The sequence below is a fragment of the Streptomyces sp. LARHCF249 genome (genome assembly GCF_052871255.1).
Genome location: NZ_JBIXJQ010000009.1, coordinates 243559 through 301229, shown reverse-complemented (window position 1 = coordinate 301229; position 57671 = coordinate 243559). Strand labels below are relative to the sequence as shown.

Genomic DNA, 57671 nt, shown 5'->3' with positions numbered 1-57671 from the left:
GGCTACCTGCTGTGGCTCGGCGCGCAGGGCCAGTCCACCTTCGCCTCGCAGAGCACTGGACATTCGCTCCTGCTGGCCTCGACCGGGCTCGTCACCGCGATCCCGCTGGTGTTCTTCGGGGCGGCGGCGATCCGGGTGCCGCTGTCCACGCTCGGACTGCTCCAGTACCTGGCCCCGGTGTTCCAGTTCGGGCTCGGCGTCCTCTACTTCCACGAGGCGATGCCGCCCGAGCGCTGGGCCGGATTCTCCCTGGTGTGGGCCGCGCTCGCGCTCCTGACCTGGGACGCACTGGGCAGGGCGCGCCGCTCCCGGGCGGCGCTCGCCATGGCGGCGCCCGTCGTCGCGACGCCGGCCCGCGAGCCCGCGTAGAGAGTCGCCCAGGGCCCGCGCAGGGCCCCCGCGCGGAGCCCGCACCAGCGGGCACCCGACCCCCACGATCCCCGTTACGGAACACCCGTAGCGGGGATCGTCCGTTTTCCGAACTGCCTTGACCGGATTGTGGTCTTGACGGACAGTCACACTCTCACTGACCATCGGGCTCGCACAGACGCACTATCGCTCACCTGCTCTATCCCCATAGTTCCGTCACATCCCCGCGGAATCCCGGAGCCCCCACATGAGCCTGTCCGTCTCCCGGCGCCTCGCCGCCGTGACCGCGTTCGCGGTCGCCGGCCTGTTCGCCGCCACCGCCCCCGCCGCACTGGCCGCCCCGACGGCGGTCGCCGCGGCGCCGACGCCGCCCGACATCCCGCTGGCCAACGTCAAGGCCCACCTCTCGCAGCTGTCGACCATCGCCGCCAACAACGGCGGCAACCGCGCCCACGGCCGCACCGGCTACAAGGCGTCGATCGACTACGTGAAGGCCAAGCTCGACGCGGCCGGCTTCACGACCACGCTGCAGACCTTCACCTCCAGCGGTGCCACCGGCTACAACCTGATCGCCGACTGGCCGGGCGGCGACCCGAACTCGGTCCTGATGGCGGGCGCGCACCTGGACTCGGTGTCCTCGGGAGCGGGCATCAACGACAACGGCTCCGGCAGCGCGGCCGTGCTCGAGACGGCCCTGGCCGTCTCCCGGGCCGGCCTCCAGCCCACCAAGCACCTGCGCTTCGGCTGGTGGGGCGCGGAGGAACTGGGCCTGATCGGTTCGAAGTACTACGTCAACAACCTGCCCGCCACCGAGCGCGCGAAGTTCTCCGGGTACCTGAACTTCGACATGATCGGCTCGCCGAACCCGGGCTACTTCGTGTACGACGACGACCCGACCATCGAGCAGACCTTCAAGAACTACTTCACCGGCCTCGGCGTCCCGACCGAGATCGAGACCGAGGGCGACGGACGCTCGGACCACGCCTCGTTCAAGAACGCGGGCATCCCGGTCGGCGGCCTGTTCACCGGCGCCAGCAACACCAAGACGACGGCGCAGGCTCAGAAGTGGGGCGGCACCGCCGGTCAGGCCTTCGACCGCTGCTACCACTCCTCCTGCGACAACACGGCGAACATCAACGACACCGCCCTGGACCGCAACTCCGACGCCATCGCCTACGCGATCTGGAACCTCGGTGCGGCCACCCCGGTCCCGCCGGGGCCGTCCTTCGAGAACACGGCGGACGTGAACATCCCGGACTCCCCCGGTGCCGCGGTGACCTCTCCGATCACGGTGTCCGGTGTCACGGGGAACGCCCCGGCCACCACCAAGGTGGACGTGAACATCGTCCACACCTACCGCGGTGACCTGGTGGTCGACCTGATCGCCCCCGACGGCAGCGTCTACAACCTGCACAACCGCAGCGGCGGCAGCGCCGACAACCTCGTCCAGAGCTACACCGTCAACGCCTCCAGCGAGGTCGCCAACGGCGTCTGGAAGCTGCAGGCCAAGGACCTGGCCGGACAGGACGTCGGCTACATCAACAGCTGGAAGATCACCTTCTAGCGCCGGTCCGAAGCACGCGAGGCGGGCTGCGGGTCCTGTATGCGGGCCCGCAGCTCCTCGGCGACCGCCCCGATGTCCGCGAGGCCCGTCTTCGCCGCCTCGACCAGATCGCCCAGCACCTCGGGCGAGGGCAGCTGCTTGGCCCCGGCCACGCGCAGGTACGAGCGGGTCGCGGCGGCGGCGTAGAACTCGTTCATCGGGGACTCCAGCGCCGGGCACACGGCGAGGGTGTGCAGAAACGCGGCGGCCCGCCACGCGGTGTCCGGGGCGGGCTGTTCGGGCACCAGGACGAGGTCGTTCTGGTGCCGGGCGACCGCGGCGGCCACCCCGGAGGGGTCCCATACGGCGGGATCGGACGGGAGGTGGTGGGCCAGAGCGGTCCAGGCCCACTCCATGGTGATCTTCAATTGCCGAACCGCTCCTGGAAGTAGCCCCAGTGGTCGGCGAACTCCTCTATGCCGGACAGGAAGTTCTTCCGGTCCTCGTCGAGTTCGCGTTCCGTGACCTCGGTGATCAGCGCGGTGACCGTCGTCCCCAGCGCCGCCGCGCGCGCCTTCAGGCGTTCGTGGAACTCTTCGTCCAGGCGGATGGTGACGTGTCTCGACATGCTCAACACCGTACAGCGGCCCTGCTGTACGAAGGGCCGTAACGCCGGAAGGGTGGGCAGGGACACAGTCCCCGCCCACCCTTCGGGCACTTCGGCCGCCGAGCGGACTACTTGGCGGAGTCCGCCGTCTTCACCAGCTGGTCCTTGGTGACCGCGCCGACGTAGACCTTGCCGTCGTCCGTGATCAGGGCGTTGACCAGGCGGGTGGAGAAGAAGCGGCCCTCGCCGAACTTCCCGGAGACCTTGTCCCCGAGGGAGTCCAGGAACTGCTTCGCCTCCTTGGGGGCGTTCTTGTCGCTCTCCAGGTCCTTCAGGCTCTTGCCGGCCCCGGTGTTGATCTGCGCGACCGTGGCCCAGCCCTCGCCGAGGACCTTCACCTCGCCCTTGCCGTTCGCACCGCCGGTGAGGGCGTCCAGACCCGGGAAGGACTCCAGGGCCTTCTCGTGGCCGCCCTTGCCCGCCCCGTCCGAGCCCTCGGTCACCTTGGCGCCCTTGGGCGGGGTGAACGTGAAGGTGTCGGCCGACGGCTTGGCGAAGTCCACCTTGGTGAAGCCCGCGTCCACGATCGGCTTGCCGCCCTGGGAGGACAGCAGCTGCACGCGCAGCGGCACGCCGTTCTTGGCGTCGACCGCGATCTGGACCGAGCCCACCGTGGAACCGGCCTGCTTGGGCTTGAGCACCAGCTGGTAGGCGTCGCGGCCGGCCACTTGCGCCGTGTCCCCCACGCCGACCTCCGTGGTCGTGCCTGCCGCCTTCAGGACCTCCTCGGCCAGCTGTTGGGGCGAGGCCGCGAGCCGGTCGGCCGTCTTCTTGTCCCCGGACGCCTTGCCGCCGTCCTCGCCGGGCTGAGGCGCCTTCTCGTGGAAGACCTCGTTCGACTTGGAGGCGTAGCCCCACACGTCGTTGCCGTTGTGGATGAGGCTGTACTCGTCTTTGCCGTCCAGGAAGGTCAGCTTCTGGCGGTCCGGCCCGTCGGCGGCGACCCGGAAGGTGTGCGTACCGTTCGCCAGCTGCGCGACCTTGTCCTCCGGAGCGGCGGAACCGCTCGCGACACCGCTGCCGCCCAGCAGGCCGCCGGCGATCTTCGGCAGGCCCAGGTCGGTGCTGATCTTGGCGGTGCCGGACAGCTCCTGCACGTCCGAGGCGGCGATCTTCTCGATGAGCTGCTGCGCCGTCACCTTCGGCAGGTCGGGTCCGCCGGCGTTGGCGAAGGCCGGGACCATCGCGACGGTCGCCGCGGCCACACCTGCCACCGCGACCGGTACGGCGTACCGGGCGACCTTGCGAGAAGTCTTCGTGTTCGCTGACATGTCAGTGCCCTGCCCTCTGTGTCGACGGCGGCGACCCCCGTGTCGCCGCGCTCACCCGATCTGGTGGGGTTTGATGACTCCATCTGACCAAAACGGGAGCCGCTGGGCGTCAGTCCCCGGACGCAACTGCGCGTACGACCGTGGGATGACATGCAACAGGCCCTTCTCCCCCGACCCGTAGGGGTCGATGGGGCGGAAGGGCCCGTTCCGAAGGACAGGTGCTAGCCCGCCCGGTGCACCACCGCGTCGCAGAGCTCTTCCAGCGCCGACTTCGCGAAGCACTCCGGCAGCGGTGCGAGCGTGGCCCGCGCGTCCTGCGCGTACCGGATCGTGTCGCGGCGGGCCTGTTCCAGCGCGGGGTGCGCCCGGAGCCGGGTGAGCACCTCGGCGTGGCGGGCGTCGTCCGTCAGGTCCCCGTCCAGGAGCCGTACGAGTTCCAGGTCCTCCGGGGCGCCGTCGCGGGCGGCCGTCTCGCGCAGCCGCAGCACGGGCAGGGTCGGGATTCCCTCGCGCAGGTCGGTGCCCGGGGTCTTGCCGGACTCGTGCGCGTCGGAGGCGATGTCCAGGACGTCGTCGGCGAGCTGGAAGGCGGTGCCGAGCCGCTCGCCGTACTGGGTCAGGATGTCGACGACCGACTCGTCGGCGCCGGACATCAGCGCGCCGAAGCGGCCGGAGACGGCGATCAGCGAGCCGGTCTTGCCGGCGATGACGTCGAGGTAGTGCTCGACCGGGTCGCGGCCGTCGCGCGGGCCGGCCGTCTCCAGGATCTGGCCGGTCACCAGCCGCTCGAAGGCCTCGGCCTGGATGCGTACGGCCTCCGGCCCGAGGTCGGCCAGGATGTGCGAGGCACGGGCGAACAGGAAGTCACCCGTCAGGACGGCCACCGAGTTGCCCCAGCGGGTGTTCGCGCTCTCCACCCCACGGCGTACGTCCGCCTCGTCCATGACGTCGTCGTGGTAGAGCGTCGCCAGGTGCGTGAGCTCCACGACCACCGCGGACGGCACGATGCCGGGCGCGTAGGGATCGCCGAACCGGGACGCGAGCATCACCAGCAACGGGCGGAAACGCTTGCCACCGGCCCGCACCAGATGCTGTGCGGCCTCGGTGATGAAGGGGACTTCGCTCTTGGTGGCTTCCAGCAGACCCGCCTCGACGGCGGCCAGTCCGGCCTGGACATCGGTCTCAAGAGCCTGGTCCCGCACGCTCAGTCCGAACGGCCCGACGACGGTCACGAGGGGTACTCCTGTCTGCTGACGATCACGTTGACGATCACCTGGATTGTCGATGTGTCGCTGCCATCACTCAACCCAGCGTATCGGGTCTGTTTTCGATCACCGAGAGCGCCTGTCCGGTCGCCACCCGCGCACCGCCCGAAGCGCACCGGTATGTTCTTGAGGAGCCGAATCAACCGGAGAATGCGTTTTGTCCAGAACTGCGACCGCTATAGAGGAACCCGCGGAACCGGAGGCGGACCAGCCGCCACTCCGCGACGACCACGCCTTCCTCGGCCACCCCCGGGGACTCGCGACCCTGTCCGGGCTCGAGGTCTGGGAGCGCTTCTCGTTCCTGGGCATGCAGGCCATCCTGGTCCTCTACTTCGCGGACGCGGTGGCGAACGGCGGCCTGGGGATGAGCCCGGGCACCGCGGCCTCCGTATCGGCGGCCTACGGGACCATGGTCTACCTCGTCTCCGTCGCCGGCGGATGGCTCGCCGACCGCATCCTCGGTTCGTACCGCGCCGTGCTCTGGGGCGGCATCCTCATCGCCTGCGGCCACTACGCCATGGCCGTGCCGACCGCCGCCATGGCCTGGGTGGGCCTCGGCCTGATCAGCGCGGGCACCGGCCTGTTCAAGCCGAACGTGGCCGGCATGGTCGGCGAGCTCTACCGGACCGACGACGACCGGCGCGACGCGGGCTTCGCCCTCTACTACATCGGCATCAACACCGGCGCCTTCGCCGGACCGCTGATCACCGGCTGGCTCGGCGAGCACAAGGGCTGGCACTGGGGCTTCTCCGCCGCCGCCATCGGCATGACCGCCGGCCTGGTCCAGTACGTCCTGGGCCGCCGCCACCTGGCCGGACGCAAGCACGCGGCCACGTCCGGACACGATTGCGCCGCCCTCGCCCCCGCCGCGATGCGCGCCGCCGTGACGAAGATCATCGGCGGCTGCCTCGGCTTCGCCGTGCCCGCCACCCTGCTGGCCGCCGCCGGCTGGCTGACGATGGGCCGGTTCGTCGACCTGCTCACCCTCGTCTCGGTGATCGCGCCGGCCGTCTACTTCGCCGTCATGTTCCGCAGCCCGCGGGTGACGTCCGCGGCGGGATCGCGGTGGCCGCGGGCCTGGCCGTGATCGCGCTCGCGCCCTGGCTGCGGCGCACGATGCACCCCGTCCACTGAGGCTTGTGGGGAGTGAGACCTGATGATCATCCGCACCGATTTCCCGTACGGGACCACCCGCGAGGATGTCCGGATCCCGATGCACGACGGGGTGGAGCTCTATGCCCGGGTCTGGCGCCCGGTGACCGAGGAGCCCGTACCGGCGCTGCTGGAGTACCTCCCGTACCGGCTCACCGACTGGACCGCGCCCCGCGACTGGCAGCGCCACCCCTGGTACGCCGGGCACGGCTACGCCTCGGTCCGCGTGGACGTACGCGGCCACGGGTGCAGCGGGGGCCGTCCGGGCGACGAGTACGACGCCCGCGAACTTGCCGACGGGGTCGCGGTGATCGAGTGGCTGGCGGCGCAGCCGTGGTGCACGGGGTCGGTGGGGATGTTCGGCATCTCCTGGGGCGGCTTCAACTCGCTCCAGATCGCCGCCCTGGCCCCCGAACCGCTGAAGGCGATCGTCACCGTGTGCTCGACGGACGACCGGTACGACAACGACGTGCACTACATGGGCGGCTCGGTGCTGGCCGTGGACATGCACGCGTGGGCGGCCACCATGCTCGCCTTCGCCTCCCGCCCGCCGGACCCCGAGTTCGTCGGCGACGGCTGGCGGCAGCAGTGGCTGGACCGGCTGGAGTCGGTCGAACCGCTCATCCACACCTGGCTCTCGCACCAGACCCGCGACGCCTACTGGCGCCACGGCAGCGTCTGCGAGGACTACTCCGCGATCGGCGCGGCGGTCCTCGCGGTGGGCGGCTGGCACGATCCGTACCGGGACACCGTGCTGCGCCTGGTCTCCGCGCTGCCGTCCTCCCGGGTGCGCGGCCTGATCGGCCCGTGGTCCCACCAGTACCCGGACCGCGGGCTGCCGCCCGGCCCCTCCATCGGCTTCCTCCAGGAGACCCTGCGCTGGTGGGACCACTGGCTGCGCGGCGAGGACAACGGCGTACTGGACGAGCCGCTGCTGCGCTCCTGGATCAGCGGCTCCCACCCGCCGGCGACCTCGTACGAGGAACTCCCGGGCCGCTGGGTCGGCGAGAGGGCCTGGCCCTCGCCGTCGGTGGTCCCGGTCTCGTACGGGTTCCAGGGCGCGCCGGTGGCCGTCGCCTCCCCGCAGCACACCGGGCTGGACGCGGGCCGCTTCTTCCCCTTCGGCAACGACGCCGACCTGCCGCCGGACCAGCGGGAGGAGGACGCGAAGTCGGCGTGCTTCGAGTTCCCGGTGGCCGGCGCCGAGCCGGTGGAGATCCTGGGGCGGCCGTCGGTGACGCTGCGGCTGCGGCTGGACGTCCCCTACGGCCAGGCGGTGGCCCGGCTGTGCGACGTAGCCCCCGACGGCTCCTCGACGCTGGTCACCCGGGGCGTGCTGAACCTCTCCGCCCGTCAGGGCCGGGACCGGGCCGTGCCGTGGCCGGTGGGCTCGTACCAGGACGTCGCCTTCGAGCTGAACGGCATCGGCCACGCCTTCGCGCCGGGGCACCGGATCCGGCTCGCCGTCTCGTCCGCGTACTGGCCGTGGATCTGGCCGCGGGCCGGCTCCGAGGCGGGCTGGACCCTGGACCCGGCGGGCAGTGCGCTGACGCTCCCGGTGCGGGCCGGGTCGCCTCCCGGCGCGGACGAGGGGATCGTCTTCGAGGCGCCGGAGCAGGCGGAGCCGCTGGGGGTGGCGTTTCCGGCCACGCTGGACGAACCGCGGCCGGAGCGGGTGGTCGTACGGGACGTGGCGCGCGGGAGCTGGCGGCTGGAGGTGGACCCCCGGTACGGGGGCACGCGGGTGTACCCGGACGGTCTGGAGTTCAGCGAGGACGCGCTGGAGGTGTACGAGATCCAGGACGCGGACCCGCTGTCGGCCCGCACCCGCTCGGACTGGCGGATCCGGCTCCACCGGCCGGAACGGGGCTGGGACGCGCGGGTCGAGACCCGGTCGGAGATCTCGTGCGACGAGGGCGGCTTCATGACGTCGAACGAGGTGGTGTGCCGGGAGGGTGACGAGGTCGTCTTCCACCGCACGTGGGAACGCCGCCTCCCCCGGGCTGCGGGTTGACCGCCCCGCCGGGTGCCGCCGGTCAGCCGAACAGGCGCTCCAGGACCACCGCGATGCCGTCGGACTCGTTCGACAGGGTGACCTCGTCCGCGACGGCGACCAGTTCGCGGTGCGCGTCGGCCATGGCCACCCCGTACGCGGCCCAGCCGAACATCGGGACATCGTTCGGCATGTCGCCGAAGGCGATCGTCGCCGAAGGCGGCACGCCCAGGACCGCCGCCGCCCGCGCGAGCCCGCTGGCCTTGTCGATGCCCGGCGGCTGGAGCTCCACCGTGTGCTCCCCCGCCATGGTGACGTTCACCAGGTCACCGACCACCGACCGCGCCACCCGCGTCAGCTCGTCGTCGTCCAGCCGGGGATGCTGGAGCAGCACTTTGTTGATCGGGGCCGACCACAGGTCCGACCGCCGCGGCACCCGGACCGTCGGCAGGTGCGGATGCCACATCCGGTAGCCCGGCCCTATCAGCATCTCCGCGTCGACGCCCTCCTGGTTGACCGCCGCGTAGACCTCGCCGATCTCCGCCTCGATCTTGCCGAGCGCCACCTCGGCCAGCCCCCGGTCCATGGACACGGAGTGCAACAGGCGCCCGCGTGCCGCGTCGTACACCTGCGCGCCCTGCCCGCACACCGCGAGCCCCCCGTAGCCGAGCCCGTCCAGGACGTGCCGGACCTGCGGGACGGGGCGGCCGGTGACGATGATGTGTTGCGCGCCCGCGGCGCGCGCCGTCGCGAGCGCCGCGTACGAGCGGGCGGAGACGGTGTCCCCGGCGCACAGCAGAGTCCCGTCCAGGTCAGTGGCGATCAAGGCATAGGGGAGGGCGGAAGTCACGGCGCCAAGGATACGGACCCCCTTGGACAAGTCCTACAAATAGCGCCCGAATCCGGCCTCCCGCAGGCCCCACCAGCCACGTAACGTGTCAACCAGCCGCCGGGACACCCCCGGACCGCGTCGAAAGCGAGGCAGCACCCCATGCCCCAGCAGAGCCCCCTCGATGTTCCCGAGGGCGACCCGTTCGGGCCGCACAACCTCCCCTACGGCGTCTTCTCGACAGCCGGGGAAGACCGCCGCCGGATCGGCGTGCGGATCGGCGGACACGTGCTCGACGCGGGGGCGGCCGCGGCCGCGCTCGGTTCCCCGTACGCCGGGCTGCTCGGGCAGTCCTCGCTCAACCCGCTGCTGGCCGCCGGGCGCACCGCCTGGCGCGACGTGCGCCGCGCGCTGACCGCCTGGGTCACCGACCCCGGCCACCGCCCCACCGTGGAGCCGCACCTGCTGGCGCTCGACGAGGTCGTGCTGCACCTCCCGTACGAGGTCGCCGACTACGTCGACTTCTACGCGAGCGAGCACCACGCCACCAACGTCGGGCGGATCTTCCGGCCGGACGGGGACGCACTGACCCCCAACTGGAAGCACCTGCCCATCGGTTACCACGGCCGGTCGGGGACCATCGTCGTGTCCGGGACGGACGTCGTACGGCCCTCCGGGCAGCGCAAGGCGCCCACCGACCCGGCGCCCGTCTTCGGCCCGTCCGTCAAGCTCGACATCGAGGCCGAGGTCGGCTTCGTCGTCGGCGCCCCCTCCGAGCTGGGCCGCCCGGTGGCGCTGGGCGAGTTCGAGGACCACGTCTTCGGGCTGTTCCTCCTCAACGACTGGTCGGCGCGCGACATCCAGGCCTGGGAGTACGTGCCGCTCGGCCCGTTCCTCGGCAAGTCCTTCGCCACCTCCGTCTCCGCCTGGGTGACCCCGCTGGAGGCCCTGGACGCGGCCCGAGTCGCCCCGCCCGCGCGGGACTTCCCCCTCCTGCCCTACCTGGACGACGCCTCGGCCGACCGGCCCGGCGGCTTCGACCTGCGCATCACCGTCTCCATCAACGGGCAGGAGGTCGCGCAGCCGCCGTTCGCGTCGATGTACTGGACCGCCGCGCAGCAGCTCGCCCACATGACCGTCAACGGCGCCTCCCTGCGCACCGGTGACGTGTACGGATCCGGCACCGTCAGCGGCCCCGAGACGGGCCAGCGCGGCTCGCTGCTGGAGCTGACCTGGAACGGGCGCGACGCGATCGAACTCGCCGACGGCAAGCGCACCTTCCTGGAGGACGGGGACACCGTCACCCTCACCGCCTGGGCACCCGGCGCCGCGGGCACCCGCGTGGGCCTGGGCGAGGTCACCGGCCGCATCGTGGGATCCCGCTAGACGGCGGTACCGCCCGGCCCCCCGCCCCCCGTTCGGAGGCGCGCCACGTGCGCGGGGCGGGACGGGCCGGGATGGTGGACGGACGAACGGAAACGGCGAACCCGTACCCCGTACCCCCACCGCGAGGAGCCGCCACCATGCCCGTACGCAGCCGGAAGACCCTGCTCGCCTGTGCGGCCGCCTTCTCCCTGGGCCTGGCCGCCGTGGCACCCGCCCACGGGGTGGAGGGGCCCGCGCCCGACCCGCGCGACCACAAGGCCGTGCGGGACATGGCGGCGGCGATCCGGGCGACGGCCAAGTACGTGGACGAGCGGGAAGCGGTCAAGGACGGGTACGTCCCGCACGGCCAGTGCATGAACAACCCGTTCGGGGCCGGCGCCATGGGCTACCACTACGTCAAGGACGCCCACTGGGGTTCGACCGACCCCAGTAAGCCGACCGCGCTCCTCTACAGCGCAGAGACGGACAAGAGCGGCCGCCGCAAGCTGCAGGCCGTGGAGTGGATGTCGACCGACCGGGACCAGGACCTGAAGACCGCCGACGACCGCCCGAGCATGTTCGGGCTGCCCTTCGACGGGCCCATGCCCGGCCACTGGGCGGGCATGCCCAAGCACTACGACCTCCACATGTGGGCGTACGAGGACAACCCCGCCGGCCGCTTCCACAACTGGAACCCCGCGCTGACCTGCCCCGGGAAGGACGCCGCCCCCGCGAAACCGGCTCACGCGCACGGCGGCGGCTAGGACGGGCCCGTACGGCGAAGGGCCCGGCTCCCCGTGAGGGGGCCGGGCCCTTCGCCGTACCGCAGGCGGTCAGCGGACGAACGTGCTCGCCTGGCCCGCCAGGTCCAGGAAGTACTGCGGGGCCACGCCCAGGACCAGGGTCACCGCGACACCCACCGCGATCGTCGTCATCGTCAGCGGCGAGGGAACGGCCACCGTCGGGCCGTCGGCCTTCGGCTCGCTGAAGAACATCAGGACGATCACCCGGATGTAGAAGAAAGCCGCGATCGCCGACGAGATGACACCGACCACGACCAGCGCCCCGGCGCCGCCCTCCGCCGCCGCCTTGAACACGGCGAACTTGCCCGCGAAGCCGGACGTCAGCGGAATGCCGGCGAAGGCCAGCAGGAACACCGCGAAGACCGCCGCGGTCAGCGGCGAACGGCGGCCCAGACCGGCCCACTTCGACAGGTGCGTCGCCTCCCCGCCCGCGTCGCGCACCAGCGTGACCACCGCGAAGGCGCCGATCGTCACGAACGAGTACGCGCCCAGGTAGAAGAGCACGGACTTCACGCCCTCCGCCGAGGTCGCGATCACACCGGCCAGGATGAAGCCCGCGTGCGCGATCGAGGAGTAGGCGAGCAGCCGCTTGACGTCGGTCTGGGTCACGGCGATCACCGCGCCCGCCAGCATCGTGACGATCGCGACGCCCCACATCACCGGCCGCCAGTCCCACCGCAGGCCGGGCAGGACGACGTAGAGCAGGCGCAGGAGGGCGCCGAACGCGGCCACCTTCGTCGCCGCCGCCATGAAGCCGGTGACCGGGGTCGGAGCGCCCTGGTAGACGTCCGGGGTCCACATGTGGAAGGGGACGGCGCCGACCTTGAAGAGCAGGCCCATCAGGATCAGCGCACCGCCGATCAGCAGCAGCGCGTCGTTGCCCATGGTGTCGGCCAGCGCCGGGTCGAGCTTGGTGACCGTGCCGTCCACCACGTCGGCGATCGCCGCGTACGAGACCGAGCCCGCGTACCCGTAGAGCAGCGCGATGCCGAAGAGGAGGAAGGCGGAGGAGAAGGCGCCCAGCAGGAAGTACTTGACCGCGGCCTCCTGCGACATCAGCCGCTGGCGGCGGGCGACGGCGCAGAGCAGGTACAGCGGGAGGGAGAAGACCTCCAGCGCGATGAACAGCGTCAGCAGGTCGTTGGCCGCCGGGAAGATCAGCATCCCGGCGATCGCGAACAGGGCCAGCGGGAAGACCTCGGTGGTGGTGAACCCGGCCTTGACGGCGGCCTGCTCGCTCTCGCTGCCCGGTACGGACGCCGCCTGGGCGGCGAAGGAGTCCACCCGGTTGCCGTGCGCGGCCGGGTCGAGGCGCCGCTCGGCGAAGGTGAAGACCGCGACGACCGAGGCCAGCAGGATGGTGCCCTGCAGGAACAGCGCCGGACCGTCGACGGCGATGGCGCCCATCGCCGCGATGTGCGCCTTGGTGCTCCCGTACCCGGCGGCCGCGAGGCCGACGACCGCCGCGAAGGCCGAGGCCAGCGCGGCGACGGTGAGGAACACCTGGACGTAGTAGCGGGACTTGCGGGGTACGAAGGCCTCGACGAGGATCCCGAGGACCGCCGCGCCCACGACGATCAGCGTCGGCGCGAGCTGCGCGTACTCGATGACCGGTGTCGGGATCCGGTCGACGGGTGCCTCGGCCGCCAGCGGCCACAGGCTGTGGGCGGAAGTCAGTGTGCTCACTTCGCCGCCTCCACTTCAGGTGCGGGGTCGGTCTGCTTCACGTCCGACATGGTGTGCTTCACCGCCGGGTTGACGATGTCGGTCAGCACCTTCGGGTACACGCCCAGCCCGATCAGCAGCGCGATCAGCGGGGCGACCACCAGCACCTCCCGCAGGCGCAGGTCCGGCATGGTGCGGACCTCCTCCTTCACGGGGCCGGTCATCGTGCGCTGGTAGAGCACCAGCGTGTAGAGCGCGGCCAGCACGATGCCGATGGTGGCGATGATGCCGGCGACCGGGTACCGGGCGAAGGTGCCGACCAGGACCAGGAACTCGCTGACGAAGGGCGCGAGCCCGGGCAGCGAGAGGGTGGCGAGGCCGCCGACCAGGAAGGTGCCGGCGAGGACCGGGGCCACCTTCTGCACACCGCCGTAGTCGGCGATGAGCCGCGAGCCGCGCCGCGAGATCAGGAAGCCGGCCACCAGCATCAGCGCCGCCGTCGAGATGCCGTGGTTGACCATGTAGAGCGTCGCACCGGACTGGCCCTGGGAGGTCATCGCGAAGATGCCCAGGACGATGAACCCGAAGTGCGAGATGGAGGCGTAGGCGATCAGCCGCTTGATGTCGCGCTGCCCGACCGCGACCAGCGCGCCGTAGACGATACTGATCAGGGCCAGGACCACGATCACCGGCGTGGCCCACTTGCTGGCCTCGGGGAAGAGGCCGAGGCAGAAGCGGAGCATCGCGAAGGTGCCGACCTTGTCGACGACCGCGGTGATCAGTACGGCGACCGGGGCGGTGGACTCGCCCATCGCGTTCGGCAGCCAGGTGTGCAGCGGCCACAGCGGGGCCTTCACCGCGAAGGCGAAGAAGAAGCCGAGGAACAGCAGCCGCTCGGTGTTGGTCGCCATGTCGAGGGTGCCCGCGGCGCGGGCGGCTGCGATCTCCTGGAGCGAGAAGTTCCCGGCGACCACGTACAGCCCGATGACGGCGGCCAGCATGATCAGGCCGCCGGCCAGGTTGTAGAGGAGGAACTTGACCGCCGCGTACGAGCGCTGCGCGGCCGCGTTCTCGTCGGACCCGGAGTGCGCCCGGTCCCCGAAGCCGCCGATGAGGAAGTACATCGGGATGAGCATGGCTTCGAAGAAGATGTAGAAGAGGAAGACGTCGGTGGCCTCGAAGGAGATGATCACCATCGCCTCGACCAGCAGGATCAGGGCGAAGAAGCCCTGCGTCGGCCGCCACCGGGACGACTGCGTCTCCAGCGGATCGGCGTCGTGCCAGCCGGCCCCGATCACGAAGGGAATCAGCAGTGCGGTGAGCGCGATGAGCGCCACCGCGATGCCGTCCACGCCGAGCTCGTAGCGGACCCCGAAGTCGGCGATCCAGGCCCGGGATTCGGTGAGCTGGTAGCGGTCGCCGCCGGGCTCGAAGCGGACCGCGACGAGCACGGCGAGGGCCAGGGTCGCCAGCGAGAAGAGCAGGGCGAGCCACTTGGCCACGGTCCGGCGGGCGGCCGGGACGGCCGCCGTCAGGATCGCGCCGACCGCGGGGACCGCGGCCGTCAGCGTCAGAAGCGGGAAACTCATCTCACACCGCCCTCATCAGCAGGGTCGCGGCGATGAGGATCGCCGTGCCCCCGAACATCGAGACCGCGTAGCTGCGGGCGTAGCCGTTCTGCAGCTTGCGCAGCCGGCCGGACAGTCCGCCGACCGAGGCGGCCGTGCCGTTGACGACCCCGTCGACCAGGCTGTGGTCGACGTAGACGAGGGAGCGGGTCAGGTGCTCCCCGCCGCGCACCAGCACGACGTGGTTGAAGTCGTCCTGGAGGAGGTCCCGCCGGGCCGCCCGGGTGACGAACGAGCCGCGCGGGGCGACGACCGGGACGTGCCTGCGGCCGTACATCGCCCAGGCGATGCCGACGCCGACGACGAGGACCGCCATCGTGGCCAGGGTGACCGTCATGGCGCTGACCGGCGGGTGGCCGTGCGCGTACCCGGTGACGGGCTCCAGCCACTTCAGGAACCGGTCGCCGATCCCGAAGAGCCCGCCCGCGAAGACCGACCCGAAGGCCAGCACGATCATCGGGATGGTCATCGACTTCGGGGACTCGTGCGGGTGCGGCAGCTCGCCGGGGTGCGCCTCGGCACCGGGCTCGACCCCGGGGGTCTTGTCCGGGTCCGGGGCCGGCTGCCAGCGCTTCTCGCCGAAGAAGGTGAGGAGCATGACGCGGGTCATGTAGAAGGCGGTGATGCCGGCGCCCAGCAGGGCGACGCCGCCGAGGATCCAGCCCGTGGTGCCGCCCTTGGCGAAGGCCGCCTCGATGATCATGTCCTTGGAGAAGAACCCGGACAGGCCCGGGAAGCCGATGATCGCGAGGTAGCCGAGGCCGAAGGTGACGAAGGTGACCGGCATGTACTTCCGCAGGCCGCCGTACTTGCGCATGTCGACCTCGTCGTTCATCCCGTGCATCACGGAACCCGCGCCGAGGAAGAGGCCGGCCTTGAAGAAGCCGTGCGTGACCAGGTGCATGATCGCGAAGACGTAGCCGATCGGGCCGAGGCCCGCGGCCAGGATCATGTAGCCGATCTGGGACATCGTCGACCCGGCGAGGGCCTTCTTGATGTCGTCCTTCGCGCAACCGACGATCGCACCGAAGAGGAGCGTGACCGCGCCCACGACGGTGACCGCCAGCTGGGCGTCCGGGGCTCCGTTGAAGATGGCGCCCGATCGGACGATCAGGTACACGCCCGCCGTCACCATGGTCGCCGCGTGGATCAGGGCCGAGACCGGGGTCGGGCCCTCCATCGCGTCACCGAGCCAGGACTGCAGCGGTACCTGGGCCGACTTGCCGCAGGCGGCCAGCAGCAGCATCAGGCCGATCGCCGTCAGCGTGCCCTCGGACGTCTCGCCCACCGCGCCGAGCACCGGCCCGAAGGCGAAGGTCCCGAAGGTGGTGAACATCAGCATGATCGCGATCGACAGGCCCATGTCGCCGACGCGGTTGACCAGGAAGGCCTTCTTCGCGGCCGTGGCCGCGCTGGGCTTGTGCTGCCAGAAGCCGATCAGGAGGTACGAGGCGAGGCCCACGCCCTCCCAGCCGAAGTACAGCAGCAGGTAGTTGTCGGCGACGACCAGCAGCAGCATGGCCGCGACGAACAGGTTGAGGTAGCCGAAGAAGCGGCGGCGGCGCTCGTCGTGCTCCATGTACCCGATCGAGTACACATGGATGAGCGTGCCCACCCCGGAGATCAGCAGGACGAAGGTCATCGACAGCTGGTCCAGCTGGAACGCGATGTCCGCCTGGAAGCCCTCCACCGGCACCCAGCTGAACAGCCGCTGGTGCAGGGTCCGGTCCTCGGCGCCGCGCCCCAGCATGTCGGCGAACAGCACGGCGCCGATGACGAAGGAGACGGCCGCGAGCAGGGTGCCGATCCAGTGGCCGGCCTTGTCGAGGCGCCGGCCGCCGCACAGCAGCACCGCCGCTCCGAGCAGGGGCGCTGCCACCAGCAGCGCAATCAGATTCTCCACTGTGAACGCCCCTTACAGCTTCATCAGGCTGGCGTCGTCGACCGAGGCCGAGTGGCGGGTACGGAACAGCGACACGATGATCGCCAGGCCGACCACGACCTCCGCGGCGGCGACGACCATCGTGAAGAACGCGATGATCTGGCCGTCGAGGTTGCCGTGCATCCGCGAGAAGGCGACGAAGGCGAGGTTGCAGGCGTTGAGCATCAGCTCGACGCACATGAACAGCACGATCGCGTTCCTGCGGATGAGCACTCCGGCCGCGCCGATGGTGAACAGCAGGGCAGCCAGGTACAGGTAGTTGACCGGATTCACTGCGAGGCCTCCTCACGGCCGAGGCGCTCCGAGGAGGCCTGCTCCAGTGCCTTGAGGTCGGACAGCGCCTCCGCGGAGACGTCCCGGATCTGGCCGCGGGCGCGCAGGGTCTTGCTGACCGTCAGCTCGGACGGGGTGCCGTCCGGCAGCAGACCGGCGATGTCCACCGCGTTGTGCCGGGCGTAGACGCCGGGCGCGGGCAGCGGCGGGAGCTGCACGCCCTCGCGGACGCGCTTCTCGGACAGCTCGCGCTGGGTGGCGGCCCGCTCGGTGCGCTCGCGGTGCGTGAGCACCATCGCGCCGACGGCCGCGGTGATGAGCAGCGCGCCGGTGAGCTCGAAGGCGAAGACGTACTTGGTGAAGATCAGCTGGGCCAGGCCCTCGACGTGCCCGGCGGAGTTGACCCGCCCCAGTCCGTTGAAGTGGGTGAGCCGGGCGTTGCCGATGCCGGCGATCAGCAGGATGCCGAAGCCGAGCCCGCACAGCACGGCCAGCCAGCGCTGTCCCTTGATGGTCTCCTTCAGGGAGTCGGCGGCGGTGACGCCGACGAGCATGACCACGAAGAGGAAGAGCATCATGATCGCGCCGGTGTAGACGATGACCTGGACGACGCCCAGGAAGTACGCCCCGTTGGCGAGGTAGAAGACCGCCAGGACGATCATCGTCCCGGCCAGGCTGAGGGCGCTGTGCACGGCCTTCTTCATCAGGATCGTGGCCAGCGCGCCGATGACGGCGACCGTGCCGAGGATCCAGAACTGCACGGCCTCACCGGTGGAGGTGAGCGAGGTGGCGGCCGCGGCGAGCGAAGCGCTCATCGTCCGATCACCTCCTGCGCGGCGGGTTCGTTCGGCCCGGAGTTGGAGGCCGCCTCCTGCGGGGCCGCCCCGTCGGTGGGGACCTGCCGGACCGTGCCCGGGGCGGCCCCCGTCACCAAGCCGCGGTAGTAGTCCTGCTCGTCGGTGCCGGGGAAGACCGAGTGCGGTGCCTCGACCATGCCCTCGGTCAGGCCGGCGAGCAGCTGCTCCTTGGTGTAGATGAGCGATTCGCGGCTGGAGTCGGCCAGTTCGAACTCGTTCGTCATGGTGAGCGCCCTCGTCGGGCACGCCTCGACGCACAGCCCGCACAGGATGCAGCGGGCGTAGTTGATCTGGTAGACCCGGCCGTACCGCTCGCCCGGGGAGTAGCGCTCCTCCTCGGTGTTGTCCGCGCCCTCCACGTAGATGGCGTCGGCGGGACAGGCCCAGGCGCACAGCTCGCACCCGATGCACTTCTCCAGACCGTCGGGGTGCCGGTTGAGCTGATGCCGTCCGTGGAAGCGCGGGGCCGTGGTCTTCTGCTGCTCCGGGTACTGCTCGGTGAGGCGCTTCTTGAACATGGCCTTGAAGGTCACGCCGAAGCCGGCCACCGGGTTCTGCCACTTCTCGCTCTGGTCAGCGTCAGACATTCTCTGCACCCTCCTCTCGGTCACTCTCAGTATTCGTCCCGCCACTGACAATCAGCTCCCGCTCCGCGCGGGGCCGCCTGCGCGGTACGGGTGCCAGGTGCTGGCCGGGCTTGGGCGGTACGGGGAATCCCCCCGCGAGCGGGTCGAAGGGCTCTTCCGCGGCGGCCTTGCCGGCCTCCGCGGCAGCCGCCTTCTCGCGCTTGTCGCGGAAGAGGTCCGCGACGAAGGAGAGGAGCAGGATCGCCACGACGGCGCCGCCGACGTAGAGGACGATCTCGCTGAAGTCGTACTGCTCGTTGCGCAGCGCCCGGACGGTCGCGACCAGCATCAGCCAGACCACGGAGACCGGGATCAGGACCTTCCAGCCGAGCTTCATCAGCTGGTCGTAGCGCACGCGGGGCAGCGTGCCGCGCAGCCAGATGAAGAAGAAGAGCAGCAGCTGCACCTTGAGGACGAACCAGAGCATCGGCCACCAGCCGTGGTTCGCGCCCTCCCAGAAGGTGCTGATCGGGTACGGGGCCCGCCAGCCGCCCAGGAAGAGGGTGACCGAGACCGCCGAGACGGTGACCATGTTGACGTACTCGGCGAGCATGAACAGCGCGAACTTGATGGACGAGTACTCGGTGTTGAAGCCGCCGACCAGGTCGCCCTCGGACTCCGGCATGTCGAAGGGGGCGCGGTTCGTCTCGCCGACCATCGTGATGACGTAGATGATGAAGGAGACCGGCAGCAGGACGATGTACCAGCGGTCCGCCTGGGCCTCGACGATCGCCGAGGTCGACATCGACCCGGAGTAGAGGAAGACCGAGGCGAAGGCGGCGCCCATCGCGATCTCGTAGGAGATCATCTGCGCGCAGGAGCGCAGGCCGCCGAGGAGCGGGTAGGTCGAGCCGGAGGACCAGCCCGCCAGCACGATGCCGTAGATGCCGACCGAGGCCACCGCGAGGATGTAGAGCATCGCGATGGGCAGGTCGGTCAGCTGCATCGTGGTGCGCTGGCCGAAGATGGAGACCTCGTTGCCGGCCGGGCCGAAGGGGATCACCGCGATGGCCATGAAGGCCGGGATCGCCGCGATGATCGGGGCCAGGACGTAGACCACCTTGTCGGCCCGCTTGACGATGACGTCTTCCTTCAGCATCAGCTTGACGCCGTCGGCGAGCGACTGGAGCAGGCCCCACGGGCCGTGCCGGTTGGGGCCGATGCGCAGCTGCATCCAGGCGACGACCTTGCGCTCCCACACGATGGAGAAGAGCACGGTCACCATCAGGAAGGCGAAGCAGAACACCGCCTTGATGACGACGAGCCACCAGACGTCCCTGCCGAACAGGGTCAGGTCCTCGGCGGCAAGCTGTACCGCGTTCACGCGCCCACCTCCGCAGTGGTGTCGCCGGTGCCGGCCGGGGTCGCGGGGCCGATCCGGACGAGGGTGCCCGGGCGGGCTCCGGTGTCGGAGAGGACCCCGGACCCGGTGGAGTTCAGCGGGAGCCAGACCACGCGGTCGGGCATCTCGGTGATCCGCAGGGGCAGTTCCACGGAGCCGGCCGGACCGGTGACCGCGAGGACGTCCCCGTCCTTGACGCCCGTCTCGGCCGCCGTGGCCGCCGAGAGCCGGGCGCTCGCCTCGTGCCGGGTGCCGGCCAGGGCCTCGTCGCCCTCCTGGAGCCTGCCCAGGTCGAGGAGGAGCCGGTGGCCCGCCAGGACCGCCTCGCCGGTGCCCGGTCGGGGCAGCGGCACCGGGTCGGTGGACTGCTCGGTGGCGAGCGGTCCTTCCCACGGGCCGAGCCGCTCCAGCTCCCGGCGTACGGCGTGTACGTCGCCCAGCGCGATCGGCCGGTCGGCGGCGTCGGCCAGCATGTGCAGCACGCGGCCGTCGGCCGGGGCGGGCCGGCGGGTCATCTGGTCGGGCTTGAGGGCGGCCTCGAACGGCCGGACCCTGCCCTCCCAGTTGATGAAGGCGCCCGCCTTCTCGACCACCGCGGCCACCGGGAAGACCACGTCCGCGTGCTCGGTGACCTCGCTGGGCCGCAGCTCCAGGGAGACCACGAAGGCCTCCTCGAGCGCGGTCCGCGCGCGGGCCGGGTCCGGCAGGTCCGCGACCTCGACGCCCGCCACCAGCAGCGCGGACAGTTCGCGGGTGGCCGCGGCCTCGACGATCTGGCCGGTGTCGCGGCCGTAGCGGTGCGGGAGTTCGTCCAGTCCCCAGGCGGTGGCGACCTCGTCACGGGCCCGCGGGTCGGTGGCCGGACGGCCGCCGGGCAGCAGGGACGGCAGCGCGCCCGCCTCGACGGCGGCCCGCTCACCGGCCCGGCGCGGGATCCACACCAGCGTCGCGCCGGTCGCGGTGGCGGCCCGAACGGCGGCGGTCAGCGCACCGGGCACCCCGGCGAGGCGCTCGCCGACGACGATGACCGCGCCGCTCTGGCGCAGCGCGTCGGCGGCGGCCGCGCCGCCCGCCTCCAGGCCGGTCCGGGTGGCGAGGGCGTCGAACCACTCGGGCTCGGTGCCGGGGGCGGCGGCCAGCAGGGTGCCGCCCGCCTTCGCCAGGCCGCGGGTGGCGAAGGGGGCGAGGGCGAAGGTCCGCTGCTTGTGCTTGCGGTGGGCCTTGCGCAGCCGCAGGAAGACCCCGGGGGCCTCCTCCTCGGACTCGATGCCGGCGAGCAGGACGGCGGGTGCCGCCTCCAGCGAGGCGTACGTGGCCCCGCTGCCGTCGAGGTCCTTGCCGGTGCCGGCCACGGTGGCGGCCAGGAAGTCGGCCTCCTCCGCGCTGTGGATCCGGGCCCGGAAGTCGATGTCGTTGGTGTCCAGGACCACCCGCGCGAACTTGGCGTACGCGTAGGCGTCCTCGACGGTGAGCCGTCCGCCGGTCAGCACCCCGGCCCGGCCGCGCGCGGCGGCGAGCCCGTTCGCCGCCGCCTCCAGGGCCTCGGGCCAGCTCGCGGGCTCCAGGACACCGGCGGCGCTGCGCACCAGCGGGGTGGTGAGCCGGTCGCGCTGCTGTGCGTAGCGGAACCCGAAGCGGCCCTTGTCGCAGATCCACTCCTCGTTGACCTCGGGGTCCTCCGCGGCCAGCCGGCGCAGCACCTTGCCGCGGCGGTGGTCGGTCCGGGTCGCGCAGCCGCCCGCGCAGTGCTCGCACACGCTCGGGGAGGAGACGAGGTCGAAGGGGCGGGAGCGGAACCGGTACGCGGCGGAGGTGAGGGCGCCGACGGGGCAGATCTGGATGGTGTTGCCGGAGAAGTACGACTCGAAGGGGTCGCCCTCGCCGGTGCCGACCTGCTGGAGCGCGCCGCGCTCCAGCAGCTCGATCATCGGGTCGCCGGCGATCTCGTTGGAGAAGCGGGTGCAGCGCGCGCACAGCACGCACCGCTCGCGGTCCAGCAGCACCTGGGTGGAGATCGGGACCGGCTTCTCGTACGTCCGCTTCCGCCCCTCGAACCGGGACTCCGCGTTGCCGTGCGTCATCGCCTGGTTCTGCAGCGGGCACTCGCCGCCCTTGTCGCAGACCGGGCAGTCCAGCGGGTGGTTGATGAGCAGCAGCTCCATCACCCCGCGCTGGGCCTTGTCGGCGACCGGGGAGGTGAGCTGGGTCTTGACGACCATGCCGTCGGTGCAGGTGATGGTGCAGGAGGCCATCGGCTTGCGCTGGCCCTCGACCTCGACGATGCACTGGCGGCAGGCGCCGGCCGGGGAGAGGAGGGGGTGGTCGCAGAACCGGGGGATCTCGATGCCGAGCTGCTCGGCGGCCCGGATGACGAGGGTGCCCTTGGGGACCGACAGCTCGATGCCGTCGATGGTGAGGGACACTGCGTTCTCGGCGTCCTTCGGTCGCCCTGCTGCCGCTCCGCCACCCGCGGGAGCGTTACTGGTGACGGTCATGCGTTCACCTCCGTGTCAGCCCAGAGGGTCGACTTCCTGGGGTCGAAGGGGCAGCCCTTGCCCGTGATGTGCTGCTCGTACTCCCCGCGGAAGTACTTGAGCGAGGAGAAGATGGGGCTGGCGGCGCCGTCGCCGAGCGCGCAGAAGGACTTGCCGTTGATGTTGTCGGCGATGTCGTTCAGCTTGTCGAGGTCCGACATGACGCCCTTGCCGGCCTCGATGTCGCGCAGCAACTGGACCAGCCAGTACGTGCCTTCGCGGCAGGGTGTGCACTTGCCGCAGGACTCGTGGGCGTAGAACTCGGTCCACCGGGTCACGGCCCGCACGACGCAGGTCGTCTCGTCGAAGCACTGGAGCGCCTTGGTGCCGAGCATCGAGCCGGCCGCGCCCACGCCCTCGTAGTCCAGCGGGACGTCGAGGTGCTCGTCCGTGAACATGGGGGTGGAGGAGCCGCCCGGGGTCCAGAACTTCAGCCGGTGCCCGGGCCGCATCCCGCCGCTCATGTCGAGCAGCTGGCGCAGGGTGATGCCGAGCGGGGCCTCGTACTGGCCGGGGCCCGCGACGTGCCCGGAGAGCGAGTACAGGGTGAAGCCGGGGGACTTCTCGGTCCCCATCGACTTGAACCAGTCCTTGCCCTTGTTCAGGATCGCGGGAACCGAGGCGATGGACTCCACGTTGTTGACGACAGTGGGGCACGCGTAGAGCCCCTCCACGGCAGGGAAGGGGGGACGCAGCCGGGGCTGACCGCGCCGGCCTTCGAGGGAGTCGAGCAGTGCCGTCTCCTCGCCGCAGATGTACGCGCCCGCTCCCGCGTGCACCGTGATGTCGAGGTCGAGGCCGCTCCCCAGAATGTCCTTTCCGAGGTATCCGGCCTCGTACGCCTCGCGCACCGCCTCGTGCAGGCGCCGCAGGACCGGCACGGCCTCGCCGCGCAGGTAGATGAAGGCGTGCTGCGAGCGGATCGCGTAGCAGGCGATGACCATTCCCTCGATGAGGGAGTGCGGATTGGCGAAGAGGAGGGGGATGTCCTTGCAGGTTCCCGGCTCCGACTCGTCCGCGTTCACGACGAGGTAGTGCGGCTTTCCGTCGCCCTGCGGGATGAACTGCCACTTCATGCCGGTGGGGAAGCCCGCGCCGCCGCGTCCGCGCAGACCCGAGTCCTTGACGTAGGCGATGAGGTCGTCCGGGGTCATCGCGAGGGCCTTGCGCAGGCCCTCGTAGCCCTCGTGCCGCCGGTAGGTCTCCAGCGTCCACGACTGCGGTTCGTCCCAGAAGGCCGACAGCACTGGGGCGAGGAGCTTCTCCGGACTCGTGCCGTTCTTGCTCAGTTCGGTGGACACGGACATCACTCCCCTCCCTCGGTGCCGGTCTCGCCGCGGTTCTCGCCGCGGTTCTCGCCGCGGTTCTCGCCGGGTGCCTCGCCGCGCGGGTGCACGATCGGGGTGTGCGGGGTCTCGCCGCGCGCGATGCGCAGCCCGATCAGGGAGGCGGGGCCCGCGCCGCCGCTCGCCTCGACCGCGCCCTCGCGCTCGTCGGGGAAGCCCGCCAGGATCCGGGCGGTCTCCTTGTACGTGCACAGCGGCGCGCCCCGGGTCGGCACGACCTCCCGGCCGGCCAGCAGGTCGTCCACCAGTGCTTTGGCGGACTCGGGGGTCTGGTTGTCGAAGAACTCCCAGTTGACCATCACCACGGGGGCGAAGTCGCAGGCCGCGTTGCACTCGATGTGCTCGAGGGTGACCTTGCCGTCGGCGGTGGTCTCGTTGTTGCCGACTCCGAGGTGCTGCTTGAGCTCGTCGAAGATGGCGTCGCCGCCCATGACCGCGCACAGGGTGTTCGTACAGACGCCGACCTGGTAGTCGCCGGAGGGCTTGCGCCGGTACATCGTGTAGAAGGTGGCCACGGCCGTGACCTCGGCGGTGGTCAGGCCCAGCACCTCGGCGCAGAAGCGGATGCCGGTGCGCGAGACGTAGCCCTCCTGCGACTGGCACAGGTGCAGCAGCGGCAGCAGCGCGCTGCGGCTGTCGGGGTAGCGGGCGATGACGTCCTTGGCGTCCGCTTCGAGGCGCTCGCGTACCTCCGCCGGGAAGTCGGGGGCGGGCAGCTGGGGCATACCCAGACTGATCTCTGTCATCGGTCGACGCCTCCCATCACGGGGTCGATGGAGGCGACGGCGACGATGACGTCGGCGACCTGGCCGCCCTCGCACATCGCTGCCATGGCCTGGAGGTTGGTGAAGGACGGGTCGCGGAAGTGGACCCGGTAGGGGCGGGTGCCGCCGTCGGAGACCACGTGCACCCCGAGCTCGCCCTTGGGCGACTCGACGGCCGCGTACACCTGCCCGGCCGGTACCCGGAAGCCCTCGGTCACCAGCTTGAAGTGGTGGATGAGGGCCTCCATGGAGGTGCCCATGATGTTCTTGATGTGGTCGAGCGAGTTGCCGAGCCCGTCGGGGCCCATGGCCAGCTGCGCCGGCCAGGCGATCTTCTTGTCGGCGACCATCACCGGGCCCGGCTCCAGCCGGTCCAGGCACTGCTCGACGATCCGCAGCGACTGGCGCATCTCCTCCAGGCGGATCAGGAAGCGCCCGTAGGAGTCGCAGGTGTCGGTGGTCGGCACGTCGAACTCGTAGTTCTCGTAGCCGCAGTACGGGTCCGACTTGCGCAGGTCGTGCGGCAGGCCGGCGGAGCGCAGGATCGGGCCGGTGGCGCCCAGCGCCATGGCGCCCGTGAGGTCGAGGTAGCCGACGTCCTGCATGCGGGCCTTGAAGATGGGGTTGCCGGTGGCGAGCTTGTCGTACTCCGGCAGGTTCTTCTTCATGGTCTTCACGAACTCGCGCAGCTGGTCGACGGCGCCCGGCGGCAGGTCCTGCGCCAGGCCGCCGGGGCGGACGAACGCGTGGTTCATGCGCAGTCCGGTGATCAGCTCGAAGACGTCGAGGATCAGCTCGCGGTCGCGGAAGCCGTAGATCATGATCGTGGTCGCGCCCAGCTCCATGCCGCCGGTGGCGATGCACACCAGGTGGGAGGAGAGCCGGTTGAGCTCCATCAGCAGGACGCGGATGACGGTGGCGCGGTCCGGGATCTGGTCGGTGATGCCGAGCAGCTTCTCGACGCCGAGGCAGTACGCCGTCTCGTTGAAGAACGGCGTCAGGTAGTCCATGCGCGTCACGAAGGTGGTGCCCTGCGTCCAGTTCCGGAACTCGAGGTTCTTCTCGATGCCGGTGTGCAGGTAGCCGATGCCGCAGCGGGCCTCGGTGACGGTCTCGCCGTCGATCTCCAGGATCAGGCGGAGCACACCGTGGGTGGACGGGTGCTGCGGGCCCATGTTGACGACGATCCGCTCGTCGTCGGCCTTGGCCGCGGACTGGACGATCTCGTCCCAGTCGCCGCCGGTGACGGTGTAGACGGTGCCTTCGGTCGTCTCGCGCGCGGAGGCGTGATTGTTGGTGGACATCAGCTGTACGACCTCCGCTGGTCGGGAGCCGGGATCTGGGCGCCCTTGTACTCGACGGCGATGCCGCCGAGCGGGTAGTCCTTGCGCTGCGGGAAGCCCTGCCAGTCGTCCGGCATCATGATCCGGGTGAGGGCCGGGTGCCCGTCGAAGATCAGGCCGAAGAAGTCGTACGTCTCGCGCTCGTGCCAGTCGTTGGTCGGGTAGACCGCGACGAGCGAGGGGACGTGCGGGTCGCTGTCGGGGACGGACACCTCCAGCCGCAGGATCCGGCCGTGGGTGAGCGAGCGCAGGTGGTAGACGGCGTGCAGCTCGCGGCCCTTGTCGCCGGGGAAGTGCACGCCGGAGACGCCGGTGCAGAGCTCGAAGCGCAGGGCGGGGTCGTCGCGCAGGGTGCGCGCGACGCGTACGAGGTGCTCGCGGGCGATGTGGAAGGTGAGCTCGCCCCGGTCGACCACGGTCTTCTCGATGGCGTTCTCGGGGACCAGGTCCTGCTCCTCCAGGGCGCCTTCGAGTTCGTCGGCCACCTCGTCGAAGTAGGAGCCGTACGGGCGGCTGGTCGCGCCGGGCAGGGCCACCGTGCGCACCAGGCCGCCGTAGCCGCTGGTGTCGCCGCCTGCATCCGCTCCGAACATGCCCTTGCGGACGCCGATGACCTCGGGGCCGCTCGCGCGCGGGGCGGGGACGTTGTTGCCGTTCTCCGGCTCTCGGGTCTCGCTCACCGGAGCAGCCCCTTCATCTCGATGATGGGGAGGGCCTTGAGGGCCGCCTCCTCCGCCTCACGTGCCGCCTCTTCCCGGTTCACGCCGAGCTTCGAGCCCTGGATCTTCTGGTGGAGCTTGAGGATCGCGTCCATCAGCATCTCGGGGCGCGGCGGGCAGCCGGGGAGGTAGATGTCCACCGGGACGATGTGGTCGACGCCCTGGACGATCGCGTAGTTGTTGAACATTCCGCCCGAAGATGCGCACACCCCCATGGAGATGACCCATTTGGGAGCCGGCATCTGGTCGTACACCTGGCGCAGCACCGGCGCCATCTTCTGGCTGACCCGGCCGGCCACGATCATCAGGTCGGCCTGCCGGGGGGATCCCCGGAAGACCTCCATGCCGAAGCGGGCCAGGTCGTATCGGCCCGCGCCGGTGGTCATCATCTCGATGGCGCAGCAGGCAAGGCCGAACGTCGCGGGAAAGACGGACGACTTGCGCACCCAGCCCGCCGCCTGTTCGACGGTGGTCAGCAGAAAGCCGCTCGGCAGCTTCTCTTCCAGTCCCATGGGAAATTCAGCCCCTCAGTCCCATTCCAGGCCGCCGCGGCGCCACACGTAGGCGTAGGCCACGAAGACGGTGAGCACGAAGAGCAGCATCTCGACGAGCCCGAAGATCCCCAGGGAGTCGAAGGTGACGGCCCAGGGGTAGAGGAAGACAACCTCGATGTCGAAGACGATGAAGAGCATCGCCGTCAGGTAGTACTTGATGGGGAAGCGGCCGCCGCCGGCCGGCACCGGAGTCGGCTCGATGCCGCACTCGTACGCCTCAAGCTTCGCCCGGTTGTACCGTTTTGGGCCGATCAGCGTGGCCATGACCACGGAGAAGATCGCAAACCCTGCGCCGAGGGCGCCGAGCACGAGGATGGGCGCGTACGCATTCACGCTCCTCGCTCCTTCCAGTCGTCCTTGACCGTTGGACCGCTGCCGGCGCCGAGTGCCCCGCCTCTCGCATGTGAGGCAGTTCACAAGCCGGACTGCTGCGCATCTTATGCCCGCTCCTCTGTGATCTGCGACACGGGTTGCAACACCGTGTTTGTGATCTCCACCACCCGACGAACGATCATGAAGTCCGATGAGTGGTGATCTTCGTACGCGAAGCATCCACATGATCACCAAAGGTGACATCCGGGCCGGTTACCGCAGGTAGAAGGGCTGTCGCTCTATCAAATGATGGCCCTTGCAGGCAAATTGGCACTGCGCCCGTCGTGGTGATAAAGGAACCGGCGTCGCCCGGTCGGGGGAGCCCCCGTGTACGGAGGTGGACACGGGGCACAAGCGGGTTCCGGGACGCCTCCGGCGCGTGCATCCGTTCACGAACCCGGGCGGGGAGTTCACGGCGAGGTCACGGGAGGCCCACAGTGTCCGCACAGTGTGATGCTCCTGTGACCTGCGCCACTCCCGTTTCGTGACGCGGAAAGAGGGCTTGGCCATCTGTGCGGAGGGATGGTAGGCCGAGGATCAAATCGGACTAATTGCGGAAACCCCATGATCACAGCCTTGTGAAAGGGTGTCCGTTCTGCCCGTTACGGCGTCAATAAGGAGCGCGGCGCGCCCGGTTAGCGCCTTTCGCGCGCAACTGTGGCGCAAGCCACGTTTCTTGAAGGGAACCCGCACGCCCTGATAGCGGTTGTCCTCATGTCCATCACCGCTCACATACCCAGCCACCGGAAGCCCCGCCGCAGCGCCTCGAAGCTCGCGGTCCGCGCCGGAGTTGCCGGTGGCGTCCTCAGCACCCTCGCCATGGCCGGCACCGCGAGCGCGTCCCCCGCCGAGCCCGTGGCCGAGACGACGCTCGAAATGCCGGTCCTGAACCTGGACCTGGCCGCCGAGGTCTCCTCCGCCGTCGCCGCAGCCGCCGAGAACACCCGCGCGGCCGCCGTCGAGGGTGAACTGACCGCCCAGGAGGAGAGCGCCCGTACCGGCGCCGCCGCCGAGGCGAAGCAGGCCAAGGAAGAGGCCCAGAAGAAGGCCGACGCCGAGGCAGCGGCCAAGAAGGCCCAGGAAGAGGCGGACCGCAAGGCCGAGGCCGAGCGCGCCAACCGCAGCACCTCCCGCACCACCCTGTCGACCAAGTCGACCCCCAGCGACGGCTCCGGCGCCTCCGTGGCCGCCCCGGCGACCGGCTCCGCCGCCGCCATCGTGAACTTCGCCCGCGCGCAGGTCGGCAAGGCGTACGTCATGGGCGGCACCGGCCCGTCCTCGTTCGACTGCTCCGGCCTCGTCCAGGCCGCCTACCGCCAGGCCGGCATCTCCCTGCCGCGCATGTCCCAGGCGCAGTCCTCGGCCGGCACCTCGGTGTCGCTGAGCGCCCTGCAGCCGGGCGACATCCTGTACTGGGGCTCCAAGGGCAGCGCGTACCACGTCGCCATCTACGTCGGCGGCGGCAAGTTCGTCGGCGCGCAGAACCCCAGCACGGGCATCGTCGAGCGCAGCCTGAGCTACGACAAGCCGACGGGCGCCGTCCGCGTCCTCTGAGACGCCTGAGACGCTCCACAAGGCCGCAAGGGCCGGTACTCCCCCGCTCGGGGGTGGAGTACCGGCCCTTCGCCCTGCTCTCGGCCAAGGCCCTGCGAAGATGGCGGCGTGAACCTGAAGCCGTACGAGAACCACGGCGCCGGCGACCCCGCGGCCGCCCCGGCCGCGCTCGGGCTCGGCCTCCTCGCCCTCGGCGGCTGGCTCCTGACCACCGCCCGCCCGTGGCAGAAGCCCGGGCACGCGCTCACCCTGGTGCTGGGCTGGACCGCCTCGGGCGCGATGCTGCTGTGCGGGCTGGTCCTGCTCGTCAGGTGCGTGCATACCGTGCACGCGGCGGCGGACCGCAACGGGGAGACCCCGCCCGGCCCGCCGGACAGCGGCCTCAGGCCTTCGGGGCCACCTTCGACAGACCGTTGATGATGCGGTCCATCGCGTCGCCGCCCGTCGGGTCGGTGAGGTTGGCGAGCATCTTCAGCGTGAACCTCATCAGCACCGGGTGCGTCAGGCCGCGCTGCGCGGCGACCTTCATGACCTTCGGGTTGCCGATCAGCTTCACGAACGCCCGGCCCAGCGTGTAATAGCCGCCGTACGTCTCCTTCAGCACCTTCGGGTAGTTGTGCAGCGCCAGTTCGCGCTGCGCCGGGGTGGACCGGGCGTGCGCCTGCACGATGACGTCGGCCGCGATCTGGCCCGACTCCATGGCGTAGGCGATGCCCTCGCCGTTGAACGGGTTGACGAGGCCGCCCGCGTCACCGACCAGCAGCAGGCCCTTGGTGTAGTGCGGCTGCCGGTTGAAGGCCATCGGCAGGGCCGCGCCGCGGATCGGCTGCGTCATGTTCTCCGGGGTGTAGCCCCAGTCCTCCGGCATGGACGCGCACCAGGCCTTGAGGACCTCTCGCCAGTCCAGCTCCTTGAAGGCGGAGGAGGAGTTGAGGATGCCCAGGCCGACGTTGGACGTGCCGTCGCCCATGCCGAAGATCCAGCCGTAGCCGGGCAGCAGGCGGTCCTGCGGGCCGCGCCGGTCCCACAGTTCCAGCCAGGACTCCAGGTAGTCGTCGTCGTGCCGGGGCGAGGTGAAGTACGTGCGCACGGCGACGCCCATCGGGCGGTCCTCGCGCCGGTGCAGGCCCATCGCGAGGGAGAGGCGCGAGGAGTTGCCGTCGGCGGCGACGACCAGCGGGGCGTGGAAGGTGACCGGGGTCTTCTCCTCGCCCAGCTTCGCCTGCACGCCGGTGATGTGCCCGGTGCGGGGGTCGCGGACCGGCTCGCCGACGTTGCAGCGCTCGTACAGCCGGGCGCCGGCCTTCTGCGCCTGGCGGGCCAGGGTCTCGTCGAAGTCGTCGCGCTTGCGGACCAGTCCGTAGTCCGGGAAGGAGGCGAGTTCCGGCCAGTCCAGCTGGAGCCGCTGCCCGCCGCCGATGATGCGCAGGCCCTTGTTGCGGAGCCAGCCGGCCTCTTCGGAGATGTCGATGCCCATCGCGACCAGCTGCTTGGTGGCGCGCGGCGTCAGGCCGTCGCCGCACACCTTCTCGCGCGGGAACGCCGTCTTCTCGAGCAGCAGAACGTCCAGTCCGGCCTTGGCGAGGTAGTAGGCGGTGGTCGAGCCCGCGGGCCCGGCCCCGACGACGATCACGTCCGCGGAGTGTTCGGAGAGGGGCTCGGTCACGGCGGGGTCTCCCGAAGGCTCGATAAAGGGTGCCCAAAGGCACCGGACATGTGCAGTCTATGCAGCGAGAGAGATCGCGAACCGAAGGGCTGCCTCCTGTGACCACCTCGCCGACCCGGCCGCTCCCCGCCGTACAGCTGCGCGTGCCCACGCATGAGGACGCGCACGCCTGGCACGGGGTGTTCGACGACCCGGACGTCATGGAATTCCTCGGCGGACCGGCGGAGCTCTCCTCGTACGTGGAGATCACCGCGCGCCAGCGCATGCACGACGCGCAGCTCGGCTACTGCCTGTGGACGCTGCTGGACGAGGACGGGGGCGTGCTCGGCTTCACGGGCGCGCAGCCGTGGCCGCGGGAGAAGGAGTGGGGGCCGGTGGGGGAGATCGAGATCGGGTGGCGGCTGGGCCGCTCCGCCTGGGGGCGCGGGTACGCGTACGCGGCCGCGCTGGCGACCTTGGAGCGGGTCCGGGAGGCCGGTGTGCCCCGGGTGGTGGCGATGATCGACGACGCCAATGCCCGCTCGATCGCGGTGGCGGAGCGGCTGGGCATGACCCTGGCCGAGCGCTTCCTCCTGCCGAGCGGCACCCGCCACGGCCGCCGCTACGAGCTCACGCTCACCCAGCCCTGACCCGCCTCAAAGACCTGGGGCTCCGCCCCAGACCCCGCGCCTCAAACGCCGGCGGGGCTGGATGTGGCTGAGGCTGGATTGCCGCGCAGCGGCACTTTCAGCCCCGCCGGCGTTTGAGGCGCGGGCGCGGAGCGCCGTGTAGTGAGCCGCGCCGGCGACGGGTGGCACGCGTCAGAAGACGGACAGGCCCGTCAGCGTCGTGAAGCGGTCAAGCGCGGCTACGCCCGCGACCGAGTTGCCGTGGGGGTCCAGGCCCGGGCTCCAGACGGCCAGGACGCACTGGCCGGGGACGAGCGCCACGATCCCCCCGCCGACCCCGCTCTTGCCCGGCAGGCCGACGCGGTAGGCGAATTCGCCCGCCGCGTCGTACGTCCCGCACGTCAGCATCACCGCGTTGATCTGCTTCGCCTCGCTGCGCGTGAGGAGACGGGAGCCGTCCGCGCGCAGGCCGTGCCGGGCCAGGAAGAGCCCGGCCCTGGCCAGGTCGGCGCAGCTCATCTCGATCGAGCACTGCCAGAAGTAGTGGTCCAGCAGCGCCGGTACGGGGTTGTCGATGTTGCCGTACGAGGCCATGAAGTGCGCGACGGCCGCGTTGCGGTCGCCGTGTTCGTGCTCGGAGGCGGCCACCTCCGCGTCGAAGGCCAGGGACGGGTTCCCGCTCTCGGTGCGCAGGAAGTCCAGGAGTTCGCTGCTCGCGTCGCCCGTCAGGGTCTGCAGGCGGTCGGTCACCACCAGCGCGCCGGCGTTGATGAACGGATTGCGCGGAATGCCGTTCTCGTACTCCAGCTGCACGAGCGAGTTGAACGGGTTGCCGGACGGTTCCCTCCCGACCCGCTCCCACAGGCCGTCGCCGCCCTCCGCCAGGGCCAGCGCCAGGGCGAAGACCTTGGTGATGGACTGGGCGGAGAAGGGGACCTGCCAGTCACCGACCCCGAAGACGTTGCCCTCGAGGTCGGCGAGGGCCATGCCGAACTGGGCCGGTTCCACGGCGGCGAGCGCCGGGATGTACTCGGCGGGGGTGCCGCTGCCCACCAGCGGGGCGACGTCGGCCGCGATCTGCTCCAGCAGTGCCTGGTAGTCCACTGCTTCCTACGCCTTGAAGCCCCGGTGCAGCGCCACGATGCCGCCGCTCAGGTTGCGCCAGGCGACCTTGGACCAGCCGGCCTTCTGCAGCAGGGCGGCCAGCGCGGGCTGGTCGGGCCAGTCGCGGATGGACTCGGCGAGGTACACGTACGCGTCGGGGTTGGAGGAGACGGCCCGGGCCACGGGCGGCAGGGCGCGCATCAGGTACTCGGTGTACACGGTGCGGAAGGGGGCCCAGGTGGGCTGCGAGAACTCGCAGATGACGACCTGCCCGCCGGGCTTGGTGACCCGGTACAGCTCGCGCAGCGCGGCGTCGGTGTTCTGGACGTTGCGCAGGCCGAAGCTGATCGTCACGGTGTCGAAGGCGTCGTCCTTGAAGGGGAGGCGCGTGGCGTCGCCCGCCGTGAGGGGGAGCCACGGGTGCTTCTTCTTGCCCTCGCGCAGCATGCCCAGCGAGAAGTCGCAGGGGACGACGTAGGCGCCGGTCGCGGCGAACGGCAGCGACGAGGTCGCGGTGCCGGCGGCCAGGTCGAGGACGAGGTGCCCGGGGCGGGCGCCGACCGCCTTGGCGACCTCCTTGCGCCACAGCCGCGCCTGTCCGAGGGAGAGCACGTCGTTGGTGAGGTCGTAGTTCGCCGCGACGCCGTCGAACATCGAGGCGACTTCGTGCGGCTGCTTGTCCAGGGAAGCCCTTGTCACTGGTGTTCGCCCCTCGGTGTGCGCTGCGGATCGGCGGGTACGCCCCATCCTCTCAGGCCGGGCCGGGGAGGAAGGACAGGCCCCGGGTCGGATGAAGCGGACAACTGGCCCGAAGGACAGTTCCGCACGGGCTCCCCGGCGCGTTGACTGGGGGCCGGTGCGGCCCGGTGACGGTCACCCAATGGATCATGGGCCTGACCAGCGGCCGGATCCGTGGCGGCCGCCACGAGCAAAGGGCTTCACGATGCCGGCAGGCCATTCCACCGGTCGCTCACGCCTCAGCCCGCGCGCCAGGCGCCGGGCGGAACGGCGCAAGCGGCTGCGGCGTACGATCATCCTCGGCTCGGCGGCCCTCGCCGCGGTCTCGGCGACCGCGTACGCGATGGCACCGGGCGAGGACGGCGGTACGGCGGACGGACGGCCGACGGCAGCCCGGCCCGACGGGCAGGACGGCGGACCCGCCGAGGGATCGGACGCGGCCGCGCAGGGCGGCAGACGCTCCCCCGCCCCGGCGCAGTCCTCCGGCGCCCCCTCCACCCCGCCCTCCGGCCCGCCCGCGGCCACCACGGCCGCCCCCGCGTCCCCCGCCGCACCGGTCCCGGCCACCGGCACGGGCGCCTTCAAGGCCTCCGCCGCATCCGGCGCGGCGCAGGGCAAGGGCCCCGTACGCCGCTGGCGGATCGAGGTCGAGGAGGGCAGCGGGGTCGACCCGGACTCCGCCGCCCGCTCCGTCGAGGCGATCCTCGGTGACCCGCGCGGCTGGACCAGGGATCCCGCGTACGGCTTCCAGCTCGCCGGACCCGGCCAGCCGGTGGACTTCACCGTCAAGATCGCGACGCCCACGACCACCGACCGGCTGTGCGAGGTGGCCACCCCCGAGCTGATCGGCGAGACCAACTGCCGGGCCGGCCACACCGTGGTGGTGAACCTCAAGCGCTGGAAGGAGGGGTCGCCGCAGTTCAGCGGCCCGGTGGAGGAGTACCGGGCGCTGATCGTCAACCACGAGGTCGGGCACGAGCTCGGCCACGAGCACGAGACCTGCCCGGGCCCCGGCAAGCCCGCGCCCGCGATGATGCAGCAGATCAAGGGACTGCTCGGCTGCAAGTCGAATGCCTGGCCGTACGACGCGAACGGAACCTACCTGTCCGGTCCGCACGTCCCTTAGGGGGAGAGCCGGACTGACACCTGATGGGCCGGCCGGGGGGCTAGGAGTGGAAACCGTGCGCGTCGTCAGCTTCAGCGTCCCCGCGTGGTTCCCCCCGTACGCGCACGAGGCCTCCCCCACGGACGCGCCGCCGTCGGCGCAGCTGACGGATCAGGAGTCCGCGGTGTTCCTGTGCCTGGCCACCGGCGCCTCCAACGCGGAGCTCGCCGCAGAGCTGCAACTGTCCGTCAGCACAGTGAAGTTCCACGTGGGCAACATACGGACGAAGCTGGGCGGTATCAGCCGCCTGCAGGCCTGCCTGCTCGCCGCCCTCGCCCGGGAGGGCACCGGCCTCAGCGGCGGCGGTGCAGAAGCCGGCCCCCGATGACGGTGGCCACGCAGGTGGTCGCGCCCTGCGCCAGCAGCGCCGCCGCGTCCGGGACCGCGAAGACCGCGAACCGGGCGGGGGCGCCCTGCTCCAGGACCCCGTGGAAGGCCTCTCCGGCCGCGTCCCGGCCGGCAAGCGGGTCCAGGGCGGGCGTGCCCGCGTACGGGGCGGGCGGCAGGATCGTGAGCCCCGAGCGGGCCACCGCCGTGCGCACGGCCGGGATCGCGAAGCGGCCGGTGACCGCCACCACCCCGCGCGCCAGCAGCTTCTGGGTGCCGCGCCGGGCGCTGTTGCCCCACCGCGCCTCGGTCAGCTTCAGCGCCTCGAGCGCGTCCTGCCCGCTGATCGGGTCGGTGCCGAGCTCGGCGGTCTCGTACGGATCGTCCGGGTAGTACGTCCGCTCCAGGAGCGTGTCCGCTCCGCGCACGAGCAGCCCCGGGGTGAGCACCCCGGGCCAGCGCCGGGCCCGCGCGTGCGGATAGGCCGCGGCGAGGGCCTCGTACGGTCCCACGCTCGCGATCCGGTCGCCCTCGACGAGGACCGCGCCGCCGGGCAGCGGCGCGGATCCCGCGGCGGGGACGAGGAGTTCGGCGGTGTGGAGCGTCAGCATCAGTTCGTGGAGATGAGCTTCAGCTCGGGGTGCGCGGTGCCGCCCTCGATGGCGGTGGAGGAGATGTGCGAGACCACGCGGTCGTCGGCCGGGTCGTTCGCCGGGTCGTCGTGCACCAGGAGGTGCTCGTACGTCGTCGCGCGCTGCGCCGGGGTGCGGCCCGCCTTGCGGATCAGGTCGATGATCTCCTGGCGGTTGGAGCGGTGCCTGGCTCCGGCCGAGGAGACCACGTTCTCCTCGAGCATGATCGAGCCGAGGTCGTCCGCGCCGTAGTGCAGCGAGAGCTGGCCCGCTTCCTTGCCGACGGTGAGCCAGGAGCCCTGGATGTGGGCGATGTTGTCGAGGAACAGGCGCGCGATCGCGATCATGCGCAGGTACTCGAAGATCGTCGCCTGGGTGCGGCCCTTGAGGTGGTTGTTCTCGGGCTGGTAGGTGTACGGGATGAAGGCGCGGAAGCCGCCCGTACGGTCCTGCGTGTCCCGGATCATCGCGATGTGCTCGATGCGCTCGGCGTTGGTCTCGCCGGTGCCCATCAGCATGGTGGAGGTGGACTCCACGCCCAGCCCGTGGGCGATCTCCATGATCTCCAGCCAGCGCTCGCCGGACTCCTTGAGCGGGGCGATCGCCTTGCGCGGGCGCTCCGGCAGCAGTTCGGCGCCGGCGCCCGCGAAGGAGTCGAGGCCGGCGGCGTGGATCCGCTGGATGGCCTCCTCCGCCGAGACGCCGGAGATGCGGGCCATGTGCTCGACCTCGGAGGCGCCGAGGGAGTGGATGACCAGCTGCGGGTAGGCCTTCTTGATGGCGGAGAAGTGGTGCTCGTAGTACTCGACGCCGTAGTCCGGGTGGTGCCCGCCCTGGAACATGATCTGCGTGCCGCCGAGCTCCACGGTCTCCGCGCAGCGGCGCAGGATGTCGTCGAGGTCGCGGGACCAGCCCTTCTTCGTGTCCTTGGGGGCCGCGTAGAAGGCACAGAACTTGCACGCCGTGACGCACACGTTCGTGTAGTTGATGTTCCGTTCGATGATGTACGTGGCGATGTGCTCGGTGCCCGCGTAGCGGCGGCGGCGCACCGCGTCGGCGGCCTGGCCGAGCGCGTGCAGCGGCGCGTACCGGTAGAGGTCGAGCGCCTCTTCCTTGGTGATCCGGCCCCCTGCGGCGGCGCGGTCGAGGACAGACTGGAGAGCGGCCTGGTCGGTCACCGGTGCGTCACCTTTCGGCGGTGTGTCAAGGTCCGGACCGATCCAGCCTACGCCAGGGCCTGCGGCTCCCCGTCACGGGCTGCGGGTCAGGTCGCCCTCCGGGTTTCCGGCCGGGCCGTCCCCCGACTTGTAGTGCAGGGTGCCGTTGGCGTTGAGGGTGAACCGCTCGTCGGCGGAGCCGTTGGAGCAGATCCCGGGAGCCGGGTTGGGGCCGCCCGAGGTGTCCAGGACGAGGGAGCGGTCGGTGGCGGAGGCGAGCTTCCAGTCGCCGCTGCAGTCGGTGCCGAGGATCGCCAGGACCGACTTGTCCCGGGCCACGACCTCGCCGACCTTGCCGGCCTTGATGGTGATCTCGAACTCGCTGGAGACGCCCATGCGGGCGGTGGTGACGGTGCCCTTCCAGGTGCCGACGAGTTCCTTGGGGACGTCCTGGCGGGTCCCCTTGGGGGCCTCGGTGGTGGTCCCGGTGGACGGGGTCCCGGCCGGATCCGCCGGCGCGGACGCCGACGCGGAGGTGCGCGGGCCCTCGCCGGCCGCCGTGTCGCGGCCCTTGTCGCCCAGTCCGGGCAGCAGGCCCATCCCGTACAGCCCGCCCGACACCAGCGCGAGTACGGCCGCGGCGGCCAGCACGAGCGTGCAGCTGAAGCGGCGGCCGGCCGCGCTGACGGTGACCTGCCGCCCGTCGGGGGCGGTACGGGGCTGCGGCAGTCCGCCGCCCGCCGCGTCCAACGGCGGGGGACCGTAGGGCCCGTAGGGGCCGGCAGGGGCCCCCGGCGTCCCCTGCGGCGCGGAATCCGCCGGACCGGAAGCCGGCCCGCCCGCCGTCTCGGTCGGGCTTCCGTATGCACCGGCGGCCGCACCGTACGAGCCGTACGAGCCGTACGAGCCCGGCGTGCCGAAGCCGGCGCCCGCCGGGCCCCCGTAGGAGGCGGCGGTGAACGGGACCGGCCCGGACGGGGCGTCCGGTACCACCGCGGCCCCGCCTCCGGCGGAATCGGCGTCCAGGTCGAGCAGGGCGACCGCGGCCCGGCTGGCCTCCTCGACCAGGGGCGCGGGCAGCCAGCCCGGGGTGGTCAGGGCTCCGTCCAGGGCCGTCACGACCGCCTGCGGCGCGGGCCGGTCGGCGGCCGTCTTGGCCAGGCAGGCCTCGATCAGCTCGCGCAGCTGCCCGGCGGGGACCGCGCCGAGCTCCGGCGGCTCGTGGACGACCTTGTAGAGGAGGGTCGCCGAGTTGTCCCCGGTGAAGGGCGGCCGACCGGTCGCCGCGAAGGCCAGGACCGCGCCCAGCGAGAACACGTCGGAGGCGCCGGTGACGCCCTTGCCGAGGATCTGCTCGGGCGACATGTAGCCCGGCGAACCGACGGAGACCCCGGTGGAGGTGAGCGAGGCGGTGCCGTCCGTGGCCCGCGCGATCCCGAAGTCGATCAGCCGGGGCCCGTCGAGGGTCAGCATCACGTTGGACGGCTTCACGTCCCGGTGTACGAGGCCCAGGCCGTGCACGGCCACCAGGGCGCGGGCGAGCCCGGCGCCGACGGCCCGTACCGCGGCCTCGGGCAGCGGGCCGTGCGCTGCCAGCGCCCGGTCCAGGGAGGGGCCCGCCACGTAGCCGGTGGCCACCCACGGCACCGGGGCGTCCGGATCCGCGTCGAGCACCGGCGCGGTCCACTCGCCGCCCACCCGCCGGGCGGCCTCGACCTCGCGGCGGAACCGGGCCCGGAACTCCTCGTCGGCGGCGAAGTGCGGGTGCACGATCTTGACGGCGACGGTCCGGCCGCCCGCGCTGCGCCCCAGGTAGACCCGGCCCATGCCGCCCGCGCCGAGCCGGCCCAGCAGCCGGTACGCGCCGATGGTCCGCGGCTCACCGGCTTCCAGCGGCTGCATCGTGTCCCCCCATCCCCCGGGTTCCGGGGCCCTCGTGTCGCCCGGCCAAGCAGCACATTAGTGGGGTGCGAGACCGGGACGGGCGCCTTTCCATTCCCCGCGGGTGACGGGAATGGAAAGGGGAACCGAATTCACCGGAAACGGCATATCCGTCATTACCGGACGCCGGACCGATCAGTGTTCCGCGACGGCCGCCGCCAGGAGCTCCAGGGCCACATCCGCGGGATACCCCGTCGTCGGTCCCGTACGCCGTGCGAATTCCCGCACGCCGGCGATCTGTTCCGGTCCGAAGCGGAAGTCGAGCGTCGTGAAGTACCGCTCCAGCAGCTCCGCGTCGAAGGCCTCCCAGCGGGCCGCCTGCTCGGCGACCTTGGCGACCTCTTCCAGGGACACGTCGCGCGAGGCGAGGAAGGCCTCGTGGACCTTCTGCACGACGACGGGCTCGCGGGCCAGGTAGTCCTTGCGGGCGGCCCAGACGGCGAAGACGAACGGCAGCCCGGTCCACTCCTTCCACATCTGCCCCAGGTCGTACACGGTCAGGCCGAGCCGGGGAGCGTCGTGGAGCGAGGCGCGCAGCGCGGCGTCGCCGATCAGCACGGCCGCCTCGGCCTCCTGCATCATCACCCCCAGGTCGGGCGGGCAGGTGTAGTAGTCGGGCCGGACCCCGTACTGCTCGGAAAGCAGCAGCTGGGCGAGGCGTACGGACGTACGGGAGGTCGAGCCGAGGGCGACGCGGGCTCCGTCGAGCTGCTCCAGCGGGACCTGCGAAACGATCACGCAGGACATGACGGGGCCGTCGCAGCCGACCGCCAGGTCGGGGAAGGCGACGAGCTGGTCGGCGTTGCGGAGGAACTCCACGAGGGTGATCGGGGCGATGTCGAGCTCGCCCGCGACCAGGCGCTCGCTGAGCTTTTCGGGGGTGTCCTTGGTCAGCTCCAGGTCCAGCAGCGTGCCGGTTCTGGCCAGGCCCCAGTAGAGGGGCAGGCAGTTCAGGAACTGGATGTGGCCGACGCGGGGCCGGCTGCGGTAGACGTCCACATCGCGAGACTAGCCCCCGGGTCACCGTCAGCCTTGCCGCGGGTCTCAAACGTCCGAGTGACGTGATCTTTCCCTCTGGTCTCCGCCGCAGGGTGCGTGCTAGGCTCGACGCAAGTTGCAGTTTGGTTTCCCTTGCAGTACGAGGCCTGCGGAGAATGTGACCCGCAGGCTTTTGTAGTTTTCAGACTTCTTAGCAGGTTCTGGAGCAGGGCGACCCTTTGGCCCATAGGAGGGCTCATGGCTACCGGAACCGTGAAGTGGTTCAACGCTGAAAAGGGCTTCGGCTTCATCGCCCAGGACGGCGGCGGCCCGGATGTCTTCGTCCACTACTCCGCGATCAACGCCTCTGGCTTCCGCTCCCTCGAGGAGAACCAGACGGTGAACTTCGACGTCACGCAGGGTCCGAAGGGCCCGCAGGCGGAGAACGTCACCCCGGCCTAGTCGCCTGGGCCAACCTTAATCGCGGTTGGAAAAGCAGTACCCAAGGAGCCCTGTCACCTCTGCGCGAGCAGAGCGGCAGGGCTCCTGCCTTTGCCCTCCGGGAGGGGGCGGGGGAACGACCTGGGCCCGCACCGTTTGCACGGTGCGGGCCCAGGGCCGTTCTGAGCGGGCCTTACGGCGTCGGGGCCGGGGCCGCCGGGGCGGTGACCTTGATGTCCAGGAGGAGGGTGACCTTCTGGGGGGTGGTCAGGCGCAGCGTGTACGTGCCCGGGGCCAGGTCCGCGTCGGTGAAGAGCTCCGGCAGGACGATCTTGCCGTCGGCGCCCGACTTCAGCAGCGGCAGCCTGAAGGTCTTCTTGCCCGCCTCGTCCTTGAAGTACGGGCTCTTCGCGGTCGCCGGGTCCACCGGGACCCACGCGCCGTCCGCGTCCTTCACCACCAGCTCGGCGAAGACGTCCGTACCCGCCACGGCCTTGCCGTCGGCCGTGGCGAGGACCGTGATGTCCCGGATGCCCTGACCGGCGACGGTCTGCAGCGGCTGCGAGCCGTCGGGGCGGGCCAGCGCGTCGGCCACCGGCTTCGCCGTGACCGTGCCGGTGAAGGCTGCCGTGAGCCTGCCGGCCGTGTCGGTGGCCGAGACCCGCAGGGTGAAGGTGCCCGCCGCGGGGCCCGCCGTGAGGCCGGGCGCGGCCGCGATGCCCTCGGCGTCGGCCACGACCACGAGCGAGTCGGCCGGGGCCTTCGGGAAGCGGGTGCCGCCGGTGGTGTCGGCCTCGACGGCGAAGACGACCTGCTGGCCGGCGGCGGGCTTGCCGTCGCTGCGGACCACCTTGACCCGCGGGACCTCGGCGAACGCCGCTCCGGCCTCGGCCGTGAGGCCGGGGCCGCCGAGCACCGTCAGCTCGGACAGCCGCGGAGCCGGGGTCGGCGTCGGCGTCGGGGTCGGAGTGGGCGTCGGGGTCGGGGTGGGGGTCGGCTTGGGAGTCGGAGTGGGCGTCGGGGTCGGCGCCGGGGTGGTCCTGGACGGCGTCTGCGGGGTGGGCAGGGTGCTGCCCGGCGTCTCGATCGGGTAGTTCCCGGCCGGCGGGTTCGGGACCTCGCCGGCGCCGGCCTGGTACTGCCGCATGTAGCCGAGCACCGTGTTCACGTACTCGCGCGAGTTGTTGTAGCTGAGGACCGCCGAGTCGAGCTTGGCCTCGACCGACAGGTCCCGGTCGCCCGCGCACAGGTACAGGCCCGCGCCCAGCGCCGCGTCGTAGATGTTGTTCGGGTCCCGCTTGGCGTCGCCGTTGCCGTCGGCGCCCCACGTGGCCCAGGTGGAGGGGATGAACTGCATCGGGCCGACGGCACGGTCGTACTCGGCGTCCGCGTCGAACTCGCCCTTGTCGGTGTCGCGGATTTCCGCGAAGCCGTTGCCGTCGAGGCGGGGGCCGCGGATCGGCTTCTCGGTGTAGCCGTCGGCCTTGAGCCCGTAGCCCGAGGCGTGCACGGACTCGACCCGGCCGATGCCGGCGAGCAGCTGCCAGGGCAGGTGGCAGCCGGGGAGCGCGGCGGCGACGGAGACTTCGGCCCGCCGGTAGGCGTCGAGGGCGGTCGCGGGTATGCCGCTGGCCCCCTCGACCGGGGTGCCTCCGGCAGCGGGCTGCGGGTCGGCGACGATGTCGGGAAGGTCCAGCCGCGCGTCACCGCGGTCGGTGGCCTGCGGGCTGTCGGGAGTCGGCTCGGACTCCCCCGCGTCGGCGGTCGACGGGTTGGTCACGACCGCGGCGGTGGTCAGGCTGGCCGCGAGGGCGGCGGTGCACAGGACCTTGCGCGAGGTGTTGACGAGGTGACGGTGAAGCGGCTTCACAGTGCGGCGATCCCCCCAGGAGCCGTCATAAGGAATACGGCCGATCGGGCCGTGGATATCCACTGTCTATCAGGTCTTCACAGGAGACTCGCCGTCACCCCGGCAGATGTGACGGACCATTCGTCTCGCCTTCACCGGAGTCTCATGGCCGAACGGACAGAGGACCCAAGTCCCTGCCCGGATTGGCCATATGACCCCTGTTTTGTCCATTTACCTACCCCATGCTGGGCTTTACCGGGATTGGGGAACATCGGTACAGCGGTTGGCGCTGAGAATGATCACGGGCTTGGCCGGCAGCTCGGCGCCGGAGGGGAGGAAGACCCTCTCGGCCGATTCTGCTAGTCGCCCAGGCCCCTGGCCCAGAACTCGCTCGGGCCGTGGACGGCGACGTCGGTCGCCCCGGCGATAGCGCGGTCGATTTCGGCGTCATCGCCGCTGCCGCTCGCAGCCCAGAGACGGCTGAAGCCCGTGCCGCTGCGGCGGTAGACGACGACCTCGGCTGCGGCGTCGTTGGGCAGAGGCCATGCCGGGAGTGTGGCCAGGCCCAGGCTCGTGAGGTAGTCGAGCGGGGTCATCCCGGGCCGCTCTCCGAGTGCGTCGCGGATCTCGCCCGCGGTAGACACGACGGCCGCGCGGCCGCAACGGCGCGGGCGAGGCCGCGGGTCCCGCCACCGCCCTCATCCCCGGCATGGCCGCCGTCCCCGTCCCCCGAGGCGTCCGGCTGATTCCATGCCGGCCGACCGTGACCCGTACGGTGGCGGTCGCCACCGTGCAAGGTCGATCCCGACGCGGAGCGTGGTGCCGACGGCGGCCATGCCGGCCTGCACGACCTGGTTGTAGCTCATCGCGAAGTCCTCGCGCGGCAGTTCCACGGTGGCCCGGAACGCGGCCCGTGGGCCGCCCCACGGGTCGGGACCGGTGCCGAGGTAGGCCAGGTCCAGGTCAACGACCCGGGCCTTGTTTGTTTCCTGACCGCCGACGCCGGCGCGGAGGCCGACGGCCCGGCGCGCACGCCACGGGTGGGTGGCGTTGCTGCCGGGCCGTCAGTCACTCACGCGGTCTCACTTCCCGTGCAAAGCCCTGCGGCGACGTCCGCGAAGCACCAGCACGCCGCCGGCAGCGATGAGCAGCAGGCCACCGAGGGCGCTGTACTTGACAGCGTTGCTCGCCCCGGTGGAAGCCAGGTCGCCGGACGTGCTGCCCGGGGTCGGCTGGCCGACGGGTACGCCGCGCTCCGCCTGCGCACGGGTGCCGGTCGTGCCGGAGGCGGTAACAACCGGCGTGGCGGCGGTCGGCGTGGGGGCGGGCGTCGGCTTGTCAGCGCCGGCGGTCCCCGACGCGGGCTTCAGCTGAAGAGTCGTGATCGAGTACGGCGGCAGCGTCTGTGCGACCGCCGTGCCCCGCTCCGCCGTCGTCAGGGCGGTGTCTCCCTTGCCGTACGAAACGGTCGTGACCGCCCCTGCGGCCGGGGTGAATCCGGCGTACGAGAGCGACACCTCCGCCGCGTTCTCCGGGCTCTTGTTGGTCAGCATGACGTTCAGACCGCCGTTGCTGCTCCGCACCGCGTGCACACTGACCGACGAGTTGCCCGAGGACGACTTGACCATGGTGTCGCCAGGCTTCGCCAGTGCGGTCAGCGATCGGATGCCCCAGTAGGTGGGGAAGGGCGTGTCGCGCGGCGGTTGGCACTTCCCCCCGGCGCAGGTTTCAGCGGAGAGAATGCCCCCGTCCTGGTAGTCGGTCTGGCCGTGGACGGTGGTGGGTGCTTGGTCCGTGCCGTTGTGCAGGTTCCACCAGTCCACGTGGGTGGCACCCTGCTCGAACCAGGTCATGTAGGTGTCCGGCGCGAACAGGGCTGCGGCCTGGCTGGTCAAGGCGGGCGAGCCGACGGCGTCGGTCTCGGTGACCGCGATCTCCACCGAAGCGGCGCGCGAGCCCGTGTACTTGGCGATCAGCGAGCGCAGCTCGGACGTGGTAGCGGCGATCTTGGAGGGAGTGTTCAGCAGGTCGGCCGTGGTTTTGCCGCCCGGATACCAGTGGACGATGACGAAGTCGATCGAGCTTCCCGCGATGGAGAGCACCGTGTTGTTCCAGTCGGCGGTGTCACCGGGAGCCTTCTCCTTGTCCGGCCAGCCGCCGGGGGTGGTGAGCACCGCTCCGATCTTCACCGTCGGGTCCACGGCCTTCATCGCCTTCGAGTAGGCGACCAGGTTCTTCCCGTACTCCCTCGGGCTCTTGTCGGCGTGATCGTCTCTTTCCCAGCCCTTGCCGTTGCCGTAGTGCCCGTTGCCGTAGACCTCGTTGCCGATCTCCCAGTACTTAACGCCGTAACCCTTGTCGACGTTGGAGTACTTGACCCAGTCGGCGGCCTCCTGGACGGTGCCGGAACCGTAGTTCGCGGTCAGGATCGGCTGGGCGCCGACCTTCTTCGCGATGTCCATGAAGCGGTCGAAGTTGGTGTTGGAGGGGATCCAGCCCTTGCCGTCGCCGGAGGTGTGGGTCTTCCAGTGGTATTCGTCCGCGCCGGAACCGCCGGGATAGCGCAGCTGCCGAACTCCCGCAGCCTTCATCAGCGAGGTCACATTGGCGTCCCCCATGTGCTCGTCGCCGAAGCCCAGATTGAGGCCGACACCACTGCTGGGCACCGTGCCCAAGGAGGTACCGGCATCCACACTGATGTCGATGGTCGGCGCGGCGCCCGCGCTGGGCGCCAGGGCGCCGACACCGGCCGAGGCGGCGAGCACCGCCACCGCCCCCGCGACAAAATGCCGGAGCATCCGGCTACGGCGGGGCGTGCGACCCCAAGGCGTCGGCTGCTCGGCGGATCTCGGGTCGTCTGGTGACACGTGGGGCTCCGATCGGGTGTTGACACAGAAGGCGTAGCGCCGTCGTCGGTACACCCCTAAGTGGCCACTCGGAGCGGAAAGGTTGCCGTCTCAATCGTTTCTTTCGCCGAGGCGGTCGCACCGTCGCACCGGACCCGGTGACCCCGTGACCCGGTGCCCCGGTGACACGCCCGGGCTCCCTTTCCACCTCGACGGCGCGAACCATCACATGCTTCCGGCCGCACACCGCCCCGCGGTGGCCGAGCGGCTGAAGCCGCACAGGAAGCACGGGAAAAGACAGACGGCGGCCGCCGCCACCCTTGTTCGCGTACACCGCCTTGCGCCAGTACGGCGGCACCACCTTGTCGTCGACCTCCCGCTTCAGCAGCGGCTTCTTGGTCACCCGGCGACGGCTGAGCGCGGGCAGGCCCTTTACTGCGGCCAGGACCCGCGATCGCCTTGGCCTCGAGGTGCTGCATCACCGCGGTCAGCATCGCGGTGCGCTTCGGCTCTGGGGCCCGCTCCAGCGCTCGCTTCATCGCCGTACCGGTGGTCTTCGTCGGCGGCCGGCGGAAGGTCTCCAGGTACGAGTGCCGCCTGCCCTCCGGCGCCTCCAGCAGCGCCACCAGGTCGGTGGGCAGCGACCGGTCCGCCCGCCAGGCCGCCCTGGCGACCGTGGCGTGCAGTCGCTTGCCCGCGATCTCCGGATCTCCCACGCGTGCTCGTACGCGGTCAGAAGAAGCGCTCCATCTCCGGGCGCGTCGGCTCCTCGACGAACTTCCCGTACGCCTCGGCCACCAGTGCGGCGGAGCGGTTGCCTGCGTACCGGCCCTACGGGTGACCGGCTGCTAGTTTTCGGCCGCATGAGAGCACTGGTGTACGACACGGCCTTCCGTACGCGCGCCGACCGCAAGCAGACCTGGGGCTTCGGCCTGCTCGCCGTCTCCGCGGGGATCTGGCTGTGGATAGCCGCCCAGCTGCTGCTCCCGTTCAGCGCGGAGCACGGGGGCGGCAGCCCGGACGACTGCGAATCGCGCGTCTTCTACAGCACCCGCGAGGTGGGCATGAAGCGCACCTCTACCGATTACGCCGACGCCGAGGGCACGCGCTGCGCCGCCGAGCGCGACTGGGCCGGGCTCCTGGCCCTGCTGGTGCTCTCCCTGCCCGTCGCCGTGGTCGGCACGGTCCTGTACACCTCGGCGAGCACCGCCCGGCGGCTCAGCGAACACGCGGCCGAGGTGGCCCGCCTGACGGAGTTCCCGAAAGGCTGAAGGTTCCGTTAGGGCATTCGGTCGTCACGGCGAGCGACAAGCGGATCACCATATGTAACTTCACAGTGCCGGAATTCCCGCGAGATAGGTAAGCGATGAGGCACGTGAGTCACACCCGTACCCGTACCCGGGGCTGGCGGCGGCTCGCCGTCCTGGCCATGGCACCGCTCCTGGCCCTGTCGGCCACGGCCGCGACCGCGCAGGGGGTGTGGGTGACGGCCCCGCCGATGCCGACGGCCCGAGTCGGCGTGGCCGGGGCCGTCGCGGACTGCCCGGAGGGGCTCAGCGGCACCTGCGTGTACGCCGTCAGCGGTGGTGACGCCGGCAACACCCTGGAGGCGTACAGCCCCTCCGCGGGCACCTGGGCCACGCTGCCCCGGATGAAGACCCGCCGTCTGGGTCAGGCGAGCACGACGGCGCCCTGTCCGGACGGGGCACGCGGCGACTGCGTGTACGCCATCGGCGGATCCTTCGGCGCCGGCCCGATCCAGGCGACGGCAGAGGCGTACAGCACGAAGACGAACGCCTGGCTGACCGTGCGCTCCATGCCGACCGCCCGCGTCAACGCGGCGGCGGCCACGGCCCCCTGCCCGGGCGGACTGGGACTGCGGGGCACATGCGTGTACGTCTTCGGCGGCACCGACCTCGTCGCCCCCGTCCTCACGACGGTGGAGGCCTACAGCCCGGCCACCAACACCTGGGCCACGCTGACCCCGCTACAGACTCCCCGCACTGCCCTCGCCGGCGCGGCCGCCCCCTGCCCCGGCGATCTGGGCCTGAAGGGCACGTGTGTGTATGCCATCGGCGGCGGGAACGCCACCACCCCGGAGCTCGCCTCGGTGGAGGTCTACAGCCCCGCCCTCAACGCCTGGCAGTACGTGCCCGACCTGCCGACCGCCCGCATCTCGTCCGCCGCGGCCGCCGCCCCCTGCCCCGAGGGCATCAGCGACGGCTGCGTCTACGTCCTGGGCGGGTTCAACGGCGCCACCACTCTGGACACGGCGGAGGCCTACAGTCCGGTCACGAACGCCTGGGTGACCCTGCCGTCGATGCCCACCGCGCGCCGTCAGCACGGGGTCGCCGCGGCGCCGTGCCCCAAGAACACGGGGAACGACTGCGTGTACGCCTTCGGCGGTCTCAACACCGCCGGAACCGAGACGGCGTCGACCGAAGCCTTCGCGATCGAACGCGGCGACGGCGACCCCAAGCCGCACCCGTCCACTCAGCCGGCGCCCCCGGCCGAGGACGACCCGTTCGGGGACGAACCGCTCGACGCTCCGAAGGCGGCCCCCAAGCCCGCCCCCTGAGTCACCCGCACCACCCCCTGCGGGCCGGCGCCGCCGTGGCGCCGGCCCGCAAGCCTGTCCCCGAGCTCCGCCCACACCGTCTTGCCGGGCCCCCGGGCCGCCACTCCCCACTCCCGCGCCACGGCCGCCACCACCATCAGCCCGCGCCCGCCCTCCGCCGACCACGGGTCCACGGGCGCGGGCGCGTCCGGCGGCCCCTTGTCGCTCCGGGTGTCGCTGACCATCACGCGCACGTTCCCGCCTCCGTACGAGAGGCGCAGCTCGAAGTCCCGGTCGGGCACCCGCCCGTGCAGCACGGCGTTCGCGGCGAGCTCGCCCACGACGAGCCCGACGTCGTCGGAGAGCGCGCACCCGTAGGGAACCCCCCAGATGTCCAACTGGGCCTGCGCGAGCCGCCGGGCGAGCCGGGCCCCTCGGGGCGTGGAGCTGAAGCGCTGTGCCATGTCACTGAATTCGGTCGTCACCTCACTGAGCGTGGTGGCCGCGCTCTACCCTTTCCAGTAGTCGCGGCGTGACGCCCATGCGGTGTAGGTACGCCGACGTCTGTGTGTACGGCTTGTACGGACGAGGGCGGTTCACCGTATGAATGACATGTCAGACCGCGAGGAACGACCCGAACGCCCGGTGGAGGCGGACGGCACCGCGCACCTGTTCCGGGCGTTGGGCAAGCAGATCAAGGCGCTACGGGAGGCGGCCGGCCTCCACCAGAAGGAACTGGCGGCGCTGCTGCACGTGAGCGAAGACCTGATCGGCGCGATCGAGCGGGGGGTGCGGACGCCGCAGCCGGACCTGCTGGAACGGGCGGACGGGGTGCTGGGGGCGCGGGGGGTCCTGCGGGTGGCGATCCCGGACGTCAAGGACGCGCTGAAGCGGGCGCGGACTCGGCATCCGGATTGGTTCAGGAGTTACGCGGAGGCGGAGGCTGCTACCCAGGCCGTCCATGCGTACGCACACCAGGGCGTCCCAGGCCTATTGCAGACGGAACGTCATGCACGTGAGGTCTTCACCCAGCGCCGCCCGCTGCTGGACGAGGCGACGATCGAGAAGCGGGTGCAGGACCGACTGTCCCGCCAGCAGATCTTCGAACGCTGGCCGTCCCCCACCTTCAGCTTCATCCTTGACCAGAGCCTTCTGGAACGGCAGGTCGGCGGCTCGGACGTCCACCGTGAACAGCTCCAGCGCTTCCTGGACATCGGCCGGTTGCGCACGGTGGAGCTCCAAGTGATGCCGTACACGCGTGGTGCACACACCGCAATGGGGGGATCATTCACCCTGCTCCACCCCAAGGGCCGCCAGCAGATCGCCTACCACGAGGCCTATGGGCGCCCTCACCTGATTACGGACCCTGATCAGGTGAGGATCATGGCCGAGCGCTGTGGGATCATCCGCGCACAGGCACTCGCGCCCCACGAGTCCCTCGCCTTGATCGAGAAAACGCTGGGAGAAGTCAGATGACCACCACCGACCTGGCATGGTTCAAGAGCAGCTACAGCGACGGCGAGGGCGGCGACTGCGTCGAGGTCGCGCTCGCCTGGCACAAGTCGAGCTACAGCGACGGCGAGGGCGGCCAGTGCGTCGAGGTCGCCGCCTGCCCCACCACCGTCCACGTCCGGGACTCCAAGGTGGCCGCCGGTCCCGAGCTGGCCGTGGCTCCGGCGAGCTGGAGCGCGTTCCTGGACGGGATCACCGGGGCCCGCTGATCCGGCCGCCATGCGCGGGGGGCCGTGCCCGTCCATGATGGACGGGTGAGGCGTACTCGTACGGTGCTGCTCTGCATCGCCGGGCTGGTTGCCGCGACGCTCCCCGCAGGGGTGGCCGCCGCAGCGCCGGAGAGCTGCGTCAGCACCCCCGGGCCCGCGCAGGGGCAGGCCAAAGACGTGCTCGACCTCGCCGAGCGGGCCAAGCGGGAGCTCGGGCTGAACTCCTTGATCCTGCGGGTGTCGTCCGACGGCGACGAGCTCGTCACCACGGCCCTCGGCGAGTCCATGACGGGCGTCCCCGCCGATCCGGCGATGCACTTCCGCTCGGGGTCGGTGGCGATCGCGTACATGGCCACCGTGCTGCTGCAACTCGCCGAAGAGGGCAAGGCGAGCCTCGACGACCCCCTCTCCCGCTGGCTGCCGGACGCCCCGCACGCCAAGGAGATCACCCTGCGCCAGCTCGGCAACTCCACCTCGGGCCTGCACGACTACGTGACGGACCCGAAGTTCCTCGCCGAGCTCGAGGCCGCGCCGTTCCGGCACTGGACCCCCGCGGAGGTCATCGGCATCGCCGCCGCGCATCCGCTCTGGTACAAGCCGGGCACCAACTTCAGCTACTCGCACGCCAACTTCCAACTCCTCGGCGCCGCGCTGGAGAAGATCAGCGGCGTCTCGCTGGAGCGGCTGCTCGAAGAGCGCGTGATGGAGCCGCTGGGCCTGGACGAGACCGCCAACGCCGCCACAGCGGAGATCCCGGTCCCCGCGCTGCACTCCTTCACCTCGGACCGCGGCATCTACGAGGAGTCCAGCTACTGGAACCCGTCCTGGACCACCGCTCCGGGCGCGATCCTCACCACCGACATCTGCGACCTGGAGCGCTCCGCCCGCGCCGTCGGCACGGGCGAGCTGCTGTCGCCGCAGGCGTTCAAGATCCAGCTCGATCCGGGCACGGTGGGTCTGGGGACCCCGACCGGCGGGTGTCCGGCCACCGTCTGTCTGAGGAACACGGCGGCCGAGCACTTCGGCTTCGGCATCATCCTCGTCAACGGCTGGATCGTGCAGAATCCGTCGTTCTCCGGGTACGCGGCCATCCAGGCCTACCTCCCGGCGGAGAAGCTGGCCATCGCGGTCAGCGCGACCAAGGGCCCGAAGACCCCCGAGGGCAACCAGGCCCAGGCCGTGGCCGAGCGCATCGCCGCCCTCCTGGCCCCGGACCACTCGTTGAAGCCGAAGCACCGCCCCTAGTACTCCGGCAACAAATGTTGAGCGTGTTCAATTCTTTGGTGACAAGGCCGTCCCGACCAGGCATCATGAGCACCGTCTTTGTGGATTCTCATGCGCCTGACGTCCTTTGGGGGGAACGGGCCGTTCGGCGTCATGTCATGCCGCACCGAACCGAGGTCCACGCAGCCCTTTCCTCGAAGGAATACTGCTGGTGCGTCCTACTCGTGCGGCGGTCCTGCTCACCGCAGGCCTCGTCACCATCCTCGGCATACCGGCGGTCTCCGCCGCCGAGACCCCGGCCGACTTGTTCGTGAACAACGGCACGAACGCCAACTGCTCGGATACCGGCACCGGAACACAGGCCGCCCCGTTCTGCTCGATCCAGCCTGCCGCCAAGGCGGCCCAGCCGGGCCAGACCGTGCGGATCACCCCGGGCTCCTACCCCGCAGCCGTCACGATCGACCGCTCCGGAGAGCCGGGCAAGCCGATCACTTTCACCGTCGACAGCGGCAGCACGTCGTGGGCGAAGGCGGAACTGGTCAACCTCCTGACCATCGACGGCGCCTCCCACCTGGTCTTCCGTGGGATCAGGACGAGGAGTGGCGCCCTGGTCGAGCGTTCCGGCGACATCACCATGGAGGCGTCCGAATTTACGCGGGAGCTCGTGATCGGTGCGGGAAGCGCGGACGTACGGGTCAGCCGGAGCTTCATCATCGCTGCGCAGATCAGGGCCGGCGCCCAGCGCACGATCCTCAGCCGCAACATCCTCCGCCAGGGTTCCCGGCCCGCGCTCACCGTAGTGGACGCCTCCGGCACGGCCCTGGCCAACAACACCGTCCTCAGCTCCTGCGGTGAGGCCATATCGGTCAGTGGCGGTTCCACCGACACCTCGGTGTTCAACAACGTGGTCCGTGTCGAGAGCTCCCACACCGCCTGCGCGACGCCCGCCGCAGCGCGCCACGGTCTCCTGGTGGCGCAGAGCGCGGCGGCCGGCACCCGCGCCGACTACAACGTCCTCGCGCGCCAGTCCGTTGTAACGGCGGCTCCTTACAACTGGGCGGGCACCGAGTACAAGACCCTCTCGGAGTTCCGGGCGGCGACCGGCCAGGGTCTGCATGACTTCGTGGATCCGGCGGACGTCAACGCCACCGCCGTCGACTCCGCCGACGCGACGGCCCCGGGCGCGTCGGCATCCCCGGACTTCGACGGCATCGGCCCGGTCGACGACCCCACCGTGGCCAACACCGGCAAGGACGGCGGGTTCCTCGACCGCGGTGCCTTCGAGCGTCACGACCGCCTGAGCAGGGTCACCATGTCGGTCGACCAGCCCTGGGCACCGGTGGGCACCAAGGTGGAAGTGAAGGCCTCGTCGAACAGCATCTGGCCCGCCGCCATGTCGTACAGCGTGGACTTCGGCGACGGGAGCGCCCCGGTCGTCACCCGGCAGGGCGAGGCCGCCGAGGCCGTCGCCTCGCACGTCTACAGCTCTCCGTGCGCGTGCGTGGTCAAGGTGACCGCGTCCAACGCGGCCGGTAAGAAGGTCTTCGCCGAGCAGCCGGTCAAGGTGACCGCGGCCGGTGCGCTGACCGCGGCCTTCACCGCCGCGGAGGTGCTGCCTGCCACGGACAGCCCGACCGAGCGCACCTCCCCGCTGACCGTCCGGGTCGACCCGTCGGCCACCGCGGCGCCGTGGCCGCTGAGCCGCGCCGACGTGGACTTCGGCGACGGCACCACCCGGCAGGTCTCCGACCTGTCCCAGGTCACGCACACCTACCGGACGCCCGGCGACTACAAGGTGACCCTCACCCTCCAGGATTCCAAGGGCACCACGTCCACCTCGAGCCAGACGTTCAAGGCCGACTACGCGGCGTCCGGTTACGTGGCAGTAGAGCCGTTCCGGTTCTACGACAGCCGCGACGACACCCCCTCCATGCCGGGCGGCGTGCCGCTCGCGATGCAGTTGCCCTTCCATCTCAGCCGGCCGGAGCACGCGCTGTCGGGCGGCATGTCCGCGGTCGTCCTCAACGTGACCGTCACCGGCGCCCTCGAGGACACCCACCTCACCGTCTGGCCCGACGGACAGGACCGTCCCGCGACCTCGAACGTCAACGTCCGCGAGGGCAGCACCACCTCCAACACCGTCACCGTCCCCGTCGGCGGCACCGGGGAAGCCCTGATGCAGCTCAACTCCGGCCGGGCGTCGATCATCGTGGACTTCGTGGGCTACTACCAGCCCAACACCGGCCAGCGGTTCACCCCGCTCGCCCCGGCCCGGCTGCTCGACACCCGCACCACCGGCGGCGCGCTGCCCGGCGGCAAGCCCCGCACCGTCAAGGTCGCCGGCGTGGGCGGCATCCCGGCCGACGCCACCGCCGTCGCCCTCAACCTGACCGGGACCGGCGCCACGGAGAACGCGCACGTCATCGCCTACCCGGACCCGGCCAAGCGGACCGCCACCTCGAACCTGAACGTGGAGCCGGGCAAGGACAAGTCGAACCAGGCCATCGTGCCGGTCGGCCCGGACGGCACGATCACCCTGTTCACCAACTCCGGCTCCACGCACCTGGTGCTGGATGCGGTGGGCTACTACGGCAAGGACGGCAAGTCCCTGTTCAAGCCGGTCGTCCCGAAGCGCCTCTCTGACACCCGCACCACGGGCAAGCTCGCCCCGGGCGCCACGACGACGGTCTCCGGTCTGCCGGCCAACGCGGTGGGCGCGGTCCTGAACGTCACCGCGACCGACACCACCAGCCCGGGCTTCCTGACGGCGTACGCCTTCGGCGGCACGCTCCCCGGCGCCAGCAGCCTCAACACGCTGCCCGGCGCCACCGTCCCCAACCACGTGACCACCCCGGTCGGATCGGGCAAGGTCAGCGTCTCCAACAGCTGGGGCGGCAGCAACCACGTCATCACCGACCTCCTCGGCTACTTCACCAACCCGTAGGACCACCTGACACCGCAGGACACACCGCCGCCCGGGCCCCCGCACATGATGTGCGGGGGCCCGGCCCGGCTACGCCCCCGGCCCCGCCCACAGGCCGTCCTCGGTCAGGCCCAGCAGGCCGATGGCGTTGCCGCGCACGATGCGGTCGACCACGTCCGGTGCCAGGTGGCCCATCTGGGCCTCGCCGACCTCGCGGGACTTGGGCCAGGTCGAGTCCGAGTGGGGGTAGTCCGTCTCGTAGAGGACGTTGCCGACGCCGATCGAGTCCAGGTTCTTCAGGCCGAAGGCGTCGTCGAAGAAGCAGCCGAAGACGTGCTCCGCGAAGAGCTCCGACGGCGGGCGCAGCACCTTGTCCGCGACGCCGCCCCAGCCGCGGTTCTCCTCCCAGACCACGTTCGCGCGCTCCAGGATGTACGGGATCCAGCCGATCTGGCCCTCCGCGTACATGATCTTCAGGTTCGGGAAGCGCTCGAACTTGCCGCTCATCAGCCAGTCGACCATCGAGAAGCAGCAGTTGGCGAAGGTGATGGTGGAGCCGACGGCCGGCGGGGCGTCCGCCGAGGTGGACGGCATGCGGCTCGAGGAGCCGATGTGCATGGCGATGACCGTGCCGGTCTCGTCGCAGGCCCGGAGGAAGGGGTCCCAGTAGTCCGTGTGGATGGACGGCAGGCCCAGGTGCGGGGGTATCTCCGAGAAGGCGACCGCGCGGACCCCGCGCGCCGCGTTGCGGCGGACCTCCGCGGCCGCGAGGCCGGCGTCCCACAGCGGGATCAGGGTCAGCGGGATGAGCCGGCCGCGGGCGTCCGGGCCGCACCACTCCTCCACCATCCAGTCGTTGTACGCCCGTACGCCCAGCAGCCCCAGCTCCCGGTCGGCCGCCTCGGTGAAGGTCTGGCCGCAGAAGCGGGGGAAGGTCGGGAAGCAGAGCGCCGACTGGACGTGGTTGACGTCCATGTCCGCGAGGCGTTCGGGAACCGAGAAGGACCCCGGGCGCATCTGCTCGTAGGTGATGACTTCCAGTTTGATCTCGTCGCGGTCGTATCCGACGGCCGTGTCGAGTCGGGTGAGCGGCCGGTGCAGGTCCTCGTACACCCACCAGTCGCCGATCGGGCCGTCGTCGCCCTTGGCCCCCATCACGGGGGCGAACTTGCCGCCGAGGAAGGTCATTTCCTTCAAGGGGGCGCGGACGACCCGGGGGCCGGTGTCCTTGTACTTGGACGGGAGGCGGTCCCGCCAGACATGGGGGGGCTCCACCGTGTGGTCGTCCACCGAGATGATCTTCGGGAAGGTCTCCATACCCGATACGGTAGCGCCGATCTGACGAACCGTCAGCTAGTTGCACGGCGATCAGGCCCGGACGGAGACCGGATCAGGCCCGGATCAGGAACCTCTCGGTCCGGGACGGGCTGACGTGTACGCGCAACACAGGGCAGACTGACCCTTACACCGACGGAAGGCAGGGGGACGACAGATGGACGGCGTACCGGCCATCCCACGCCCGCGGAACCACCCCGAGGCAGCCCGGGCCACACCCGAACCCCCCACCCCCCACTCCTGCCGCTTCGCCGTACTCGGCCCCATCCGCGCCTGGCGCGGAGCCGACGCACTGCCCTCCGGCACCCCCCAGCAGCGCGCCCTGCTCGCCACGCTGCTGCTGCGCGACGGCCGCACCGCCACCGCGCCCGAGCTCATCGACGCCATCTGGGGCGAGGACCCGCCGCAGCAGGCCCTGGCCACCATCCGGACCTACGCCTCCCGCCTGCGCAAGGTCCTCGACCCCGGGCTGCTCGTCTCCGAGTCCGGCGGCTACGCCATCCGGCTGCGCTCCACCGCCACCCTCGACCTCGGCGTCGCCCGCAGCATGGCCGCCGACGCCGAGACGGCCCGCGAAGCCGGCGACCGGGCCCTCGCCCGTACGCTGCTGGCCCGCGCGCTGGACCTGTGGGACGGCGAACCCCTCGCCGGGGTCCCCGGCCCCGCCGCCGAGACCGAGCGGACCCGGCTCGCCGAATGGCGCCTCCAGCTGGTGGAGACCCGCCTCGACCTCGACCTGGAGGTCGGCCACCACGCCGAGGCCGTCTCCGAGCTCACCGCGCTGACCGCCGCCCACCCGCTGCGCGAGCGCCTGCGCGAGCTGCTCATGCTCGCCCTCTACCGCAGCGGCCGGCAGGCCGAGGCCCTCGCCGTCTACGCCGACACCCGCCGGCTCCTCGCCGACGAACTCGGCGTCGACCCGCGCCCCGAACTGGCCGCCCTCCAGCAGCGCATCCTGAACGCCGACGCCGACCTCGCCCGCGCCGAGGACCCGGCCCCGGCCGCCGCGGCCGTCCACGTCAGGCCCGCCCAACTACCCGCCACCGTCCCCGACTTCACCGGCCGCAGCAGCTTCGTGGGCGAGCTCGGCGCCATCCTCTCCGGCGGCGCCGAGGGCCAGGTCATGGCCGTCTCCGCGCTCGCCGGGATCGGCGGCGTCGGCAAGACCACCCTCGCCGTGCACGTCGCGCACGCCGCCCGCCCGCACTTCCCGGACGGCCAGCTCTACGTCGACCTCCAGGGCACCGAGCCCCGCCCCGCCGAACCCGAGGCCGTCCTCGGATCCTTCCTGCGGGCCCTGGGCACCCCCGACACCGCCATCCCCGACTCCCCCGCCGACCGGGCCGCGCTCTACCGCTCCACCCTCGACGGCCGCCGCGTCCTGGTGCTGCTCGACAACGCCCGCGACGCCGCCCAGGTCCGCCCGCTGCTGCCGGGCACCGCGGGCTGCGCCGCCCTGGTCACCAGCCGGGTCCGCATGGCGGGCCTCGCCGGGGCCCATCTCGTCGACCTCGACGTGATGAGCCCCGAGGAGGCCCTCCAGCTCTTCACCCGGATCGTCGGCGAGGAGCGCGTGCGATCCGAACGCCAGGCCGCCCTCGACGTCGTCGGCGCCTGCGGCTTCCTGCCGCTCGCCATCCGCATCGCCGCCTCCCGGCTCGCCGCCCGCCGTACGTGGACCGTCTCCGTCCTCGCCGCCAAACTGGCCGACGAGCGCCGCCGCCTCGACGAGCTCCAGGCCGGCGACCTCGCCGTCAAGGCCACCTTCGAGCTGGGCTACGGCCAGCTGGAGCCGGCCCAGCAGCGCGCGTTCCGCCTGCTCGGCCTCGCCGACGGACCCGACATCTCCCTCTCGGCGGCAGCCGCCGTACTGGATCTGCCCGAGCACGACACCGAGGACCTCCTCGAGGCTCTGGTGGACTGCTCCCTCCTGGAATCCGCCGCTCCCGGCCGCTACCGCTTCCACGACCTCGTACGCCTCTACGCGCGTGCGTGCGCCGAGCGCGACGAGCAGCCGCCGAGCGGGCGCGACGCCGCCGTGGACCGGCTGCTGGACTTCTACCTGGCCACCGCCTCCGGGGTCTACGCCCTGGAACGCCCCGGCGACCGGCTCCCGGCCCACCTGTCCGACACCCACTACCCCGGGCTGGTCTTCGGCGAGCCGCGCGCCGCCCTGGACTGGCTGTACGCCGAGGCCGACCCGCTGCTGGCGTGCGTCCGGCAGGCCTCCGTACGGGGCTGCGAGACGCACGTCCTGCGCCGGGCCGTGGACCTGCTGTGGGCGGCGAAGGACCTGGCCGAGTCGGGCGCCAACTCCAAGCAGTACGAGTCCGCCGCCGTCGCCCTGCGCGACGCCGCGCAGGCCGCGAAGGACCCGTACGCCGAGGGCCGGGCCCGCACCACGCTCACCAACGTGCACCTGGTCGCGGGCCGGTTCACCGAGGCCGACGACGAGGCCCGCCAGGCCACGGCGCTCGCCCGCGAGGCCGGGGACCCGCTGCCCAGCTGCTGGGCGCCCAACGACCGCGGGATCATCGCCCTCTACCAGGGCCGGTACGCGGACGGCGAGCGCTACCTGCTGGAAGCCATCGAGGGCTTCCGGGCCGACGCCAACAACGTGGGCGAGGCCAGCGCGCTGTGCAACCTCTCCCGCATCCACGTGGAACTGGGCCGCCTCTCCAGCGCCATAGACCTCGCCCAGCAGGGCATCGCCATCTACGACCGGATGGGCCTGACCCTGCGCCTGGCCAACGGCCGCTACGCGCTCGGCATCGCCCTCACCCAGGCGGGCCGGCTCGGCGAGGCCCTGACGCAGCTCACCGAGGCGCTGTCGCTGTTCCACGACAACCGGCAGCCCCTGTGGGAGGGCGTGACCCACTTCCGGCTCGCCGAGGCCCATCTGGCGGCGCGCCGCCCCACGCTGGCGGCCTCGCACGCCGAGCAGGCCATCGCGCTGCGCGGGATCGGCGGCGAGTGGCGGCGGGCGACCGTGCTGACCGTGCTGGGCAAGGCGCTGCGGCGGCTGGGGCAGACGGACCGGGCGCGGGCGTGCTGGCGGGACGCGGAGGCCGTGTTCGCGCAGCTGGGGTCGGCCGAACTGGCCGAGGTCCGGGCCCTGCTGGCGTCCGAGGTCGCCGCCTGACCGTGGTGACCTGCGGTGACGTCCGATGAACGAGGCGTTCATCGTTCGTTTATCGCCGCGCGACACTATTGGTTCATCGACCCGGCGCGTCGGGGGGCAACCGGGTCGGTTGGAGGACTACCCGTTCGGCGGTCCGCGGGGGAATCGCCGAACGGGCCCTACCCATCCATCAGGAGATCCGATGACGACGAACGAGAACATCCTGCCGAACAACGGCGACGTCAAGCCGCTCGACAACCACGCCTCGGGCGTCGACATCGAGCCGATGGACAACCACGCGTCGGGGATCGAGATCAAGCCGCTCGACCCGCCGCCCGCCCCGGGCGAGGAGATCCAGTCGATGGACAACCACGCGTCCGGTCCGCTGCCGTAACCAGCACGGCACGGCAGTAGGCAGCACGACGTACGGGGGATTCGTACGGGGGAGCACGGGGGAGCACGGGGGGACGGCGGGGGGGGGGGGCCCGGGGGGGGGCCCCCCCCCCCCCCCCCACCACCCCCCCGCCACCCCCCCCAGGCCCAAAGAGGGGCCCGGGTTCAC

At 71.2% G+C, this 57671-nt stretch carries 51 protein-coding genes and 3 pseudogenes (1 of these 54 running past the window's edge); 21 read left to right on the top strand and 33 right to left on the bottom strand.

Annotation, left to right across the window (positions count from 1 at the left end):
- Positions 1–369, top strand: partial view of an EamA family transporter RarD gene (rarD, locus tag ACIPUC_RS26365; protein ID WP_446592619.1) — the 3' portion only. Its footprint begins 576 nt before the window's first position; 369 of the gene's 945 nt are visible here — the last part of the coding sequence; its start codon lies off the left edge, out of view; its stop codon occupies positions 367–369.
- 247 nt (positions 370–616) lie between these two features.
- The gene (locus ACIPUC_RS26360) at positions 617–1933 is read left to right on the top strand and encodes a M28 family metallopeptidase (RefSeq protein ID WP_446592618.1); all 1317 of its coding nucleotides are present in this window, start codon (positions 617–619) and stop codon (positions 1931–1933) included.
- On the opposite strand, the gene ACIPUC_RS26355 is transcribed toward ACIPUC_RS26360, so the two are convergent.
- The 4 genes from ACIPUC_RS26355 to ACIPUC_RS26340 all read right to left on the bottom strand — a co-directional run bounded on the left by ACIPUC_RS26355 (position 1930) and on the right by ACIPUC_RS26340 (position 5082).
- The gene (locus ACIPUC_RS26355) at positions 1930–2340 is read right to left on the bottom strand and encodes a hypothetical protein (protein ID WP_446592617.1); all 411 of its coding nucleotides are present in this window, start codon (positions 2338–2340) and stop codon (positions 1930–1932) included. The two genes, ACIPUC_RS26360 and ACIPUC_RS26355, sit on opposite strands and share 4 nt — an antisense overlap.
- Positions 2337–2540: a ribbon-helix-helix domain-containing protein gene (locus ACIPUC_RS26350; protein WP_225884906.1), complete on the bottom strand. Its 204-nt coding sequence runs from the start codon at positions 2538–2540 to the stop codon at positions 2337–2339. The genes ACIPUC_RS26355 and ACIPUC_RS26350 overlap by 4 nt, the downstream gene beginning before the upstream one ends.
- 107 nt (positions 2541–2647) lie before the next feature.
- On the bottom strand, positions 2648–3850 hold the full coding sequence (locus ACIPUC_RS26345; RefSeq protein ID WP_446592616.1) for a LolA family protein: 1203 nt from the start codon (positions 3848–3850) through the stop codon (positions 2648–2650).
- 221 nt (positions 3851–4071) lie between these two features.
- On the bottom strand, positions 4072–5082 hold the full coding sequence (locus ACIPUC_RS26340; protein WP_446592615.1) for a polyprenyl synthetase family protein: 1011 nt from the start codon (positions 5080–5082) through the stop codon (positions 4072–4074).
- Between the two features lie 190 nt (positions 5083–5272).
- On the opposite strand from ACIPUC_RS26340, the pseudogene ACIPUC_RS26335 reads away from it, so the two are divergent.
- Positions 5273–6181 (top strand): annotated as a pseudogene (locus ACIPUC_RS26335) (peptide MFS transporter); the annotation flags it as partial.
- 90 nt (positions 6182–6271) lie between these two features.
- The gene (locus ACIPUC_RS26330; protein WP_446592614.1) at positions 6272–8281 is read left to right on the top strand and encodes a CocE/NonD family hydrolase; all 2010 of its coding nucleotides are present in this window, start codon (positions 6272–6274) and stop codon (positions 8279–8281) included.
- Between the two features lie 22 nt (positions 8282–8303).
- On the opposite strand, the gene ACIPUC_RS26325 is transcribed toward ACIPUC_RS26330, so the two are convergent.
- Positions 8304–9110 (bottom strand): Cof-type HAD-IIB family hydrolase, encoded by an 807-nt coding sequence (locus ACIPUC_RS26325; protein ID WP_446592612.1) that lies wholly within the window; start codon positions 9108–9110, stop codon positions 8304–8306.
- Between the two features lie 141 nt (positions 9111–9251).
- Here ACIPUC_RS26325 and fahA point away from each other — a divergent pair, with 141 nt between their 5' ends.
- Complete coding sequence (gene fahA / locus ACIPUC_RS26320) at positions 9252–10475, top strand: fumarylacetoacetase (RefSeq protein ID WP_446592611.1); 1224 nt, start codon at positions 9252–9254, stop codon at positions 10473–10475.
- Positions 10476–10612: 137 nt separating this feature from the next.
- On the top strand, positions 10613–11218 hold the full coding sequence (locus tag ACIPUC_RS26315; protein WP_446592609.1) for a hypothetical protein: 606 nt from the start codon (positions 10613–10615) through the stop codon (positions 11216–11218).
- A 69-nt stretch (positions 11219–11287) separates the two neighbouring features.
- On the opposite strand, the gene nuoN is transcribed toward ACIPUC_RS26315, so the two are convergent.
- From nuoN to ACIPUC_RS26245, 14 genes are read right to left on the bottom strand one after another with little or no spacing between them, the layout of a single operon-like run.
- Positions 11288–12934, bottom strand: a complete 1647-nt coding sequence (nuoN, locus tag ACIPUC_RS26310; RefSeq protein WP_446592674.1) for an NADH-quinone oxidoreductase subunit NuoN — start codon at positions 12932–12934, stop codon at positions 11288–11290.
- Positions 12935–12939: 5 nt separating this feature from the next.
- Complete coding sequence (locus tag ACIPUC_RS26305) at positions 12940–14511, bottom strand: NADH-quinone oxidoreductase subunit M (RefSeq protein WP_446592608.1); 1572 nt, start codon at positions 14509–14511, stop codon at positions 12940–12942.
- A gap of 1 nt (position 14512) precedes the next feature.
- A complete protein-coding gene (gene nuoL / locus ACIPUC_RS26300) occupies positions 14513–16453 on the bottom strand; it encodes an NADH-quinone oxidoreductase subunit L (protein WP_446592607.1) in 1941 nt (646 codons plus the stop codon).
- Between the two features lie 12 nt (positions 16454–16465).
- Entirely contained in the window at positions 16466–16765 is a 300-nt protein-coding gene (nuoK, locus tag ACIPUC_RS26295) for an NADH-quinone oxidoreductase subunit NuoK (protein WP_045946785.1), read from the bottom strand.
- Complete coding sequence (locus ACIPUC_RS26290; protein ID WP_446592605.1) at positions 16762–17580, bottom strand: NADH-quinone oxidoreductase subunit J; 819 nt, start codon at positions 17578–17580, stop codon at positions 16762–16764. The genes nuoK and ACIPUC_RS26290 overlap by 4 nt, the downstream gene beginning before the upstream one ends.
- Positions 17577–18209, bottom strand: a complete 633-nt coding sequence (nuoI, locus tag ACIPUC_RS26285; RefSeq protein ID WP_446592604.1) for an NADH-quinone oxidoreductase subunit NuoI — start codon at positions 18207–18209, stop codon at positions 17577–17579. The genes ACIPUC_RS26290 and nuoI overlap by 4 nt, the downstream gene beginning before the upstream one ends.
- Entirely contained in the window at positions 18202–19572 is a 1371-nt protein-coding gene (nuoH, locus tag ACIPUC_RS26280; protein ID WP_446592603.1) for an NADH-quinone oxidoreductase subunit NuoH, read from the bottom strand. The genes nuoI and nuoH overlap by 8 nt, the downstream gene beginning before the upstream one ends.
- Positions 19569–22085: an NADH-quinone oxidoreductase subunit G gene (locus tag ACIPUC_RS26275; RefSeq protein WP_446592602.1), complete on the bottom strand. Its 2517-nt coding sequence runs from the start codon at positions 22083–22085 to the stop codon at positions 19569–19571. The genes nuoH and ACIPUC_RS26275 overlap by 4 nt, the downstream gene beginning before the upstream one ends.
- Positions 22082–23431: an NADH-quinone oxidoreductase subunit NuoF gene (gene nuoF / locus ACIPUC_RS26270; RefSeq protein WP_446592601.1), complete on the bottom strand. Its 1350-nt coding sequence runs from the start codon at positions 23429–23431 to the stop codon at positions 22082–22084. The genes ACIPUC_RS26275 and nuoF overlap by 4 nt, the downstream gene beginning before the upstream one ends.
- Positions 23431–24216 carry an NADH-quinone oxidoreductase subunit NuoE gene (nuoE, locus tag ACIPUC_RS26265; RefSeq protein ID WP_446592600.1) on the bottom strand — a complete coding sequence of 262 codons (786 nt, stop codon included), beginning with the start codon at positions 24214–24216 and terminating at the stop codon, positions 23431–23433. Before nuoE ends, nuoF begins: the two co-directional genes overlap by 1 nt.
- Positions 24213–25538, bottom strand: coding sequence for an NADH-quinone oxidoreductase subunit D (locus ACIPUC_RS26260; protein WP_446592599.1), 1326 nt, complete (start codon positions 25536–25538; stop codon positions 24213–24215). The genes nuoE and ACIPUC_RS26260 overlap by 4 nt, the downstream gene beginning before the upstream one ends.
- On the bottom strand, positions 25538–26257 hold the full coding sequence (locus ACIPUC_RS26255) for an NADH-quinone oxidoreductase subunit C (RefSeq protein WP_446592598.1): 720 nt from the start codon (positions 26255–26257) through the stop codon (positions 25538–25540). Before ACIPUC_RS26255 ends, ACIPUC_RS26260 begins: the two co-directional genes overlap by 1 nt.
- On the bottom strand, positions 26254–26808 hold the full coding sequence (locus ACIPUC_RS26250) for a NuoB/complex I 20 kDa subunit family protein (protein ID WP_030010012.1): 555 nt from the start codon (positions 26806–26808) through the stop codon (positions 26254–26256). The genes ACIPUC_RS26255 and ACIPUC_RS26250 overlap by 4 nt, the downstream gene beginning before the upstream one ends.
- 15 nt (positions 26809–26823) lie before the next feature.
- Positions 26824–27183 (bottom strand): NADH-quinone oxidoreductase subunit A, encoded by a 360-nt coding sequence (locus ACIPUC_RS26245; RefSeq protein ID WP_008738438.1) that lies wholly within the window; start codon positions 27181–27183, stop codon positions 26824–26826.
- Positions 27184–27936: 753 nt separating this feature from the next.
- Between ACIPUC_RS26245 and ACIPUC_RS26240 the strand changes: the two genes are divergently transcribed.
- Both ACIPUC_RS26240 and ACIPUC_RS26235 read left to right on the top strand, forming a co-directional pair.
- On the top strand, positions 27937–28776 hold the full coding sequence (locus tag ACIPUC_RS26240; RefSeq protein WP_446592596.1) for a C40 family peptidase: 840 nt from the start codon (positions 27937–27939) through the stop codon (positions 28774–28776).
- Between the two features lie 108 nt (positions 28777–28884).
- Positions 28885–29193 (top strand): hypothetical protein, encoded by a 309-nt coding sequence (locus ACIPUC_RS26235; protein WP_446592594.1) that lies wholly within the window; start codon positions 28885–28887, stop codon positions 29191–29193.
- Here ACIPUC_RS26235 and ACIPUC_RS26230 read toward each other — a convergent pair.
- Positions 29159–30442, bottom strand: a complete 1284-nt coding sequence (locus ACIPUC_RS26230; RefSeq protein ID WP_446592593.1) for a geranylgeranyl reductase family protein — start codon at positions 30440–30442, stop codon at positions 29159–29161. The genes ACIPUC_RS26235 and ACIPUC_RS26230 overlap by 35 nt on opposite strands.
- Positions 30443–30540: 98 nt before the next feature.
- Between ACIPUC_RS26230 and ACIPUC_RS26225 the strand changes: the two genes are divergently transcribed.
- Complete coding sequence (locus ACIPUC_RS26225; protein ID WP_446592591.1) at positions 30541–31071, top strand: GNAT family N-acetyltransferase; 531 nt, start codon at positions 30541–30543, stop codon at positions 31069–31071.
- 171 nt (positions 31072–31242) lie between these two features.
- On the opposite strand, the gene ACIPUC_RS26220 is transcribed toward ACIPUC_RS26225, so the two are convergent.
- Positions 31243–32154 carry a glutaminase gene (locus tag ACIPUC_RS26220; protein ID WP_446592590.1) on the bottom strand — a complete coding sequence of 304 codons (912 nt, stop codon included), beginning with the start codon at positions 32152–32154 and terminating at the stop codon, positions 31243–31245.
- Positions 32155–32160: 6 nt separating this feature from the next.
- Positions 32161–32853: a demethylmenaquinone methyltransferase gene (locus tag ACIPUC_RS26215; RefSeq protein WP_446592589.1), complete on the bottom strand. Its 693-nt coding sequence runs from the start codon at positions 32851–32853 to the stop codon at positions 32161–32163.
- Between the two features lie 244 nt (positions 32854–33097).
- On the opposite strand from ACIPUC_RS26215, the gene ACIPUC_RS26210 reads away from it, so the two are divergent.
- Both ACIPUC_RS26210 and ACIPUC_RS26205 read left to right on the top strand, forming a co-directional pair.
- The gene (locus ACIPUC_RS26210) at positions 33098–34018 is read left to right on the top strand and encodes a DUF3152 domain-containing protein (protein ID WP_446592588.1); all 921 of its coding nucleotides are present in this window, start codon (positions 33098–33100) and stop codon (positions 34016–34018) included.
- Between the two features lie 55 nt (positions 34019–34073).
- Positions 34074–34385 (top strand): response regulator transcription factor, encoded by a 312-nt coding sequence (locus tag ACIPUC_RS26205; protein ID WP_446592586.1) that lies wholly within the window; start codon positions 34074–34076, stop codon positions 34383–34385.
- Here ACIPUC_RS26205 and ACIPUC_RS26200 read toward each other — a convergent pair.
- The 4 genes from ACIPUC_RS26200 to ACIPUC_RS26185 form a co-directional block, all read right to left on the bottom strand.
- Positions 34351–34995: an imidazolonepropionase-like domain-containing protein gene (locus ACIPUC_RS26200; protein WP_446592585.1), complete on the bottom strand. Its 645-nt coding sequence runs from the start codon at positions 34993–34995 to the stop codon at positions 34351–34353. The genes ACIPUC_RS26205 and ACIPUC_RS26200 overlap by 35 nt on opposite strands.
- Positions 34995–36194, bottom strand: a complete 1200-nt coding sequence (gene mqnC, locus ACIPUC_RS26195; protein ID WP_446592584.1) for a cyclic dehypoxanthinyl futalosine synthase — start codon at positions 36192–36194, stop codon at positions 34995–34997. Before mqnC ends, ACIPUC_RS26200 begins: the two co-directional genes overlap by 1 nt.
- Positions 36195–36266: 72 nt before the next feature.
- Complete coding sequence (locus tag ACIPUC_RS26190; RefSeq protein ID WP_446592583.1) at positions 36267–38075, bottom strand: serine/threonine-protein kinase; 1809 nt, start codon at positions 38073–38075, stop codon at positions 36267–36269.
- A gap of 174 nt (positions 38076–38249) precedes the next feature.
- Positions 38250–39113 (bottom strand): menaquinone biosynthetic enzyme MqnA/MqnD family protein, encoded by an 864-nt coding sequence (locus ACIPUC_RS26185; RefSeq protein ID WP_446592582.1) that lies wholly within the window; start codon positions 39111–39113, stop codon positions 38250–38252.
- A 237-nt stretch (positions 39114–39350) separates the two neighbouring features.
- Here ACIPUC_RS26185 and ACIPUC_RS26180 point away from each other — a divergent pair, with 237 nt between their 5' ends.
- The gene (locus ACIPUC_RS26180) at positions 39351–39554 is read left to right on the top strand and encodes a cold-shock protein (protein WP_030012116.1); all 204 of its coding nucleotides are present in this window, start codon (positions 39351–39353) and stop codon (positions 39552–39554) included.
- A gap of 172 nt (positions 39555–39726) precedes the next feature.
- On the opposite strand, the gene ACIPUC_RS26175 is transcribed toward ACIPUC_RS26180, so the two are convergent.
- The 5 genes and pseudogenes from ACIPUC_RS26175 to ACIPUC_RS26155 all read right to left on the bottom strand — a co-directional run.
- Positions 39727–41403: a lytic transglycosylase domain-containing protein gene (locus tag ACIPUC_RS26175; protein ID WP_446592581.1), complete on the bottom strand. Its 1677-nt coding sequence runs from the start codon at positions 41401–41403 to the stop codon at positions 39727–39729.
- Positions 41404–41741: 338 nt separating this feature from the next.
- Positions 41742–42026, bottom strand: a complete 285-nt coding sequence (locus ACIPUC_RS26170; RefSeq protein WP_446592580.1) for a hypothetical protein — start codon at positions 42024–42026, stop codon at positions 41742–41744.
- 150 nt (positions 42027–42176) lie between these two features.
- Positions 42177–42356 (bottom strand): annotated as a pseudogene (locus ACIPUC_RS26165) (YceI family protein); the annotation flags it as partial.
- Positions 42357–42464: 108 nt separating this feature from the next.
- A complete protein-coding gene (locus ACIPUC_RS26160) occupies positions 42465–44180 on the bottom strand; it encodes an LPXTG cell wall anchor domain-containing protein (RefSeq protein WP_446592579.1) in 1716 nt (571 codons plus the stop codon).
- Positions 44181–44550: 370 nt separating this feature from the next.
- Positions 44551–44932: pseudogene (locus ACIPUC_RS26155) on the bottom strand (hypothetical protein); the annotation flags it as partial.
- Between the two features lie 14 nt (positions 44933–44946).
- Between ACIPUC_RS26155 and ACIPUC_RS26150 the strand changes: the two are divergent.
- From ACIPUC_RS26150 to ACIPUC_RS26140, 3 genes are all read left to right on the top strand, one after another.
- On the top strand, positions 44947–45069 hold the full coding sequence (locus ACIPUC_RS26150) for a hypothetical protein (protein ID WP_446592578.1): 123 nt from the start codon (positions 44947–44949) through the stop codon (positions 45067–45069).
- A 22-nt stretch (positions 45070–45091) separates the two neighbouring features.
- Complete coding sequence (locus ACIPUC_RS26145; RefSeq protein ID WP_446592577.1) at positions 45092–45499, top strand: hypothetical protein; 408 nt, start codon at positions 45092–45094, stop codon at positions 45497–45499.
- A 104-nt stretch (positions 45500–45603) separates the two neighbouring features.
- On the top strand, positions 45604–46806 hold the full coding sequence (locus ACIPUC_RS26140; protein WP_446592576.1) for a Kelch repeat-containing protein: 1203 nt from the start codon (positions 45604–45606) through the stop codon (positions 46804–46806).
- On the opposite strand, the gene ACIPUC_RS26135 is transcribed toward ACIPUC_RS26140, so the two are convergent.
- A complete protein-coding gene (locus tag ACIPUC_RS26135; RefSeq protein ID WP_446592574.1) occupies positions 46722–47270 on the bottom strand; it encodes an ATP-binding protein in 549 nt (182 codons plus the stop codon). The genes ACIPUC_RS26140 and ACIPUC_RS26135 overlap by 85 nt on opposite strands.
- A 118-nt stretch (positions 47271–47388) precedes the next feature.
- Between ACIPUC_RS26135 and ACIPUC_RS26130 the strand changes: the two genes are divergently transcribed.
- The 4 genes from ACIPUC_RS26130 (at position 47389) to ACIPUC_RS26115 (ending at position 52674) form a co-directional block, all read left to right on the top strand.
- Complete coding sequence (locus ACIPUC_RS26130; protein ID WP_446592573.1) at positions 47389–48261, top strand: helix-turn-helix domain-containing protein; 873 nt, start codon at positions 47389–47391, stop codon at positions 48259–48261.
- On the top strand, positions 48258–48506 hold the full coding sequence (locus ACIPUC_RS26125; protein ID WP_446592572.1) for a DUF397 domain-containing protein: 249 nt from the start codon (positions 48258–48260) through the stop codon (positions 48504–48506). Before ACIPUC_RS26130 ends, ACIPUC_RS26125 begins: the two co-directional genes overlap by 4 nt.
- 45 nt (positions 48507–48551) lie before the next feature.
- Positions 48552–49751, top strand: a complete 1200-nt coding sequence (locus tag ACIPUC_RS26120) for a serine hydrolase domain-containing protein (protein ID WP_446592570.1) — start codon at positions 48552–48554, stop codon at positions 49749–49751.
- A 190-nt stretch (positions 49752–49941) separates the two neighbouring features.
- The gene (locus ACIPUC_RS26115; RefSeq protein ID WP_446592569.1) at positions 49942–52674 is read left to right on the top strand and encodes a PKD domain-containing protein; all 2733 of its coding nucleotides are present in this window, start codon (positions 49942–49944) and stop codon (positions 52672–52674) included.
- Between the two features lie 69 nt (positions 52675–52743).
- On the opposite strand, the gene ACIPUC_RS26110 is transcribed toward ACIPUC_RS26115, so the two are convergent.
- Positions 52744–53970, bottom strand: coding sequence for an amidohydrolase family protein (locus tag ACIPUC_RS26110; RefSeq protein ID WP_446592568.1), 1227 nt, complete (start codon positions 53968–53970; stop codon positions 52744–52746).
- A gap of 175 nt (positions 53971–54145) precedes the next feature.
- Between ACIPUC_RS26110 and ACIPUC_RS26105 the strand changes: the two genes are divergently transcribed.
- Together ACIPUC_RS26105 and ACIPUC_RS26100 are read left to right on the top strand one after the other, a co-directional pair.
- Entirely contained in the window at positions 54146–57130 is a 2985-nt protein-coding gene (locus ACIPUC_RS26105; protein ID WP_446592567.1) for a BTAD domain-containing putative transcriptional regulator, read from the top strand.
- A gap of 181 nt (positions 57131–57311) precedes the next feature.
- Positions 57312–57503 carry a hypothetical protein gene (locus ACIPUC_RS26100; RefSeq protein WP_446592565.1) on the top strand — a complete coding sequence of 64 codons (192 nt, stop codon included), beginning with the start codon at positions 57312–57314 and terminating at the stop codon, positions 57501–57503.
- The last annotated feature ends 168 nt before the right edge of the window (positions 57504–57671 follow it).

Coding starts and splice junctions, on each gene's coding strand:
- ACIPUC_RS26100 (WP_446592565.1), top strand. CDS start 57,312: ATGACGACGAACGAGAACATCCTGCCGAACAACGGCGACGTCAAGCCG.
- ACIPUC_RS26180 (WP_030012116.1), top strand. CDS start 39,351: ATGGCTACCGGAACCGTGAAGTGGTTCAACGCTGAAAAGGGCTTCGGC.
- ACIPUC_RS26240 (WP_446592596.1), top strand. CDS start 27,937: ATGTCCATCACCGCTCACATACCCAGCCACCGGAAGCCCCGCCGCAGC.
- ACIPUC_RS26275 (WP_446592602.1), bottom strand. CDS start 22,085: ATGACCGTCACCAGTAACGCTCCCGCGGGTGGCGGAGCGGCAGCAGGG.
- ACIPUC_RS26345 (WP_446592616.1), bottom strand. CDS start 3,850: ATGTCAGCGAACACGAAGACTTCTCGCAAGGTCGCCCGGTACGCCGTA.
- ACIPUC_RS26250 (WP_030010012.1), bottom strand. CDS start 26,808: ATGGGACTGGAAGAGAAGCTGCCGAGCGGCTTTCTGCTGACCACCGTC.
- ACIPUC_RS26160 (WP_446592579.1), bottom strand. CDS start 44,180: ATGCTCCGGCATTTTGTCGCGGGGGCGGTGGCGGTGCTCGCCGCCTCG.
- ACIPUC_RS26110 (WP_446592568.1), bottom strand. CDS start 53,970: ATGGAGACCTTCCCGAAGATCATCTCGGTGGACGACCACACGGTGGAG.
- ACIPUC_RS26315 (WP_446592609.1), top strand. CDS start 10,613: ATGCCCGTACGCAGCCGGAAGACCCTGCTCGCCTGTGCGGCCGCCTTC.
- nuoI (WP_446592604.1), bottom strand. CDS start 18,209: ATGTCTGACGCTGACCAGAGCGAGAAGTGGCAGAACCCGGTGGCCGGC.
- ACIPUC_RS26190 (WP_446592583.1), bottom strand. CDS start 38,075: ATGCAGCCGCTGGAAGCCGGTGAGCCGCGGACCATCGGCGCGTACCGG.
- ACIPUC_RS26210 (WP_446592588.1), top strand. CDS start 33,098: ATGCCGGCAGGCCATTCCACCGGTCGCTCACGCCTCAGCCCGCGCGCC.
- ACIPUC_RS26330 (WP_446592614.1), top strand. CDS start 6,272: ATGATCATCCGCACCGATTTCCCGTACGGGACCACCCGCGAGGATGTC.
- ACIPUC_RS26260 (WP_446592599.1), bottom strand. CDS start 25,538: ATGTCCACCAACAATCACGCCTCCGCGCGCGAGACGACCGAAGGCACC.
- ACIPUC_RS26290 (WP_446592605.1), bottom strand. CDS start 17,580: ATGAGCGCTTCGCTCGCCGCGGCCGCCACCTCGCTCACCTCCACCGGT.
- ACIPUC_RS26145 (WP_446592577.1), top strand. CDS start 45,092: ATGAGAGCACTGGTGTACGACACGGCCTTCCGTACGCGCGCCGACCGC.
- ACIPUC_RS26360 (WP_446592618.1), top strand. CDS start 617: ATGAGCCTGTCCGTCTCCCGGCGCCTCGCCGCCGTGACCGCGTTCGCG.
- nuoF (WP_446592601.1), bottom strand. CDS start 23,431: ATGTCCGTGTCCACCGAACTGAGCAAGAACGGCACGAGTCCGGAGAAG.
- ACIPUC_RS26350 (WP_225884906.1), bottom strand. CDS start 2,540: ATGTCGAGACACGTCACCATCCGCCTGGACGAAGAGTTCCACGAACGC.
- ACIPUC_RS26200 (WP_446592585.1), bottom strand. CDS start 34,995: ATGCTGACGCTCCACACCGCCGAACTCCTCGTCCCCGCCGCGGGATCC.
- ACIPUC_RS26105 (WP_446592567.1), top strand. CDS start 54,146: ATGGACGGCGTACCGGCCATCCCACGCCCGCGGAACCACCCCGAGGCA.
- ACIPUC_RS26305 (WP_446592608.1), bottom strand. CDS start 14,511: ATGAGTTTCCCGCTTCTGACGCTGACGGCCGCGGTCCCCGCGGTCGGC.
- nuoE (WP_446592600.1), bottom strand. CDS start 24,216: ATGACAGAGATCAGTCTGGGTATGCCCCAGCTGCCCGCCCCCGACTTC.
- ACIPUC_RS26125 (WP_446592572.1), top strand. CDS start 48,258: ATGACCACCACCGACCTGGCATGGTTCAAGAGCAGCTACAGCGACGGC.
- ACIPUC_RS26130 (WP_446592573.1), top strand. CDS start 47,389: ATGAATGACATGTCAGACCGCGAGGAACGACCCGAACGCCCGGTGGAG.
- fahA (WP_446592611.1), top strand. CDS start 9,252: ATGCCCCAGCAGAGCCCCCTCGATGTTCCCGAGGGCGACCCGTTCGGG.